This is a genomic window from Streptosporangium longisporum (assembly GCF_039534895.1).
GTDB classification, from domain to species: Bacteria; Actinomycetota; Actinomycetes; order Streptosporangiales; family Streptosporangiaceae; genus Streptosporangium; species Streptosporangium longisporum.
Genome location: NZ_BAAAWD010000010.1, coordinates 280742 through 338412, shown reverse-complemented (window position 1 = coordinate 338412; position 57671 = coordinate 280742). Strand labels below are relative to the sequence as shown.

Here is a 57671-nt window from a genome sequence, read left to right as displayed (position 1 = left end):
GCGGGGGCCTGCCCGCCGTCGGACGAGGCGCGGATCACCCGTCCCGTGCCGTGCAGCCGAATCCCGGCCACGCACTCGGCCAGGACCGCCGAGGCGCGGGCCAGCGCCGGCAGGTCCACCCGCCTGCGCATCAGGGTGTCGTAGAACATGATCACCCGGATCGCTCCCCCGGCCTGCGAGTCCAGGTGCGACAGCCGTACGGCCAGTGCCTCCATGCCAGGAGCATAGGACCGCGCGGGCCGCGGGGTGAGCGCCGATCGGTGCGTGAGCGGGGCGGGATGCCCGACGGATGGCGGATGCCCCGGGGGGTGGTGGCCGTGAGGATGGTCGGCATGGATCCCGAACTCGATGCCTTCGTCCCGCTGTTCCCGTCGACCGACCTGTCCGACCCGGTCTCCGCCCGCGCGAACTTCGCCGGGCTCGCCACCGCGATGCCCGTACCGGACACCTCGAACATGGAGATCGAGGACCGCACGGTACCCGCGGACCCGGACGTGGCCGTGCGGATCTACCGCCCGCACCCGGCGCAGGGGGCGATCGTCTGGATGCACGGCGGCGGGTTCGTCATGGGCGACCTGGACACCGAGCACCCGTGGGCCACGCGGCTGGCGGAGGCCTCCGGCGCGGTGGTGATCTCGGTGGACTACCGCCTGGCCCCCGAGAACCCGTTCCCTGCCGCCCTCGACGACGTCCACGCCGTGCTGACCTGGACGGCCCGGCACGCGGCCGGGCTCGGCGTCGACCCCGGGCGGATCGCGGTCGGGGGCCACAGCGCCGGCGCCGGGCTGGCGGCCGCGGTGGCGTTGCGGGCGCGGGACCTGCAGGGGCCGCCGATCTGTTTCCAGCTGCTCAACCAGCCCGGTCTCGACGACCGCCAGCAGACGTGGTCGGCGCGCAACTTCACCGACACGCCCTGGATGAACAGGGCCAAGACCACCCAGCTGTGGGGGCACTACCTGGGCTCCGCCCCCGCCTCGCCGTACGCCGCCCCGGCGCGGGCGACCGACCTGTCCGGCCTGCCGTCCGCCTACGTCGCCTCCGCGGAGTTCTGCCCGAACCGCGACGAGGACATCGACTACGCGCTGCGCATGCTGCAGGCGGGCGTGTCGGTCGAGCTGCACCAGTGGCCCGGCACCTTCCACGGGTCGCAGGCGATCCTGTCCGCCGAGGTGTCGCAGCGGCAGATCGCCGAGCTCGGTGCCGCCCTGCGCCGTGCCCTGGCCAGGTGATCCCGCCATGGCGAGGGAACAACGGTCCGCACCATCACCGGATGCCGGCCCCGCGGCGGGACGGGGTGCCGCGGGGTTGCTGCGTCCCCACCTGCGGGGTTTCGCCACCGTTGTGATCCTTCAGGTCGTCGGTGCCCTCGCGGGCCTGGCGCCGCTGCTGGCCGTCGTCGAGCTGGGCCGCGTCCTGCTGTCGCCCGGCCCCGTCGACCACGGTCATGTCCGGACGGTCGTCGTCGCGGGCGCGGCCGGCCTGTTCGTCCGGCTGCTGTTCACGGCCGCCTCGTCCGGGCTCGGGCACGTCCTCGACGCCCGGGTGCAGCTGGCGCTCCGGCGGCGGCTGGCGGCGCACCTGGGACGCGTGCCGATCGGCTGGTTCTCCCGGCGCCGGACCGGTGAGCTGGCCAAGGTGGTGGGCGAGGACGTCAGCGCCGTGCACCCGTTCATCGCGCACGCCCCCGGCGAGCTCGTCTCGGCGTTCGTGGTGCCGCTGGTGTCGCTGGTCTACCTGCTCACCATTGACTGGCGGCTGACGCTGATCACGCTGGTCCCGGTGGTGACGGCGGTGGCGCTGGTCCCCCCTGCTAATGCTCCCGGCCCGGCAGCGCGAGCAGGAGGAGTTCGACGCGGCCATGGGACGGATCGCGAGCTCCGTGGTCGAGTTCGTGCAGGGCATCGCGGTGGTCAAGGCGTTCGGCGGGTCCGAGCGCGCTCACCGCAGGTTCCTGGTGGCCGCCGACGACTTCGTGGCCGTCTTCTCCCGGTGGGTGCGCGGCATGTCCCTGGTCGCCGCCGGAATGCAACTGGCGCTGTCGCCGCCGTTCGTACTGCTGGTCGTGCTGACCGGCGGTGCGGTCCTGATCACCTCCGGCGGCCTGGCCCCGGCCGGCCTGCTGCCCTTCCTGCTGCTCGGGCCGGCCCTGACCGCTCCGGTGGCGGCCCTCGGCCACGGTTTCGACGACATGCAGGCCGCCCGGCGCGCGGTCGGGCGGATCAGGGAGGTGCTCGAGGTGGCGCCGCTTCCCGAACCCGGGCGTCCGGCCGTGCCACGGGGACACCGGGTGGAGCTGCGCGGCGTCCGGTTCGGTTACCAGGACGGCCACGAGGTGCTGCGCGGGGTCGACCTGGTGCTCGAACCGGGGACGGTCACCGCGATCGTGGGACCGTCAGGAGGCGGGAAGTCCACGCTGGTCCGGCTGCTGCCGCGCTTCTTCGACCCGACCGGCGGCTCGGTCGTCCTGGGCGGTGCCGACCTGCGCGACATCGACGAGCGGGAGCTGTACCGGACGGTCTCCTTCGTCTTCCAGGACGTCCGCCTGCTGCGCGCGTCGGTCGCGGACAACATCGCGCTGGCGGTGCCGCACGCCGGCCGCGAGGACGTGGTCCGCGCCGCCCGGCTGGCGAACGTCCACGACCGGATCCTGGAATTGCCGCGCGGGTACGAGACGGTGATCGGCGAGGAGGCCCGGCTGTCGGGCGGCGAGGCGCAGCGCGTCGCGCTGGCCCGCGCCCTGCTCGCCGACGCGCCCGTCCTGGTGCTCGACGAGGCGACCGCCTTCGCCGACCCGCGGACCGAGCAGGCGGTACGCCGGGCCCTGGCGACGCTGGGCGGCGACCGGACGGTCCTGGTCATCGCCCACCGCCTGGAGACGGTCGCGGGCGCCGATGTCGTGGCGGTGCTGGAGAACGGGACGATCACCGAGCGGGGCGGGCCCGCCGAACTGCTGGAACGGGACGGAAGGTTCGCCGCGTTCTGGCGGTCGCATCAGACTGCGGTCGGCGACGAGGCCGAGGCCCACGCCGGCGCACCGCGAGGAGGGGGGTCCCGATGATCCGGATGCTGCTGCGCGTGCTGGGGCGGGAGTACGCCCGCGCGATGCGCCGCACCGTCGTGCTGATGACGGTGACCGCGGTCGTCGAGGGCCTGTCGTACGCGCTGCTGGTCCCGGTGCTGCGGGCGCTGCTCGGGAACCGTCCCGGTGACGCCCGTCCGTGGCTGATCGCGTTCGGCGCGGCGGTCGCGCTTTATGCGGTGCTGCGCTACGTCAGCGACGTGTCCGGCATGCGGGTCGGGACCACGATGTTGCGCGGCATGTACCACCGGCTCGGCGAGCACCTGGCCCGGCTGCCCATCGGCTGGTACGGCGCCGACCGGGTCGGCGAGGTGTCCGTCATGGCCGGCCGCGGGCTCCTGCAGGCGATGGGCGTGGCGGCGCACCTGCTGGGACCGTTCGTCTCCGCCCTGGTGACCCCCCTGACGATCGTCGCGGTGATGCTCGCCTACGACCGGCGGCTGGGGCTGGCCGCGCTGGCCGCCGCCCCCGTCGTGGCGGCGATCCGGTACCGGACGGCGCGCTCGACGGCCGCCGCCGACGCCGAGCGCCACGAGCGCGACACGGAGGCCGGCGGGCGGGTCGTCGAGTTCCTCCAGGCCCAGCCGGTGCTGCGCGCCGGAGGCCGGACCGGTGAGCGCTTCGCGCTGCTCGACGACTCGCTGCGGGACGTCCGGCGCGCGTCGCGCCGGACCGTGCTGGCGGTGCTGCCCGGCGCGGTGGGCCTGACGCTCACGGTGCAGGCGGTCTTCACCGCGCTGCTGGCCCTGGGCGCCTACCTCGCGCTCGGCGGGAGCGTCGGCGCGGCCGAGCTCCTGACGATCCTGGTGCTCGCCGCCCGCTGCGCCGACCCGCTGCTGTCGCTGTCGGACATCGGCGGCAGGCTCCGCGCCGCGCGGTCGGAGCTGGACAGGCTGGACGCGGTGCTGCGCACCGAGCCGCTGCCGGAGGCGCCCGAGCCGATCCGGCCGGCACGCCACGACCTGGAGTTCGCGTCCGTCGTCTTCCGGCACGGCGACCGCACGGTGATCGACGACGTGTCGCTGTCCGTGCCCGAGGGGCGGCGGCTCGCGGTGGTCGGCCCTTCGGGGAGCGGCAAGACCACGTTGCTGCAGCTGATCGCGCGGTTCCACGACGTGGACGCGGGCGCGATGCGCATGGGGGGGCGTGGACGTACGCGAGATCGACCCGCGGGTGCTGATGGCGCGGATCGCCATCGTCTTCCAGGACGTCTACCTCTTCGACGGCACGATCGAGGAGAACGTGCGCCTGGGCCGTCCCGGCGCCGGTGATGCCGAGGTCCGGGCGGCGGCGACCGCGGCACGGCTGGACGAGGTGATCGAGCGGCTGCCCGGCGGATGGGCGGCGGACGTCGGCGAGGGCGGCGCGCTGCTGTCGGGCGGTGAGCGCCAGCGCGTCTCGATCGCGCGAGCGCTGCTGAAGGACGCGCCCGTCGTGCTGCTGGACGAGGTGACCTCGGCCCTGGACCCGGTGAACGAGGCGGCCGTCCACGCGGGGATCGAGCGCCTGATGGCGGGCCGGACGGTGGTGATGGTGGCGCACCGGATGCGGACCGTCCGGCGCGCCGACCGCGTCGTCTTCCTGGACGGCGGCCGGATCGTGGAGGAGGGCGGCCACGACGAGCTGCTGCGCCGCGGCGGCCGTTACGCCGACTTCTGGGACATCTCCATGACACCGGCGGGCGGATGAGCCGGCACGCCGCGGCCGGGGGCGCCGTCTGCGGCCCTCCCCCGCGGCCGTGGGGCCGCAGGTCGTGAGGGGCCCCGCGGGCGGGGCGTGCGCGTCCAAGCCCTGATCGACAGCCCTGATCAGCGTGCCCGGTCCGTCGTGGTCCCGCCCGGTTCCGCGACGAGGCCGGGCCTGCGGCCGTGAGGGTCGCCCGAGCGCCTGGTGTCCACGTTGGCGGTCATGGCCGTGAGGATGCCGGGCAGTTCCGCCACCGTCCCGGCGGGCAGGCCGGTCACGGTCTCCTCGGCCAGGACGCACCACATCCGCTTGACCTGCCCGGCCAGCTCCCTGCCGCTGTCGGTGAGCTCGACGATGCTGGCGCGCCTGTCGGAGGGGGCGGGCCTGCGGCGGATGTGGCCGGACGCCTCCAGCTTGCGGGTCATGAGCGTGACGCTGGGCGGCTCGCAGCCGAGCGCCTCGCTGAGCTGGGCCTGGATCATCGCGCCGTTGCGGTCGAGTTCGAGCAGGAGCGCCTCCTGGCCGGGGTGCAGGCCCAGCGGGGCCAGCATCGTCGCGGCCCTGGCCCGGTGGCGCAGGCTCAGCAGGCGGACGGCCTGGTTGATGGCGTCGGCGTGCTCGAAGTCCATGGGCTCTCCTTGACGAAATTAGTTACGCACATAATATTATGCGCGTAACTAATTCTACAGGACCCGTCAGGAGTCTGATATGACCAAGAAGAAGATGTCATGACCGGTACCGCGACCCGGCGGGCCGGAGCCCACGCGGGTCCCGCGTGGCTGGTCCTGTCGCTGGTGTGCGCCTGTCAGTTCATGGTGATCCTGGACGCGTCCATCGTGAACGTGGCCCTGCCCTCGGTCCGCCGGGATCTCGGCTTCACCTCCACCGGCCTGGCCTGGGTGGTGAACGGCTACCTGCTCACCTTCGCCGGCTTCATGCTGCTCGGTGGCCGCGCCGCCGACCTGTTCGGCCATCGCCGGATGCTGGTCGCCGGGCTGGCGGTGTTCTCCGCGGCGAGCCTGGCCGGTGGCCTGGCGACCACGCCGGAGGTCCTGGTGGCGGCCCGTCTCGTCCAGGGCGTGGGGGCCGCGATGCTGGCCCCGTCGACCCTGGCCGTGATCAACACCGGTTTCACCGGGGAGGGCGCGCGGGCCCGGGCGTTCGGCGCGTGGTCCGCCTCGGGCGGCGTGGGCGGGATGGCCGGCGCGATCGCGGGCGGCGCCATCACGACCGGCCTGTCGTGGCGGTGGGTCTTCCTGATCAACGTGCCGATCGGCGCGGTGCTGGTCGCGGTGGCCGTGGCGTCGCTGGCCGGTGCGCGGGCCGGCCGGCGCGAGCCGCTCGACCTCGCCGGCGCGGTCACCGGGACCGCCGGGCTGGCCGCGCTGATCTACGGGGTCATGCAGGGTGCCGACCACGGCTGGGCGTCCCCGCCGGTCGTCGTACCGGCCGGGGCGGGCCTGCTGCTGCTCGCCGTCTTCGTCGTGGTGGAGGCGCGGTTCGCCGCCCGGCCGATGATGCCCCCGCGGTTGTTCACGATCCGCCGGGTGGCCGTCGGCAACGGCATGCTGCTGCTGTTCGGGGGGATCGCCATGGCGATGTGGTACTTCACGTCGCTGTTCATGCAGAACGTCCTCGGCTACAGCGCGCTCCAGGCCGGGCTCGGCCAGACGCCCGCGGCGGTGGCGTTCGTGGTGATCGCGCGGTCGGCGTCCTCCCTGCTGCCGCGGACCGGCGCCCGTCTCCCGGTGGCGATCGGCTGCGCCTGCTTCGTGGCGGGTTTCGGCTGGCTCGCCCAGGCCCACGTCGGCACCGGCTACGTCGCGGGCGTGCTCGGGCCCACGCTGCTCGTCGCGGCCGGTATCGGGCTGACCTTCCCCACCCTCATGGCCGTGGCGACCTCCGGTGTTCCCGACGGCGACGCCGGGATCGTCGGCGGCCTGGCCAACACGTCCGTCCAGGTGGGCGGGGCGGTGGGCCTGGCGGTGCTCGCCACGGCCGCCGGTGCCAGGGCCGCGATGGAGGCCGACGGGAGTTCCCCGGCCGCCCTGGCCGCCGGTTACGACCTGGTCTTCCTCATGGCCGCCGGGTTGGGCCTGGCCGTCGCGCTGGCCGGCCTGCTGCTGCCCCGCGAACGCCGCCCCTGACCACGGTGACCTGCGGTGCGGCGTACGGGAGACTCACCGGGGTGCCGGGTGCGGGGTCACGGCACCGTCGTGAAGGTGATCTGGCCCGGCAGGGCGCTCAGGAGGATCAGGACCCCCGCTATCCCGACCATCCAGCGAATCGTCGAGCGCGACCCGGAGGAGAGCTTGTCCCGCCACCGTTCGAACCGTTCACGCATCCGTTCGCCCAGGACGGCCCACACGAGCAGGAGCAGGAGGCCCGGGAGCACCATGACGGTCACGTACGCGCCGAGGAGCGGTGACCACTGGGCGGCGGACAGGCCGGCCGAGGTCATGATGCCGATCGCGGCGAAGTACGGCACGGCGGTGGCGAACTCGAACAGCCAGGTCCCCAGCCCCAGCAGCAGCATCGCGCGCATGGTGAAGGACCGTTCCTGCCGGGCGGCCGCGCGTTCGGGGTCCTTGTCGGGGATGAAGTAGCTTCCCACGATGAGCGCCACACCGAGGACGCCCTGCACCCAGGCCCACACGGTGTCGTCGACGAGCGGCACGACGGCGCCCAGGCCGAGCATGAGCAGGACGCCCAGGACGAAGTACGCGATCGCCACCGACCCCAGGTACACGCCGAGCAGCGCGACCAGGCGGCGTGGCCTGGACAGCAGCAGGTAGAGCGTGACCCCGATCACGGTGGGGCTGAGCGTGTCGAGCACGGCGAGCCCGAGCACCGCCCCGATCGTCTCGATCGACAAACTCGTCTCCTTACGAGAGCCGGAAAGCCGTGACGACACGCCCGTGTCGACGAAGATCTTATACGCGCGCCGGGAACGTGGCGTCACGGCTCCGGTGATCCGGCGGGCTCCGCCGCCGGGACGTCGAGGAGGGACAGGAACGCCGCGGCCGCGGGAGAGGGGGGAAAAGCGGCTCCAGATGAGGTGCTCCATGCGGGCGGGGGCGTCGCGCACCCGCAGGACGGGCAGGTCGGGGAGCTCGGGGACGAAGGCGGCGGGCAGCATCCCGATGCCCAGTCCCTGACGGATCAGGCGGGCCATGAAGTCCATGTTCGTCACCTCGAAGGCGACCTCGCGCCGGACTCCGGCCGCCGTGAACGCCTCGTCCGTCTGGATCCGCGCGGCGGTGCCCGGGGGGAAGTCGACGAACGGCTCGTCCGACAGCTCGCGCAGGTCCACGCGTGCCCTGCCCGCCAGCGGGTGGCCGGGCGCCACGGCGGCGACGAGCTCGCCGCGCGCCAGCTCGTGGCCGCTGACTCCCCTGGGCCGTACGCCCACCGGCAGCCCCAGGAACGCGGCGTCCAGGGTGCCCTGCCGCACCCCCTCGATCAGCTCCTCGCTCGCCCCCGAACGGAGGCTGATCCGCACCTGCCGGTGCAGCAGGTGGAAGCGCTTCAGCGCGGTCGGGAGGTCGACCGCCGCGACGGTGGGGATGGCGCCGACGGCGAGCCGTCCCCGGATCTCCCCGGTGGCGGCCGCCACCTCGGCGCGGGCCCGGTCGGCGGCCTCCAGGGCCTGGCGGGCCGCGGGCAGGAACGCCGCGCCGGCGGGGGTCAGCCGGACGCGGCGGCTGGTGCGCTCGAACAGCTTGGCGCCCAGCTCGCGTTCCAGGCGGGCGATCTGGTGGCTCAGCGCGGACTGGACGACCAGGCACCGCTCGGCGGCGCGGGTGAAGTTGCTCGTCTCCGCGACGGCGACGACGTAGCGCATCTGCTGAAGCTCCATGGATCAATCGTGACGCGCGATCGGTCCGATGACAAACATGCGTTGGACTCATTGATCTTCTCTGGCCCAGGCTGGGGTCATGACGGTGACGACATCTCGTACCGGAAGCGGCCTGTCGCGCGGGCTGCTCCTGCTCATGTCGGTGGCGACCGGGTCGGCGGTCGCCGGGAACTACTTCGCGCAGCCGCTGCTCGACCTGATCGGCCGGGAGCTGGGGATCGGCCCCTCCCGGGCGGCGCTGGTGGTGACGGCCGCCCAGGGCGGGTACGCGCTGGGGCTGATCCTGCTCGTGCCGCTCGGCGACCTGATGGAGCGACGGCGGCTGGCGGTGTCGCTCTACGCGGCGACCGCGGTGTTCCTGCTGGTGTCGGCCACCGCCGCCGACGGCGCGGTGCTCCTGGCGGCCACCGCCCTGACCGCGCTGACCTCGGTGGGCGCGCAGGTGGTGGTGCCGTTCGCGGCGACGCTGGCCTCCCCGGCCGAGCGCGGCCGGGTGGTCGGCACGGTGATGACCGGGCTGATGCTCGGCCTGCTGCTGGCGCGTACCGCCTCCGGGGCGTTGTCGGAGCTGGGCGGGTGGCGGACGGTCTACTGGGTGCACGCGGCCCTGATGGCGCTGATGGCCGTGCTGCTGCGGGTCTTCCTGCCCCGGCTCGGCGGGGACGGCGGGCGCCTGTCCTACCCGGCGCTGCTGCGCTCGACGGTCGCGATGTTCCGGTACGAGCCGCTGCTGCGCTGGCGGGCGGGGATCGGCGCGCTGAGCCTTGCCTCGTTCAGCGTGCTGTGGACGGCGCTGACCTTCCTGCTGGCGGGCCCGCCCTACGGCTGGCCGGAGTCGGCCATCGGCCTGTTCGGGCTGGTCGGCGCCGTGGGCGCGCTGACCGCCACGGTGGCGGGACGGCTGGCCGACCGCGGGCACGTCCAGACCGTGACCGGCACAGGGACGGTCCTGCTGCTGGTGTCGTGGCCGGCGATCGCCGCGGGGGCGCACGGGCTGGTCTGGCTGCTCGCCGGCGTGCTCGTGCTGGACCTGGCGCACCAGGCGGTGCTCAACAGCAGCCAGAACGTCCTCTACGCGCTGCGGCCCGAGGCCCGCAACCGGATCAACTCGGCCTTCATGACCTGCCTGTTCCTCGGCGGCGCGGCGGGTTCCGCGCTGACGTCGCTGGCCTGGGTCGGCGGCGGCTGGACCGGCGTGTGCGTCCTGGGCGCCGTCCTGTCGGCCGGGACCGTCGTGCTCTGGGTCCTGGAGCGCGTCACCGGCCGCCGGCGCTCCTCCCGTTCCCCCCACTCCCCCGACTCCCCCGATTCCTGAAGGAGAACGAGCGTGTCACGTACCGTACTGATCACCGGGGCCACCGGGACCGTGTCCACCGCGCTGGCGAACGCACTGCGGGGGACCGGCGTGAAGCTCCGCGCCCTCGTTCGCGACCGGTCCGGGTCGGACGGCCCGGACGGGCAGGACCCCCGGCTCGCCGGGCTGGCCGAGGTCGCCGAGGTCGTCGCCGGTGACCTCGGCGACGCCCGGTCGCTGCCGCCCGCCTTCGAGGGCGTGCAGGACCTGTGGCTGCTCACCCCGAACGGCCCGCGCGCCCCGGAGAACAACATGAACGCCCTCTGGGCCGCACGCCAGGCCGGTGTGGAGCGCGTCGTGCGCCTGTCCGTCGTCGGCGCGGCGCACGACGCGCCCAACCGCAGCGGCAGGCTGCACGCGCTGTCGGACGGGGAGACCGAACGGTGCGGCATGCGCTGGACCGTCCTGCGCCCGCACTGGTTCATGCAGAACCTGCTGAACGAGGCGGGCGACATCTCCGCCACCGGCACGTTCTCGCTGAACATGTCCTCGGCGCGGATCGGCATGATCGACGTCCGCGACATCGCCGAGTGCGCCGCCCGCGTGCTGCTCGACGACCCCAGCCGCCACCACGGCCGGACCTACACCCTCACCGGCCCGCGCTCGCTGACCTTCGACGAGGTCGCCGGCCGGCTGGGGTCCGCCCTGGGCAGGCACGTCACGTACCGGCCGGTCGACGACGAGACCAGGCGCGGGACACTGCTGGGGTACGGGGTCCCGGTGTGGATCGTCGACATGCTGGAGGAGTACGCGCGGGCGTACGACTCCGGCTGGGGCGACCTGACCACCGGCACGGTCGCCGAGCTCCTCGGCCGCCCCCCGCGTGACGTCGCCGACTTCGCCCGCGACCACGCCGCGGCGTTCACCCCGGTCGGCGACCTCTGATCCCGCGTGCCGGGTCCCGGCCGGCCTGCCTGCCTGGACCCGGCCACCGGCCGCGGCCTTGCACCGGCCGAGGCGCGACACCGACCGGGCCGCGGGCATCGGCCGGGACGCGGGTGTCGACCGGGATGCGGGCATCGGCCGGGGTCAGACCGGTGAGGGGGCCTGGGCGGCGCGGCGGACGGGCATCCAGGTGGGCACGGGGGCACCGGTCAGGAAGTCACCGGCCAGCCGGGTGCACAGCTCGGGCTTCTCGTGCAGCAGGACGTGGGACGTCCCCGGGACGACGGCCAGCTGCGCGTCGGGCAGGCCCCGGTACAGCTCCAGGGTGTGCTCCAGCGTCACGATGTCGTCGTCGGCGGCCATGACCAGGGCCGGGCAGGTCACGGCACGAAGCTCGGCCGCCGCCAGGCCGGGTTCCTCGTTCACCGCCCGCACGACCTTGGCCACCACGACCGGGAGATGGCCGGCGCCGTCGGGCGACACCTCCGCGTAGGCCGCGACCACGGGCGGGGGCATCTCGCCCCCGGCGGAGGGCCGGACGAGCATCGCCTCCATGTCGAAGGCGCAGCTGATCAGGACGAGCCGGTCGACCAGGTCCGGGCGGCGCAGGGCCACCCACAGCGCCACGGTGGCACCGGCGCTGTAGCCGGCCAGCCGTACCGGCCCGCCGACGACCTCGTCCAGGAACGCGATCGTGTCCTGCGCCATCACCTCGACCGTGATCGGCCCCGGCACGTCGGCCGTGTGGCCGTGGCCGCGGCGCTCGGGCAGCAGCAGCCGGAACCGGTCCGCCAGCGCGCCGAGGTTGCCGTCGAAGTCCCTGCTGTCGGAGAAACCACCGTGCAGCAGCACCAGCGGCTCCCCTTCGCCGCGCTCGTCGTACCACATGCGCACACCGTTCACATCCGCGTAGTCCGCCATCGTGGCGCCGTCCCCTCGTTCCGCTCCCGGTGACCGTCACCGGGTACGCGGGTAGTACGAAGCGGGGCCCGCGAACTCATCGCCCGCGCGGGGAAATCTTCAGGACGTCCGCTCCGCCCCCGGTTCCAGGACGTCCGGCAGGCCGAACAGCGGGAACAGCCGCCCGGCGTCGAGGTAGGTCGTCACCTCGGCGACCAGCCCGTGCGAGAGCGTGAGGACCATCAGCGCGAACGGCTCCGGCCGGCCGCCCGGCCCGTCCGGCCGGTACTGGGCGAACGCGGGTGAGCCGTTGGCCGTGGTCGCCAGCAGGCGCGCACCCTCGCAGGGCCGCCCGGCCGCCAGCAGCACCTCGCGGATCGCGGCCCTGCCCCGCAGCCACCACGCGAACGGCGGCATGGACATCACGGCGTCCTCGTGCAGCAGCGCCACCATGGTCTCGACGTCGTACCGCTCGAAGGCGTCGCAGTACCGGGCCAGGAGCCGCCGCTGCGCGGTGTCCATGGGCCGGTACGGCTCGCCCGGATCGGCACGGACGGCCCTCAGCGTCGTCCGGGCGCGCTGCAGCGCGCTGGTGACGGACGCCACCGTGCACTCCAGCAGCCGGGCGACCTCGTCGGCCCTCCAGCACAGCACGTCGCGCAGGATCAGCACCGCCCGCTGACGGGGCGGCAGGTGCTGCAGCGCGGCGACGAACGCCAGGCGGACCGTGTCGCGCTGCGCGGCCAGCTCCGCCGGGTCACCTCCGGCGGGCAGCACGCGGCCGTCCGGGACCGGCTGGACGAAGGCGCTCTCCGGCAGCGGCGCGCCGAGACCGGGACCGGCCTGCGCCGACGGGCCGAGGTCGATCGCCGACGCCCGGCGCCGCGCGCCCCGCAGCATGTCGAGGCAGACGTTGGTGGCGATGGCGTGGAGCCACGACCGTAGCGGCGCGCGGCCCTCGTCGAACCGGTCGAGGCTCGACCAGGCGCGCACCAGGGTCTCCTGCACGGCGTCCTCCGCCTCGAACGGCGAGCCGAGCATCCGGTAGCAGTGACCGGTCAGGGCGATCCGGTGCGGCTCCAGCAGTTCCGCGCCACGCGGCGAGGACGGGCCCGTACCCTCCGGGGCGGCCCGGGGGCCCTCCGGGCGCGACGGCGCGCTCGTCCCGCCGTCGGCCCTCGCATGACCGGTCACGCACGCGAGGGTACCGTCCCCTCAGCCGGTGAGCCGCGCACTCCCCCGTGTCCCTGCCGGCAGCCGGTACGGCTCGCCGCAGAAGTAGTGGTTCAGCGCGTCGAGGACGGACAGCAGCATCGGCACGACCCCGGGGTCGTTGCGCTGCACGTTGACCGACACCGTCATCCGGCGAGTCCCGGTGGCGTCGGCGAAGCCGAAGGTCTGGTAGCCGGGGATCGAGCCGGTCGCCCCCCACATCGGGCCGCAGGTGAGCGCCACCGACTCCAGCCCGAGGCCGTACTCGGGGAAGATCGGCGCCTGCGGTGTGGTGACGCCGGTGCGCATCCGCGCCAGCAGCTCCGGCCCGACGAGCCGGCCGCCGAAGAGCGCCCGGTGGAAGCGGTTGACGTCGCGGGCGTCCGACACCACGCCGTAGGCCGCCCAGGCGAAGGAGGGGTTCAGCCGGGTGACGGGCCTGAGCGCGCCGGGCGCGGCGGGGTCGGCGCCCCGGGGCAGGTGGTAGCCGGTGGCGTGCGGGCCGCGGATGACGTCCGAGGTCACGGGCAGGTACGAGCGGGTCATCCCGGCCGGGCGGAAGATCCTCCGGTCGAGCTCCGCACTCAGGTCGCGGCCCGTCACCTTCTCCACCAGCAGCCCGAGCAGGATGTAGCCGGTGTTGGAGTAGGCGAAGCGGCCCCGCTCGGGGCGCGGCAGCCGCTCGGCCTCGGCGACGAGCCGCCCGGGGGTGTAGGTGCGCTCGCCGTACCGCTCGGGATCGGTGAACTCGGGGGCGGCGACGTAGTCGGCCAGGCCGCCCGTGTGGTTCAGCAGCTCCCGCACGGTGATCCGGTCGCCGTCGGCGACGTGGCCGGGCAGCCGCTCGCCGATCGGTTCCTCCAGCCTCACCCTCCCCTCCTGGACGAGCTGCAGGACGGCCGCCGACACCATGGTCTTGGTGAGGCTGGCGACGCGGAAGCGCGCCTGGCGCGGCACCGGTCCTCCCGTGCGCAGGTCGGCGGTCCCGGCGGTGCCGATCCAGGTGCCGCGGTCGTCGTCGATCCTGGCCAGCACGCCGGGCGCGCCGGCGGCCACGACGGCGTCCAGTGCCCGGCGTACCCCGGCGGGATTCTCGTGCCGGATGTGCACGACGGCGAGATTTTCGTGCCGGGTGTGCGCGACGGCCGGTGAGGCCTGCAGGAGTCCCGCGACGACGAGGGTCGCGGCCGCGATGCGACGGCCGTTCGCTGACGGCATGCGCGTCTTCCTTCCGATGGAGGGGTGGGTCGGTCTCCATCCTGGAAGCGCCGCCGGCCGCCCCCCTCCCCCATGGTGACGATCTTCGTCTGCGACGGCGGTCGCACCCGCGTACGACCGTGGGGGCGGGTGCGCGGGAGGCGGGCCGCGGGCCCGCGGGCGGCGAGGGGCGAAGGCTTCGAATCGTGTGCCGCCCATTGACGCGGGCCCGCCGCCGGGCTACTAATACGCCTACGCCCGCTTCACCACCCCCCTGTGATCGCCGTGAGATGTTAGCGTTAACAATCCGTGGAGGCCGTCGAATGCGTACCTGCCGAAGGGGCCTGGCCGCCCTGCTCGCCGCCTTCCTGGCCCTGGTCCTCACCCCGCCACCGGTCCACGCCTCCCTCACCGTGACCTCACCGCCGGCCTGACGAGACAAGGACGAATCGATGCCCCCCACCCCCGTGCGCCGCACGCTGGTGACCGCCCTGGTCACGCTGCTCGCCGTGATCGGCGGCCTGCTCCTGCCGGTGACGGCCCACGCCTCCCCGGCCGTCCAGTACACCAACCCGCTGGCCTCCCAGCGCGCCGACCCGCACATCTTCCGTCACACCGACGGCTACTACTACTTCACCGCCACCGTCCCCGAGTACGACCGCATCGTGCTGCGCCGCGCCACCACCGTCCAGGGCCTGTCCACCGCGCCGGAGACGGTCATCTGGCGCAGGCACACCAGCGGCGAGATGGGCGCCCACATCTGGGCCCCGGAGATCCACTTCATCAACGGCAAGTGGTACGTCTACTTCGCCGCCGGTCGCGCCGACGACATCTGGCGGATCCGGATGTACGTCCTGGAGAGCAGTGCCGCCAACCCGCTGACCGGCTCCTGGACCGAACGCGGCCGCATCACCACCCCGTGGGACACCTTCGCGCTGGACGCCTCGACGTTCGTCACGAACGGGGTCCGCTACCTCGTCTGGGCCCAGCAGGAGCCGGGCATCGCCACCAACTCCAACCTGTACATCGCCCGCATGGGCGCCAACCCCTGGACGATCACCGGCCCCACCACCCGGCTGACCGTGCCCACCCTGGCGTGGGAGACGCGTGGGTTCAAGGTGGCCGAGGGGCCCGCGGTGATCCAGCGCAACGGCCGGCTCTTCCTCACCTACTCGGCCAGCGCCACCGACGCCAACTACTGCCTGGGCATGCTGACCGCGTCGGCCTCGGCCGACCCGCTCAACGCCTCGTCCTGGACCAAGAGCGCGGGCCCCGTCTTCGCCAGCAACGCCTCCACCGGCCAGTACGGCCCCGGCCACAACTCCTTCACCGTCTCCGAGGACGGCCAGAGCGACATCCTCGTCTACCACGACCGCAACTACCGCGACATCACCGGTGACCCGCTCAACGACCCCAACCGCCGCACCCGCGTCCAGAAGGTTTACTGGAGGGCCGACGGCACCCCCGACTTCGGCATCCCCGTCCCCGACGGCGTGACCCCGGTGCGGCTGATGTCCCACGACACCCCCGGCTCCGCGGTACGCCACTGGGAGTACCGGGCCCGCCTGGAGGCGAACGTCTCGCCGCTGGCCGACTCCCAGTTCAAGCTCGTCACCGGCCTGTCCGGGTCGGGCACCGTGTCCCTGGAGTCCACCAACTTCCCCGGCTACTACCTGCGCCACCGCAACCACGAGGCCTGGGTGGAGCGCAGCGACGGCACCACCCTGTTCAGGGGCGACGCGAGCTTCACCCGCCGCGCCGGGCTCGCCGGTTCCGGCACGGTGTCGCTGGAGTCGGTCAACTTCCCCGGCTACTACCTGCGTCACCGCGCCGGTCAGGTGTGGGTGGAGCAGAACGACGGCACCGCCACCTTCCGGGGCAACGCGAGCTTCGTCCTGGAGTAGAACGCGCCCGGGGGCGTCCCCCGCGTCGGCCGGATCGGGACGCCCCGGCGCGTACCGGAACGCCGTCCGGTCTTCCCCGCATGGGAGCGCGGTCCGGTTCGCCGGCCGTGGGAAGGCCGGACGGCACCGCACCCTCCACGAGGACGTACCTCCTCGTGGAGGGTGCTCTTTGCTGCCGGGCACGACCCTGTCACGCTGATATCGCGGCTCTTGCTAGGAGATGCTCCATTGCTGGGCGTTGTTGCCGCTGCAGGTCCACTGCCGCACCTCCGAGCCGGCGGCCGTCCCCCAGTTGTAGTTGTCCAGGCACAGGCCGCTGTGCCGGTTGGTCAGGGTGGAGTAGCCGCCTGTCACCGAGGTGACGCGCCACTGCTGGACGGCCAGGCCGTTGCACGTCCACTGCTGGACCGGCGCCCCGGCCGCGGTGCCCCAATCCTTGTTGTCCAGGCACAGGCCGCTGTGCCGGTTGACGATCGTGGAGTATCCGTCGGCGGCCGGGATGATCTGCCAGTCCTGCAGCGCCAGGCCGTTGCAGGTCCACTGGCGTACCTCGGCGCCGGGGGTGGTCACCCCGTTGTAGTCGTCCAGGCACAGGGTGCTGTGGCGGTTGCGGATGCGCGCGTAGGCCGGGGCGACCTCACCGGACGGGCCCGCGATCACCGTGGAGGTCGAGACCGGCACCCCGAGGTCGGGGGTGCCGTCGGCGTTGAAGGAGATCTTCTGCACCCGGGTGGTGCGGGTGGTGCCGCAGCCCTGACCGGCCGAGGAGTTGGCGTGGTAGGCGATCCAGGTCTCGGTGCCGTCGGGTGAGGTGAAGAACGAGTGGTGGCCCGGGCCGTAGACGCCGGCCGCGTCGTTGCGCTGGAAGATCGGGGTGGGGAACTTGGTCCAGGAGCTGGCCGCCAGCGGGTCGCCGCCGCGATATTCGAGCATGCCGAGCTTGTAGTCGGGGCCGTTGCAGTGGCTGGCCGAGTAGGTCAGGAAGGTGCGGCCTCCGCGCTGCAGCGCGAAGGAGCCCTCGTTGACGGAGCCGCCCTGGCGCTCCCAGGCCAGGGTGGGGGCCGAGATCCGCCGCCCGTACGCGCTCGCGGTCCAGGGGTTCGACATCGGCGCGATGAACAGCGACTGCAGGTTGTCCTCGGGGGCGAACGCCGAGAAGGTCATGTAGAGATTGCCGTTGAGCTTGAGCAGGGCCGCGTCGATCGCCCACCCGTTGTTCGGCATCAGGTTGAGGATGCCGCGAACGGTGTAGGGGCCCATCGGGTCGGATCCGGCGCTCTCGGCGACGTGGGTGCGCCGGGGCAGGCCGCCTTGCTCCACCGAGTAGTACAGGTACCAGCGGGAGCCGACCATCTCCAGGTGCGGGGCCCACATCGTGGTGCCGCCGGTCCGCACGACGACCTGCTCCGGAGCGCCGCGCAGACCGGCGATCGTGGACGAGCGGCGCATCACGACGTCGGCCGACCAGGTGGTCGCGACGTAGTGGTAGAACCCGTTGTGGAAGACCAGCGTCGGATCGGCACTGTTCGGCACGCCGACGACGGGGTTGGTGAACGACGGCCCGGGTGCCGCCACGGCGCGAGCGGAGCCGGCGCCGGCCGCGGTGACGGTCGCAGTGTCGGTGCCGGTCGCGGTGCCGGTGCCGGTCGCGGTGCCGGTGCCGGTCGCGGTGCCGGTCGCGGCGGCGGCCGGGCCTGCGGCCACCGCCGACTGGCACAACGTGAGCAACACCACGACGGCCGCCGCGAACGCGGCACCGGCGTGACGGCGCACGGGCCGTGGGGAGGGACGTACGAACCTGGTCATGGGGGGCGCCTCTCGGGTGGACGAGCGGTCGGAGAGACGCGACGGATATTGTTAGCGCTAACACAACAATGCCGTACAGGGTGGGAGTGCATGCAGGTGATCGATGTGTTAGCGTTAACAAACAGTGGTCCGGAACGAGGACCGTTCGTCGCGTGTAACGCAGTCTTAACGCGGGCGGGCGGAAGGTGTCAACATCGTCCGGCCAGGATCCGTCCCGCCCGGACGGGCGTGCGGGCGCGACGGGGACCTCCGTCGCGCCGGTCTCGGGGCCCCTTCCCTGCGGGAACGGGGTCCACCGGAGCCGAGCGCGCCCGGCGGTCCTGTTAGCGTTGTCGCATGGGGAGTGAGCGTCTTTGAGGGCGAAGTCGAACGATGACCGGCCGTCCTCCAGACCTGCGGTGCTGGAGGACGTCGCCGCGCTCGCCGGAGTGTCGGCGATGACCGTGTCGAGAGCGCTGAACGCGCCCGAGCGGGTGCAGGTCGAGACCCGGGCGCGCGTGCTGGCCGCGGTGCGGGAGCTGGGCTACCGTCCCAACGCCGCCGCCCGCCAGCTCGTCACCGGCCGGTCCGGAGTGCTGGGGGTGGTCAGCATCGACACCCCCCTGTACGGTCCGGTCTCGACCCTCTACAGCATCGAACGCGCCGCCAGGCTCAACGACTACTCCGTGAGCATCGCCAGCCTGAGCACGCTCAACCGGCGCTCGATCGAGGAGAGCCTCCGCCAGCTGCAGTCCCAGCTGGTGGACGGCGTCATCATCGTCGCGCCGCACGAGTCGGCGGCCGACGGCCTGCGCCACCTGCGGTCGAAGATCCCCGTGGTCGCGGTCGACGCCGGTGCCGGTCTTCCCGTTCCCGTCGTCATGGTCGACCAGAGGGCGGGAGCCGCGCGGGCGACCAAGCACCTGCTCGACCTCGGCCACGGGACGGTGTGGCACCTGGCGGGCCCGGCCGACTGGATCGACGCCAACGGCCGGGTCGAGGGCTGGCGCGAGACGCTGGAGGCCGGGCGGCATCCGGTCCCCGAGGTGCTGCGCGGGGACTGGAGCTCGCGATCCGGCTACCAGCTCGGCCGTCACCTGGCACGGGACCCCGAGGTCACGGCCATCTTCGCGGGCAACGACCAGATGGCGCTGGGCGTGCTGCGGGCGCTGCGCGAGGCCGGGCGGCGCGTTCCCGAGGACGTCAGCGTGGTGGGCTTCGACGACATTCCGGAGTCCGCCTACTTCTGGCCCCCGCTCACGACGGTACGGCAGGATTTCGAGGAGGTCGGCAGGCACGCCTTCCACGTGCTGCTCGACCGGCTGGCGGGCAGGCCGAGCCAGATCCGCCGGCTGGTGGAGCCCGAGCTCATCGTCAGGGAGAGCACCGCGACCGCACCGCGCTGACGCCGGGCGGTCCGGGGCGGCCCGGCCGGTCACGTACGGCGCGGCGACGGCGGCCGTCACGGACGTGCGCCGACCGGCCGCTTCATCCCGGTCGTCCGGTATCGCCTATCATTTAGATACGTATCTAACCGTGGAGCCGCCGACATGAACGCCACCACCGCCTGCTGCGCGCCGATCGTCCGCGAGCCCATCTCCCCGGCCGACGCGGCCGAGCTCGCGGCGGCGCTCAAGGCGGTCGCCGACCCCGTCCGGCTGCGCCTGCTGTCGATGATCGGCTCCCACCCCGGTGGCGAGGCGTGCGTGTGCGACCTGACCGGCGCCTTCGACCTCAGCGCCCCCACCATCTCCCACCACCTCAAGACCCTGCGCGTGGCCGGACTGATCGACAGCGAGCGCCGCGGCACCTGGGTCTACTACCGCGTCGTCCCCTCGGCACTGGCCCGGCTGAACACCCTGTTCACCCCGCTGGCGGAGCCCGCGAACGTCTGATCCGGCACCCGGCCGCTCGGACACGCGGCCGGAGAAGGCGCGCGGCCGGTCCCGTGACGGCTCTGGTCGTTGCGGGTCCGGCCACGCCCGTACCGGTCGTACGGCGAGTGGTCATCGCACGGGCGGAGATCCCAGATCTTCCAGGTGTTGATCCTGGAGTCCCGGTGGTCGAGTAGCGCGACGCGGACGCGTCCGGAGAGGCGGCCCGGCAGGAGACGGAAGGCCCCCGCGATCGGTGATCGCGGGGGCCTTCGGCATGACCGGGCCGCCCAGGACTTCCATGAACCCCCAGGGGGTATGTTAAAGTCACACATCGAGATACCCCACGGGGGTACATGCGAGAGGAGATCCCATGTGCACGGCATGCGCGTGCGACACCGCGGGCACCGGCTCCGCGCGGGTGGAGACCGGCACCGGGAGCGTCTACCGGGTCAGCGGGATGACCTGCGGCCACTGCGTCTCGACGGTCTCCACCGAGATCGGCAAGGTCGGCGGCGTGACCGGCGTCCGGGTCGACCTGGCCACCGGAGCCGTCACCGTCGGCGGAAGCGGGTTCTCCGACGAGGAGATCCACGCGGCCGTGGACCGGGCGGGATACGCGCTCGCCGGGACCTTCCCGGTCGCCGCCCCCTAGAACGGCCCGCCCGGGCGGAGGAACGGCGGGCGCGCACCGGCCTGCGCGCCCGCCCGCGGAAGCCGCTCCCGGAACCCCGCGCCGGACCGCACCGATGACCTCGGCCTCCTCGGGAATACCATAGGGGGGTATCCTGTTGTGAGAGACGACGACGAAGGGCGGGGACATGCACGGCTACACCCACAACAAGCAGGACCACCTGCGGCGGCTGCGCCGCGTCGAGGGTCAGGTCCGCGGCCTGCAGCGGATGGTCGAGGAGGACACGTACTGCATCGACGTTCTCACCCAGGTCTCGGCGGCCAACCGGGCCCTGCAGTCCTTCGCGCTGTCCCTGCTGGAGGAGCACCTGGCGCACTGCGTGGCCGAGGCCACCGCCAAGGGCGGCGCCGAGGCCGAGGCGAAGGTCAAGGAGGCGTCCGACGCCATCGCCCGCCTCGTCCGCTCCTGATCGACGAGACCGACGAACAGAAGGAAGTGATCGTCATGACCACCACCACGTACACCGTCAAGGGTATGACCTGCGGCCACTGCGTCTCCTCCGTCAAGGAGGAGATCGGCGGGCTGCCCGGCGTCACCGGCGTCGACGTGGACCTGGCCGGCGGCCTGGTGACCGTACGCAGCGAGGACCCGATCGACGCGGCGCGCATCGCGGCCGCGGTCGAGGAGGCGGGATACGACGTGGTGACCTCATGAACACACCGGCCAGACTGGGCGTCTACGCCCTCGGACTCGCCGTGATCTTCGGCGGGGCCCTGGGGGCCGGCAACGCGGTGGGCTCGACCGGTCCCGCCCCCGTGGCGGACGCCCGCCCGGGCGCCTCCGCGAGCCCCGGGGACGGCCACGGAACCCACGCGGAACCGGCCCCCGGCACGACGGTGGCCGCGACGGCGGGCGGCGGACCCGTTCCCGGAGGCCTCCAGGTCTCCCAGGACGGTTACACCCTGCTCCCGGAGACCACCGTGGTCGAGCCGGGCGAGGCGACGGACTTCCGGTTCCGCGTGATCGGCCCCGACGGGAGGCCGGTCACCGGCTACCGTACGGAGCATGGCAAGAAGCTGCACTTCATCGTGGTCTCCCGCGACCTGGCCGACTTCCGGCACCTGCACCCCGAGCTGAGCGGTGACGGGGTGTGGTCGGTGAGGCTGGACCTGCCCGGGGCCGGCGCCTACCGGGCGTTCGCCGACTTCGTCCCCGAGGGGGGCGAGGCGATGACCCTGGGCACCGACCTGCAGGCCCCCGGCGATCACACCCCCGGGGCACCGCCCGCGGTGAGCCGTACGTCCACGGTCGACGGCTACACCGTCACCCTGGAAGGGGCCCTGACCCCCGGAGCCTCCAGCAGGCTCACCCTCACGGTCACCAAGGACGGCCGTCCCGTCACCGACCTGCAGCCCTACCTGGGCGCCTACGGGCACCTGGTCGCCCTGCGCGCCGGGGACCTGGCCTACCTGCACGTCCACCCCGACGGGGAACCGGGCGACGGCAGAACGGCCCCCGGCCCGGGGATCGTCTTCCACGCCGAGGTGCCCAGCCGCGGCGACTACCGCCTGTTCCTGGACTTCCAGCACGAGGGGACCGTGCGCACCGCCGACTTCACCCTCCGCGCCGGCGAACTCCCGGCACCGACGCCCACCTCGGGGCAGAAGCAGAAGCAGAAGCCGGAGCCGACGCCCTCCGCCTCGGGCTCGCACGACGACCACGACCACTGACCCTCGGCATGACGAGCGAAAGGAGCAGGTGATGTCCTCCCTCACCCACGACGGACCGCAGGGCACGGTCGAGCTCTCGATCGGCGGCATGACCTGCGCGTCCTGTGCCAACCGCATCGAGCGCAGGCTGAACAAGCTCGACGGTGTCACCGCGACCGTCAACTACGCCACCGAGAAGGCCAAGGTCACCTTCCCCGAGGACGTCGCCCCGACCGACCTCGTCGCCGAGGTGGAGAAGGCCGGTTACACCGCCGCGCTCCCCGCCGAGCCGAAGGACGACGCCGCGCGGGACGAGGCGGCGGGCGAGCCGGACGACGCCCTCGGGGCGCTGCGCCGGCGGCTGATCACCTCCGTGGTGCTCGCGGTGCCGGTGATCGCGATGGCGATGATCCCGGCGCTGCAGTTCACCAACTGGCAGTGGCTCTCGCTCACCCTGGCCGCACCCGTGGTGGTCTACGGGGGAGCGCCCTTCCACCGGGCCGCCTGGACGAACCTGCGTCACGGTGCCGCGACCATGGACACCCTGGTCTCGCTCGGCACGATCGCCGCGCTCGGCTGGTCGCTGTGGGCGCTGTTCCTCGGCACCGCGGGCACCCCCGGCATGATCCACCCGTTCGCGTTCACCATCGAGCGATCCGACGGTTCGGGCAACATCTACCTGGAGGCCGCCGCCGGGGTGACCGCGTTCATCCTGGCCGGACGCTACTTCGAGACCCGCTCCAAGCGCCGCGCGGGCGCCGCCCTGCGGGCGCTGATGGAGCTGGGGGCCAAGGACGTCGCCGTCCTGCGCGACGGCGCCGAGATCCGTGTCCCCTCCGGGGAGCTCACGATCGGCGACCGGTTCGTGGTCCGGCCCGGTGAGAAGATCGCCACCGACGGCGTGGTCGAGGAGGGCACCTCCGCCGTCGACGCCTCCATGCTCACCGGCGAGTCGGTCCCGGTGGAGGTGGGCGTCGGGGGACGCGGTGACCGGCGCGACCGTCAACGCCGGGGGCCGCCTGCTCGTCCGCGCCACCCGCGTCGGGTCCGACACCCGGCTCGCCCGGATGGCCAGGCTGGTCGAGGACGCCCAGAACGGCAAGGCTCGCATCCAGCGGCTCGCCGACCGCATCTCCGGTGTCTTCGTGCCGGTCGTGATCGCGCTGGCCGTCGGCACGCTCGGCTACTGGCTGGGCACCGGCGGCGGGGCCGGGGCGGCCTTCACCGCCGCGGTGGCCGTGCTGATCATCGCCTGCCCGTGCGCGCTGGGCCTGGCCACGCCGACCGCCCTGATGGTCGGCACCGGACGCGGCGCCCAGCTCGGCATCCTGATCAAGGGCCCGGAGGTGCTGGAGTCCACCCGCAGGGTCGACACCGTCGTGCTCGACAAGACCGGCACCGTCACCGAGGGCGCGATGACGCTGGTCGGCGTGCATCTGGCCGACGGCGAGGACGAGACCGAGGTGCTGCGCCTGGCCGGTGCCCTGGAGCACGCCTCGGAGCACCCCATCGCCCGGGCCGTCGCCCGGGGGGCGGCCGAGCGCGTGGGCGAGCTGCCCGCCGTCGAGGACTTCGCCGGCCTCGAAGGGCTCGGCGTGCAGGGTGTCGTCGACGGGCACGCCGTGCTGGTGGGCCGTCCCGCGCTGCTCGCCGAGTGGTCCCAGCACCTGCCCGCCGATCTGGAGGAGGCCCTCACCGCCGCACAGGCGGCCGGTCGTACGGCCGTCGCGGTCGGCTGGGACGGCCGGGCCCGCGCGGTCCTGACGGTGGCCGACACCGTCAAGCCCACCTCGGCCGAGGCGATCCGCAGGCTGCGCGCCCTGGGCCTGCGGCCGGTGCTGCTCACCGGCGACAACGAGAGCGTCGCGCGCTCGGTCGCGGCCGAGGTCGGCATCGACGAGGTCATCGCGGGCGTGCTGCCCGCCGACAAGGTCGACGTCGTCAAGCGCCTGCAGTCCGAGGGCAGGTCGGTGGCCATGGTCGGCGACGGCGTCAACGACGCCGCGGCCCTCGCTCAGGCCGATCTGGGGCTGGCCATGGGCACCGGCACCGACGCGGCCATCGAGGCCTCCGACCTCACCCTGGTCCGCGGGGACCTGCGGGTGGCCGCGGACGCCATCCGGTTGTCCCGTCGCACGCTGGCCACCATCAGGGGCAACCTGTTCTGGGCCTTCGCCTACAACGTGGCCGCCCTCCCGCTGGCCGCGCTCGGCCTGCTCAACCCGATGATCGCCGGGGCCGCCATGGCGTTCTCCTCGGTCTTCGTGGTCGGCAACAGCCTGCGCCTGCGCGGGTTCAGGTAGGAGACCGGGCACACCGCGAGGGCACCCGGCCTCGCGCGGGCACCGTGACGGCCTCCGGCACCACGCCGGAGGCCGTCGCTTTCCCCGCCTTTTCCCCGGGATCGCGCCACGAGAGCGAAAGGGCCACCGAAATAATTACGGAACCCTTTTACCGGCGAACCGGAAAAGCGTTCCCGTACGACGAAAACCCCACGTCCTGGCTCTATGTATTTTTACGCACAACGAAATCGGGGGGTGATGTTGAAAGAGCGGGTACGGCGGAACACACTCGGCGGTATCAGTCCCGTCCCGAGCCTTTGGAGCCGCAGTGGACCGAGCCGTGACCGGAATTCGCGGTCGTAGAGGAACGACGCTCCGGCGTCTCGTCGCCGTCGTCGTCGCGGCGCTCGCCGTGGCGTTCCTGGGCGCCCCGCCCGCCGGTGCCCTCGCGCCGCCGACCCCGAAGGACCTGACGGCCTTCCTCGACCTCGAATGCTTCAGGACCAGCCCGTACCAGCCGCCCGCCACCGCGCTCACGGTGCGGCACATCAACCCCGCGCTCGTCAACCTGCCGATCGAGACCGTCACCCTCGGCCCGCGTGAGCAGCTGTGCGTCCCGGTCGCCAAGAACAACCAGCTCCCGCCGTCGCCCGCGCTCGACGTCATCAGGTACATCGACCTGGCCTGCTACCGGATCTCCGGCACCACGGTGAACACGGGCCTGGTGCTCAGCCACCTGAACCCGCTGTTCCAGAACCTGCCGCGCACGCAGATCTCCATGAACACCCCGCAGCAGCTGTGCGTGCCGGTCATCAAGAACAACGTGGTCCCGCCCGCCGAGGTGCTGTCGATCGTCCGTCACATCGACCTCAAGTGCTACGCCATCACCCCCAACGCCCTGCTGAACCAGCAGGTGGGCCTGCGTCAGCTCAACCCCGTCCTGGTCGGGAAGATCCCCACGCACAGCGCTCAGGTCCGCCAGGCCCGCCAGCTGTGCGTCCCGGTGCAGAAGGCCGGTGACGCCATCCCGCCCGAGGTGTTCGCCCTCGTCCGGTGGATCGACCTGGAGAAGTTCGACATCGTCACCCCGACGGCGCTGCCCACGGTCACGCTGACCCTGCGGCACATCAACCCCGTCCTGGCCGGTCTCCCGGCCGAGCAGGCCGTCCTGTCCGGCGCGAGCCAGCTGGCGCTGCCGGTCGCCAAGAACGGCAACTTCCCGCCGGGCTGACCCCCGGCCCCGAGGCCCCCTTCCGGCCGTGCCGGGAGGGGGCTCCTGCGATCGGCCCTCCCCGAGAGGGGCTCCTCCGGTCGGGCCTCCCCGGGGCGGAGGACCGACTTTGGTCGGGCCCGGCCCCTACCGAAGCCCGATGGAAGCGGGACGGGCGAGTGGTTGGCTCTCGGTCATGACGGCACCCCTTCATCCGGGCCCGCGGGGCACCCGTGGCTGATCCGGCGACGGCGGACCCGTCCCGGCCGACGCCCCTGGCGGCGCGCGCCCCGGGACCCGACCTGGCGCGCGGTCTCATGCTGCTGTTCATCGCCCTGGCCAACACGCACTACTTCCTGCGGGGCCCGTCGGTGCTCGGCGGCTACCCGCGGGGCGGTTCGGGGGTCGACGCGGCCGTCGTCTGGTTCATCTCGACGTTCGTCGACGGACGGGCGTTCCCGATGTTCGGGGCCCTGTTCGGGTACGGCATCGCCCGGATCGCCGACCGGCAGCGGGAACGCGGCCCGCGGGCGGTGCGCCGGCTGCTGTGGCGGCGCGGCCTCGTGCTGGTGGCCGTGGGGTTCGCGCACGCGGTGCTGCTCTACGCCGGCGACATCCTGGCGGCGTACGGCGTGCTGCTGCTGGTGGGGGCGTGGGCGGTGCGCTGGAGGGACCGGTGGCTGCTCGCCGTGGCCCTGCTGTTCTTCGTGCTCACGGCGCTGCCGGGCGGGGCCTCGTCGACCGTGGGCACCGACCCGCCGGACGTCGCGATGCTCCCGCCGGACGTGCTCACGATGATCGCCGCCCGGGCCCGGACGTCCCTCTACGTCGCCCTCCTCGGCCCCCTCGGGTTCGTGTGCCCGTTCCTGATCGGGGTGTGGGCGGGACGCCGGCGCGTCCTGGAGCAGCCGGAGCTCCACCTGACGGCGCTGCGCGTCGCGGCGTCGGCCGGGATCGGCGCCGCGGTGCTCGGCGCCCAGCCGATCGCGCTGGTGCTCTCCGGCGTGGCGGCGGCCCCGGCCCGTCCGCTCCTGGAGTCGCTGGGCTCCCTGCACGACGCGACGGGGACCCTGGGCGGCCTCGGCTACGCCGCCGCGCTGGCGCTCGTCGCCGTCCGGCTCCGGGCCCGCACCCCCGGGCCGGTGCTCCTGGCGATCACCGCCGCCGGTCAGCGGTCGATGACCTGCTACCTGGCCCAGTCGGTCGTCTGGGCCCTCGTCTTCACCCCGTTCCTGCTCGATCTCTCCGGCACCCTGACGGTCGCCGCCACCGCGCTCCTGGCCGCCGGCACGTGGCTGATCACCGTGGTGCTCGCCGACCGGATGCGGCGGGCGGGGCACCGGGGGCCGTTCGAGGTGCTGGTACGGCGCGTCACCTACCGGTGACCGTCGCCGGTGAAGGCGGCGAGGGCGCCCGCGGCGGTAGTCTCGACACCGGATCCCCGGCGGGTCCGCGAACCGCTGCGCGACCGGGATCACCGCGGTCGCACATCGCGCCATGTCGACGGGCGCGTTTGTGCGATCCCGACATCTCCGGCCGCGAAACACGCTTCGTCCCCGCCATTCCGGTCCGCGGGGGACAACCGGGAGGATGTATCCCCGTCAGGGCGGGGACGACCGCCGTGTTCATCGCCTTCGAATGAAAGGCCGTTTCAGTTGTTCAGTCGTGTCGCCATCGTCAACCGCGGCGAAGCCGCCATGCGGCTCATCCACGCCGTTCGGGACCTAGCCGCAGAGACAGGGACACGGATCGAGACCGTCGCCCTCTACACGGACTCCGACCGGACGGCCACGTTCGTCCGCGAGGCCGACATCGCCTACGATCTGGGGCTCGCGGCCGACCGTCCCTACCTCGACCACGCGGTCCTGAGAAGGGCCCTGATCGAGACCGGCGCGGACGCCGCCTGGGTCGGCTGGGGCTTCGTGGCGGAGGATCCGGCGTTCGCCGAGCTGTGCGCCGAGATCGGCGTGACGTTCGTCGGCCCGGGCGCCGAGGCGATGCGCAGGCTGGGTGACAAGATCGGCTCGAAGCTGCTCGCCGAGGAGGTCGGCGTGCCCGTCGCGCCGTGGAGCCGCGGCCCGGTGGAGACGCTGGAGGAGGCGAAGGCGGCGGCCGAGCGGATCGGCTACCCGCTGATGCTGAAGGCGACCGCGGGCGGCGGTGGCCGCGGCATCCGGATGATCTCCGGCGCCGACGAGCTGACCCGGGCCTACGAGCTGACGCGCCAGGAGGCCGCGCGGGCGTTCGGCAGCGGCGTCGTGTTCCTGGAGCGCCTGGTGACCGGCGCCCGGCACGTCGAGGTGCAGGTCATCGCGGACGGGCAGGGCACCGCCTGGTCGCTGGGCGTGCGCGACTGCTCCGTGCAGCGGCGCAACCAGAAGATCATCGAGGAGTCCGCCTCCCCGGTCCTGGACGCCGCTCAGGTCGCCGAGCTGAAGGCGGCGGCCGAGCGGCTCGTGCTCGCCGTGGACTACCGGGGCGCGGGCACCGTCGAGTTCCTCTACCACCCCGGCGAGCGGCTGTTCGCGTTCCTGGAGGTCAACACGCGCCTGCAGGTCGAGCACCCGATCACCGAGATCACCACCGGTGTCGACCTGGTGAAGGCCCAGCTGCACGTCGCGGCGGGCGGCAGGCTCGAGGGGGACGTGCCCGCGGAGTGGGGTCACGCCGTCGAGGCCCGCCTCAACGCCGAGGACCCCGACCGCGACTTCGCCCCCTCCCCCGGCCGGATCGCGCGGCTGGCGCTGCCCAGCGGCCCGGGCGTCCGGGTGGACACCGGCTTCAGCGAGGGCGACACGATCCCCGCCGACTTCGACTCGATGATCGCGAAGATCATCGCGCACGGCCGGGACCGCGCCGAGGCGCTGGCCCGCCTGCGCCGCGCGATGACGCAGACGACCGTCATCATCGAGGGCGGCGTGACGAACAAGGGCTTCGTCCGCATGCTGCTCGACGAGCCCGCGGTGATCGACGGGTCCGCCGACACCGGCTGGATCGACCGCGTGCGCGCCCAGGGTGCCCTGGTGTCGCACCGGCACTCGGCGATCGCGCTGATCGTCGCCGCCATCGAGGCCTACGAGGACGAGGAGGCCGTGACGCGGCAGCGCTTCCTGTCCACCGCCCACGGCGGCCGCCCGCAGTCCCAGCACGAGAGCGGCCGCGCGCTGGAGCTCAAGCTCCGCGACGTCGGCTACCGCGTCCGCATCGCCCGCACCGGCGGCCACCGGTTCCGCATCGGCATCTCGGCGGGCGGGCCCGAGCACGCCGCCGACGTCGACATCGAGCGCTTCGACGAGCACAGCGGCCAGATCATCGTGAACGGCGTCCGCTTCAAGGTCGTCGCGAGCACCCACGGCCCGACCCACCTGGTCGAGGTCGACGGCGTCGCGCACCGGATCAGCCGCGACGAGGGCGGCATCGTGCGCTCCCCCGTGCCCGCGCTCGTGGTGGCCACGCCGCTGCAGCCGGGCGACGAGGTCGAGGCCGGTGCGCCGCTGCTCGTGGTCGAGAGCATGAAGATGGAGACCGTGCTGCGCGCGCCGTTCCGCGGTCGCGTACGGGAGCTCACGGTGTCGATCGGCAGCCAGGTGGAGGCGGGCGCGCGCCTGCTCAGCCTGGAGCCGCTGGGCGAGGGCGAGGAGACGGCCGCTCCCGCCGCCGCCACGGCGGACGTCGAGCTGGACCTGCCCTCCGAGCCGGTGGACGTGCCCGCCACCGAGCGGGCCGCGCGCGGCCTGCAGGACCTGCGCGGCCTGCTGCTGGGCTTCGACGTCGACTCGCGGGACGAGAAGCGCCTGCTGGCCGGCTACCTGGCCGCGCGCGCCGAACTCGTCGAGAGCGGCGAGCACGACCCGTCCGGCGAGATCGAGCTGCTGCGCCTGTTCGCCGACCTGAGCGAGCTGAGCCGCAACCGGCCCGTCGGCGAGGAGACCAAGTCCGCCTCGGCGGTGCACACCCCCCGCGAGTACTTCCACACCTACCTGCGCTACCTCGACCCGGACCGGGCCGGGCTGTCGGAGGGCTTCCGGCAGCGGCTCGCGCACGTGCTGTCCCGCTACGGCGTCGAGGGCCTGGACCGCACGCCCGGGCTGGAGGACGCGGTCTTCCGGATCTTCCTGGCCCAGCAGCGCGCGTCCACCGACGTCGCCGTGGTGACGACGCTGCTGCGCCTGTGGATGAAGGACGCCCCGCCCGCCCAGGCCGACCGCGTCACCGTCGGCCTGGCGCTGGAGCACCTGGTGGCCGCCACCCAGGTCCGGTTCCCGGCCGTCGCGGACCTGGCGCGCGGCGTCGTGTTCACCTGGTTCGCCCAGCCGCTGCTGCGCCGTACCCGCGCCAAGGTCTACACGGCCGTGCGCAGGCACCTGCGCCACCTCGACCAGCACCCGGACGCGCCCGACCGCGCCGAGCGGATCTCCTCGATGGTCGCCAGCGCCCAGCCGCTCGTCCGGCTGATCGGCCAGCGGATCGGCCGCGAGGGCGCCGACCCCGTACCGCTGCTGGAGGTGCTGAGCCGCCGCTACTACGGCAACCGCGCGCTCGGCGACATCCGGGTGAACACGGTGGCCGGCTGCACGTTCGTCGTCGCCGACCACCGCACCGCGAGCGGCGACGGCCGCGTCGTGACCACCGCGATCGACTTCCCCGCGCTGGCCCAGGCGGTCAAGGCGGTCGGCGAGTTCGTCGGCGACGGCGAGCTGGTGGCCGACGTCTACCTGACCTGGCGGGACGGTCCGGACGACCCCGACGAGATGGCCGCGCGGCTGCGCGAGGTCCTGGCCGCCCAGCAGCCGTCCAACCGGGTCGGCCGTATCACCACGACCGTCGCGGGCCACACCGGCGCCGCGATGCACCACCACTTCACCTTCCGGCCGTCCGCGGGCGGCTTCGTGGAGGAGCGGCTGCTGCGCGGCCTGCACCCGCGCATCGCCGAGCGCATGCAGCTGGAGCGGCTGCGCGACTTCGACCTCACCCGGCTGCCCTCGCCCGACGAGGAGGTCTACCTCTTCCGGGCCGTGGCACGGCAGAACCCGTCCGACGAGCGCCTGGTCGCCCTGGGCCAGGTCCGCGACCTGACCCCGCTGCGCGACGACGAGGGCAGGCTCGTGGCGCTGCCCGCGGCCGAGGACACGGTGGCCACCTGCCTGGACGCGATCCGCCGGGCCAAGAAGCCCGGCGCCAAGGCATCGGCCACCAACCGCATCGTCATCTACGTGTGGCCGCCCACCGACCTGTCGCCGACCGACCTGAACACCGTGGCCAAGCGCGTGCTGCCGACGACGGCGGGCGCGGGCCTGGAGGAGGTGCTGTTCCTCGGCAGGCGCCGCGACGGCGCCACCGGCGAGCTCGTCGACTTCGCCGTCCGGGTCGACTACGACGTGAACTCCGGCATGCGGGTGTCGGTGGTGCCGCCGCCGACCGAGCCCATCGAGCCGCTGGACGACTACCGCCAGGAGGTGCTGCGCGCGCACGGCCGCGGCACGCACCACCCGTACGAGCTGACCGGCATGCTCGCCGGCCCCCTCGGTTCGTTCACCGAGTACGACCTGGACGAGAACTCCACGCTGGTGCCGGTGAACCGGCCCAAGGGGCGCAACACCGCGGCGCTGGTGACGGGTGTCGTCAGCACGCCCACGCCGCGCCACCCGGAGGGCATGACCCGCGTCGTGCTGCTGGGCGACCCCACCAAGGCGCTCGGCGCGCTGTCCGAGCCCGAATGCGCGCGGGTGATCGCCGCGCTCGACCTGGCCGAGCGGATGCGGGTGCCGCTGGAGTGGTTCGCGCTGTCGGCCGGTGCCCGGATCTCGATGTCGTCCGGCACCGAGAACATGGACTGGGTGGCGGCGGCGCTGAAGCGGATCGTGACCTTCACCCAGGACGGCGGCGAGATCAACGTCGTGGTCGCGGGCATCAACGTCGGCGCCCAGCCGTACTGGAACGCCGAGGCCACGATGCTCATGCACACCAAGGGCATCCTGGTGATGACGCCGGACTCGGCGATGGTGCTGACGGGCAAGCAGTCGCTCGACTTCTCCGGTGGCGTGTCGGCCGAGGACAACCACGGCATCGGCGGGTACGACCGGATCATGGGGCCGAACGGCCAGGCGCAGTACTGGGCACCGGACATCCGCGCCGCGCGGGAGGTCCTGATGTCGCACTACGACCACAGCTACGTGGCCCCGGGAGAGAGCCGGCCGCGCAGGACGGTCACCGGCGACCCGGCCGACCGCGACGTGTCGACGTTCCCGCACACCGTGGCGGGCAGCGACTTCACGACGGTGGGCCAGATCTTCTCCGCCGAGTCCAACCCGGACCGCAAGAAGCCCTTCGACATCCGCACGGTCATGCGCGCGCTGTCCGACCAGGACCACCCGGTGCTGGAGCGGTGGGCGGGCATGGCCGACGCGGACACCGCCGTGGTCCAGGACGTGCACCTCGGTGGCCTGCCGGTGTGCCTGCTGGGCATCGAGTCGCGGTCCGTGCCGCGCCGCGGGTTCCCCCCCACCGACGGCCCCGACACCTACACCGCGGGCACCCTGTTCCCGCAGTCGTCCAAGAAGGCCGCCCGGGCCATCAACGCCGCGAGCGGGAACCGGCCGCTGGTCGTGCTGGCCAACCTGTCGGGCTTCGACGGCTCGCCCGAGTCGATGCGCAAGCTCCAGCTGGAGTACGGCGCGGAGATCGGCCGCGCGGTGGTGAACTTCCGGGGCCCCATCGTGTTCTGCGTGATCTCGCGGTACCACGGCGGCGCGTTCGTGGTGTTCTCCAAGGCGCTCAACCCGAACATGACCGTGCTGGCGGTCGAGGGCTCGTTCGCCTCGGTGCTCGGCGGTGCCCCGGCCGCCGCGGTGGTCTTCGCGCGCGACGTCGACAAGCGGACCGGCAACGACCCGCGCGTGCTCGCGCTCGCCGCCCGTGTCGCCGAGGCGCCCGCCGCCGCGCGCACCGCGCTGGCCGCCGAGCTGGCCGAGCTGCGCTCGTCGGTACGGGCCGAGAAGCTCACCGAGGTGGCCACGGAGTTCGACCGCGTGCACAGCATCCAGCGGGCGGTCGACGTCGGCTCGGTGGACGCGATCATCAGCTGCGCCGAGCTGCGGCCGCGGATCATCGAGGCGGTCGAGAAGGGCCTCGCCCGCCGGGACTGACCCGGACACGCGCCGACGCAGCGCGAGGCCGGGCCGGTCCGGGGACCGGCCCGGTTCGGGCGAGGTGGAGCGGGTCGGGGCGGGGCGGGCCACGGTGGGACGGAGCGCTCGGTTCGGGGCGAGGCGGAACAGGTCGGGGTAAAGCAGGGCGAGCCGGGCTGAGGTGTCCACTACCGGACACGCGGGGTTGCCGGGCGGTGACGCGGAAACACCGGTGGGCGTCCTTCGAACCATGACGGAACACCGGAACCGATGAGGAACACCATGGTCTCCCCCCGCACCGCCCTCGCCCGCGCCGCCGTCGTCCTCGGCGTCCTGGCCGCACCGCTCCTCGCCCCCGCCACGGCGCACGCGGACGCCTCGTACACCTGCACCGGCGGGTACGCGTTCCTGTCGCCCATCCCGGTGATCGGCCCCTACGAGGTCAGCGGCACCGGCTGCACCGGCTCGGGAGCGGGCGAGCCGGGGACCATCACCATCCCGTCGGGCACCTACGGCTGCGGCAGGGTGTGGGAGCTGCCCGGCGGGAACTTCCGGGGCATCCAGTGTGAGGGGTAGCGGGACACGGTGCGGGCCCCGCCCTTCGGGGCGGGGCCCGCACCGTGTCCCGCCGGGATGACGATCCACCCCGGTGGAGCCGGGAGCGGAGGTCAGCCGGGCATCAGCACGGTGTCGATGATGTAGACGGTGGCGTTGCGCGTGGGCACGTTGCCGCAGACGACCTTGGCGTCGCCCGCGGTGAGGGCCTCACCCGAGCCGCCGGTGGTGAGCGTGCCGCCCTGCAGCGTGGTCAGGGTGCCCTTCTCCAGGTCGGCGGGGGTCTTGCGGCCCGGTACCACGTGGTAGGTGAGGATGGAGGTCAGCATCTTCTTGTCGGCCAGGACCTTGTCCAGCGTCTTCTTGGGAAGTTTGGCGAAGGCGTCGTTGGTGGGCGCGAACACGGTGATGTCGTCGGTGGAGTTGAGCGTGTCGACCAGGTCGGCCTTCGTGACGGCGGCCACCAGGGTGGACAGCGCGGGGTTGTTGGAGGCGGCGGTGGCCACGGCGTCGTCGGCCATACCGGCGACGCTGCCCTCACCGGAGGTGGGCAGGGTCGCGCAGGCGGCGCCGAACGGCGCGGCGGCCATGGTGGGCTGAGCCGACTCCATCGGCGTTTCGGTGGCCGGGGCGGCGCCGGTCGCCGCCGCGGTGGGGTCACCGGCGGCTGCGGTGGTGTCGCCGCCGCCACAGGCGGCGCTCAGGGACAGGGCGACGGCGAGAACGGACGCTGCGGCGAATCGGGTCTTCATGGGGATTCCTTCGCGATGGTCGTGCGTCGGGTGAACGGAGGTATGGGTGGTGGTCACCCGGAGCGGCGTTCCGGTCCGGGTGGCACCGATGTCAGGTGCCCGGGCCCGGCGCGGCCGCTTCGGCCGGTGGGCCGCAAGGTGCCGCTGCGTCGTGACGAGGTCGCCCGGTGGTGATGCTCACACCGGGGCTTCGGAGCCGACGGCGGGGTGGATGGGTCGCGACGGAGAAAACTTCCCGGCCGGTCGCGGACGAGGACCGGCCCGGGGTCAGGCCAGGGTCAGACCGAGGCCGGAGCGGCATCAGGCCAGGGTCAGACCGAGGACATGCCGGGGGCAGGCCGGGACCCGACCGAGGGCAGGCCAGGGGCAGGCCGGGACCGAGGCCGGGTCGAGGTCAGGCCGGGTCGGGCCGGGGTCAGGCCGGGGGGAGGTTCAGCACGAGCAGCGGAGTGGAGGTGGGCTGGGCGGAGCCGCCCGCGGGCTCGATCGTGACGCCCACCTGAGCGGTCTGCGCGATGTCGTCGATGACCACCGCGGACGCGCCCTCGCCGGGACGCATGGTCCCGGCGGAGGTGGTCCTCGCGGACCCCATCCTCCACATCTGGTACGTCCTGTCCTCGGGCAGGCCGGCCAGTCCGGACGGGACGACCACCAGCCGGTCCTGTGACCGGGAGACGACCACCAGTGTGCCGGCGCCCTGCGGACCGCCGGAGACCCGGATCGAGCGGGCATCCGGCGCGGCCAGCACGGTGGCGATCTGCCGGTTGGCGGCCTCCTGCCGTTCCAGCAGGTCCCGGGTACGGACGTTCACGACGCCCAGGGCCACGGCGGCGACCAGGCACGCGGCCGCCAGCCCGGCGACCGCCCGTGGCCACCACGCCCCCGGACGTGTCCCCGGGCGCGTCCCCGGCGACCCTTCCGCGGCACGGCGGTGCCTCTCACCGGCCTTCCTGCCGGCGATGCCGCTGATGCCGGTGATGCCGGTGTCCCCGGGGACGAGCGGGGGCACCTGGCGGACCTGGCCGATCTCGGCCATCACCCGCGCGCGCAGCCCCTCGGGCGGCTCGGCCGCCAGCACCCGGCCCATCCGGGCCGCCGTCTCGGCCAGGCCGCGTACCTCCTCGGCGCATTCGGCGCATCGGCTCAGATGCTCCTCGAACCGCAGCCGATCACCCTCGTCGACGGCGTTCAGCGCGTACGCCCCGGCCAGGGTGTGCGGGTCGTGCTCGCCGGGTGCGTCGTTCATCGTTCCACCCCCAGGCAGTCGCGCATCCGGATCAGCCCGTCGCGCATGCGTGTCTTGACCGTCGCCAGCGGGACCTTCAGGAACTCGGCGACCTCACGATAGGAGTAACCGCCGTAATAGGCGAATGTCACCGATTCGCGTTGCAGCTCGGTCAGCCCGCCCAGGCACCGGCGCAGCCGTTCCTGCTCCAGGCTCCGCTCCACCGACTCGGCCACCTCGTCATAGGGCCGGTCCACCTGAAGGCGGGCCGCGCGTTCCTCGCGGTCGGTGCCGGCCTGGGCCGAGCGCACCCGGTCGATCGCGCGCCGATGGGCGATCGTCATCACCCAGGCCATCGCGGTCCCCCGGGCCGGGTCGAAGCGCGCAGCGCCGCGCCACACCTCCACCAGCACCTCCTGGGCGACCTCCTCGGCCTGGGCCCGGTCGCGCAGCACCCGCAGGATCAGCCCGTACACCGGGGCCGCCGCAAGATGGTAGACCCGCTCGAACGCCGCCTGGTCCCCACGCGCGACCCGTCCGAGCAGCTCCTTCAGCCCTCCATGATCCTCGTGATCACCACGATGGTCCCGGCCCGGCCCGGGCACGCGTTCAGATCCCATGGTCTCTTCCTGCTCGCCCTGGACACGCACACCCTGCTCTTCGCAGCGGAACGCCCGGCGGATGGGTCGTCGGCGGCGCTTTTCTCCCGATCGACGACCGATCGGCGATCGGCGGGCGTCCGGTGGGCGCCGGTAGGCGTTCGATCGGTGCCGGCGGGCGTCCGATCTGCGTCCGGTGGCCGTTCGATCGGTGGCCGGTGGCGCCGGGGCGGGCCGGGGAGCGGGCCGCTACCGCCGGTCTCCGGACCCGGTCCCCTCGAAGACCTTCGCCAGGGTGTCGAGGATCGTCTCGATCACCGCCTGACGGTGGTCGGCCACGAAGAAGTGGCCCCCGGAGAAGACACGGAGGTCGAAGTCGCCGGTGGTGACCTCGCTCCAGGCCCGCGCGTCGTCGACACTCGTCAGCGGGTCGGCGTCGCCGGTGAGCGCGACGATCGGGCAGCTCAGCGGTGTCAGATCCGCGGGCCGGTAGGTCTCGATGGCCCGGTAGTCGCTGCGGATCACCGGGAGCACCAGTTCCCGGATCTCCTCGTCCTCCAAGAAGGCCGCCTCCGCGCCGTTCACGTCCTGCAGGTGGGCGATCAGGCCGTTCTCGCCGAGCAGGTGCACGGTCTCCAGGCGATCCCTGGAAGGCGCGCGCCGCCCGGACGCGAACAGCAGCCCGGGCCCCCGGTCGCCGAGACGCCTGGCCACCTCGAAGGCGATGATGGCTCCCATGCTGTGCCCGAAGAAGGCGCGTGGCCGCTCCTCCTCCCGCAGCAGCACCTCGGCGATGCGGTCGGCGAGCGGGTGGATGCCGCGGAACAGCGGCTCGCCGCGCCGGTCCTGCCTGCCCGGGTACTGAACGGCGAGCACCTCGGCGGACGGGGCCAGGGTCGCCGAGAGCGGATGGTAGTAGCTGGCCGACCCTCCGGCGTGCGGGAAGCAGACCACCTGCACGGCACCGCGCGGTGAGGGGTGATAACGCCGGAGCCACAGGTCGGTCGCCGTCACGGATGTCTCTCCTTCGCCGGGGGTCACGCCTTCGCGGGGATCACGACGTCGCGGGCGTCACGACGCCGCAGGGGGTACGGCCTCGCCGAGGAATCATAACTTCGCGGGAAGTCGTGACGTTCCCGGGACCGCCTTCGGCCGGGGCCGGGACCGAGGTCGAGCCAGGGCCGAGGTTCGAGGCCAGGGCTGGGGTCGGGGTCAGAACCGAGGTCGGAGCCGGGGTCAGGATTCAAGGCCGAGGCCGGAGCCGGAGCCAGAGCCGAGGCCGGGGGCCGGGGGTCGGGGGTCGAGCCGGGGCCCGACGGTGCCGCGCCGCCCCCCGTACGGGCGGGGGCGGCGCGGCACCGCTCACTTGAGGATCACCGGAAGCTCGGCCAGGCCCCGTACCACCATGCCCTCGTTGCGGCGCGGGTCGTCGACGGCGAGTTCCATGTCGAGCCGGGAGAGCGCGCTCAGCGCGATCTGCGCGGTCATCCTGGCGAGCGGCGCGCCGATGCAGAAGTGGATGCCGTGGCCGAACCCGAGGTTGCGCACGCCGGGACGGCGGGACAGGTCCAGGACGTCGGGGTCGTCGTACACGCGCGGGTCGCGGGCCGCGGCTCCCAGGACGAGCAGGAGCGTCTCCCCCGCCGTGACGGGGGTGTCCCCGACCATGGTGTCCTCCAGCACCAGACGGGAGATCATCTGCGTCGGGCCGTCGAACCGCAGCAGTTCCTCGGTCGCGCCGGCGATCTGGTCGGGGTTGGCGCGCAGCCAGTCGAGCTGGTCCGGGTTGCGCAGCAGGGCGAGCATGCCGTTGCCGATCAGGTGGACGGTGAGCGCGTACCCGGCGCTGATCAGCAGGGTGCAGGTGATGATCAGCTCGCTCTCGGTGAGCCTGTCGCCCTCCTGCTCCGCGGCGACCAGGGCGCTGATCAGGTCGTCGGCGGGTTCGCGGCGCCGCTGGGCGGCCAGTTCGGTGAAGTACCGGTTGAACTGTTCCCTGCCGCCCTGGCGCTGGCCGACCTGGTCGCGGGTGAGCATGAAGTCCGGGTCGAGGCCGCGTCCGATGGCGGCGGACCAGGCACGGAAGCGGTCGAGGTTGTCCGCCGGGACGCCCATGAGCTCGGCGAGCAGGATGGTGGGCAGCGGGTGGGCGACCGCGTCCATGAGGTCGACCGGGCCTTCCGCGGCGGCCTCGCGGATGCCGGCGACCATGCCGGCGACGAGCTCCTCGGCCCTGGGACGCAGCCCCTCCACCACCCGGGCGGTGAACGCCTTGCTCACCAGTCCCCTCAGGCGGGTGTGGTCGGGCGGGTCCATGAAGGCGAACTGCCGCACGGGGTTGCCGTCGGCGTCCTTGGCGAAGTGGTCGGCGACGAGGTGGCCGTCGCCCCAGCCGTTGCGCGGGTCGGCGAGCGCCTCGGTGACCTCGCGGTGACCGGTCACCACGACGGTGCCCGCCGGGGTGCGGACGGCCGGGCCGCCCTCGGCGATCGCGCGGTAGACGGTGTAGGGGTCGTCGCGGAACACCGGGTCGAACGGGTTGAACGGCAGCATCTGCGAGATGATGTACTGCCCGGGCTGCTGCGGCAGGGTGGAGGCGGGCAGGTCCCGCGGGTCGGGGGCGGGGACGTCGGTGACGCCGTCGTAGGCCACCGGCATCCGCAGGATCACGGTGTGCTTGTTGTCCTTGGCCCACTCGACGGGGCCGGTGAGCCTGATCCGCTCGACCCGGTCGAGCAGCGCCTCAAGGACGAGCCGCACGTCCAGGCGTCCCATCCGCTCGCCCAGGCAGCTGTGGCTGCCGAACCCGAAGGCCAGGTGCGGGTTGTGCGCGCGGCGGATGTCGAAGGTGAACGGGTCGTCGAACACGCTCTCGTCGCGGTTGGCCGACGCCCACCAGAACGTCACCTTGTCCCCGGCCTTGATCTTCGCGCCGCGGAACTCGATGTCCCTGGTCGCGGTCCGCCGGTTGTACGGGGTGGGCGACGCCCAGCGCAGGATCTCCTCGATGGCGCCGGGCAGCAGCGAGCGGTCCCGGCGCAGCGCCTCCCACTGGTCGGGGTTCTCGGCGAGGGCGAGCAGGCCCAGCGCGATCGCGTTGCGGGGCGGCTCGGTGCCCGCGCCGAGCGTCAGGTTGAAGAACACCTCCCGCTCGTATTTGCCGAGCGGTGGCTGGCCGGAATCGGCGGGGATCTCCGCCCGGCCCACGGCCGACATGAGGTCCTCGGCCGGTGTCTCCTGCTTGCCCTTGAGCAGGCTCGTGCCGTACTGGTACAGCGCCAGCCGGGCCATCTGCGAGCGTTCGTTGTCCTCGCCGGCCTCGCGGTCGTCGAACCCGGTGCTGACGTCGACCCAGCCCAGCAGGGCGTCCCAGTCGTGGCGCGGCACGCCGAGCAGCCGCAGCGCGGCCTTGATCGCGAACTGTCCGGCGACGTCGCGGATGAGGTCGCCCTTTCCCTTGGCCACCGCGTCGGCCACGACGGAGTCCGCCAGCTCGCGCAGGTCGGGTTCCAGCGCCGCGAGCGTGCCGCCCTCCACGCCGGGCGCGACCTGCTCCTTGATCAGCTGGTGGCGGGGGTCGTCCATCATGTTCAGCAGCGTCCCGGCGTGCACCCCGGGGGCCAGGTCGTCGATGTGGGTGCCGCCTCCGGCGCGGCCACCGCCGCCCTGGGAGGAGAACACCGGGTCGCTCGCGGCGGCCACCATGTCGTCGTAGCGGCTCAGCACCCAGAATCCCTCGCCGTCGGCGGTCCTGCCCGGCGGGTGGAAGAGGATCTCCTCCTGCCGGCGCAGGCGCGTGAAGACGTCGTGCGGGAAACCTTCGGCGTACCTGCTCCGATCCGACAGGTCGAAGCCGCCGAGGATCGGGGGGAACTCATCAGATGACATGTGACTACCGCTCCGGGTTCGAGGGGACGAGGATCTGCTTCAGTGCGCGGGTGAGCCGTGGGAGGTCGGTCTCCGGCCCGGTGGCGGCGATGTGCCCGTCGGGCCGCACCAGGACGAACCCGCTGCCGCGGGTGACGCGGTGGCGGTGGGTGACGAGGGCGGGAAGGTCGGCGACGAGCTCCCGGGCGTTCCGGTCCGCCGGTCCGCCCTGGGGGCCCAGGCTGATCAGGTGGAACCGCCCGGCCGGGCCGGTGCCCGGTTCGAGCGTCCATCCCGGGTGGCGGGTGCCCGCCTGCGGCAGGCCCCTGGGCGGGCGGACCGCGGCCAGGCCGAGCGTGTCGGGGTAGCGGGTCCGCCATCCGGCCAGCAGGGGCGGCAACTGCGCGGCGAGCACCCCGGCGCGGTGGGCCAGGCCCATGAGCGCGTTGCGCACGCGGTTGGCCGCCGGGCTGAGCACCGCCCCGCGGGTCATCTTGCCGGTGGCCCGTACGATCTGCTCGGCCGCGGCCCGCCGTTCGGCGTCGTAGGTGTCGAGGATCGCCGGGGCGAGGCGGCCCTCGATGACGCCTGCGAGTTTCCAGGCCAGGTTGCGGGCGTCGGCGAAGCCGAGGTTCAGGCCCTGGCCGCCGACCGGTGAGTGCACGTGCGCGGCGTCGCCCACGAGGAAGCAGCGGCCGGCCCGGAACGTGGTGGCGATGCGCTCGTGGCTGCTGTAGGAGGTGGCCAGGGTGACGTCGGTGAGCCGCAGGTCACCGGGGCCGCGTTCGTCGAGCATGCGCTGCGCGGTCCCGGCCGTCACCGGGGAGCCCGCGGGCAGGGAGCCCTCGGCCATGGCGCCGGCGATCCGCACCCTGCCGCCGGGCAGGGGGGCGATCAGCGCGACACCGGTGCGGCCCAGGTAGTAGTTGACCGCGTCGGCGTCGTACTCGCCCCGCAGGGTGCCCTCGGCGAGCAGGAACGTCACCGGAAGCCGGGTGCCGGAGAAGTCGATGCCGAGCCTTTCGCGGACCGTGCTGCGGTGGCCGTCGGCGCCGATGAGCCATTCGGTCTCCCAGCGGGTCTCGGTGCCGTCCCTGCCGCGCGCGATCACCGTGACCGCGTCGTCCCGCGCGTCCAGGCCGGTCACGCGCAGCCCGCGCTCCACCTTCCCGCCGAGCCTGCGCAGTTCCTCCTCCAGCAGGTCGACGGTGTCCTGCTGCGGCAGGACCAGGGGTGCGTGCAGCCGGTCCAGCGGCAGCCGCAGCACGGTGCCCGGCGCGGTGTGGTAGCTCAGCGCCTTGATCGGCACGGCGCGCTCGTCGGCCTCGGCGCGCAGGCCGAGGTCGTCGAGGAGTTCGAGGGAGGGCGGCCACAGCAGGATGGCGCGCGATCCCCTGCCGGCCTCCTCCTCGGCGTCCAGCAGCGTCACCGGGATCTCGCGGCGGGCCAGCTCGACCGCCGTCATCAGGCCGCAGGGGCCGGCTCCCACGATCAACACCTTGCTCTTGTTCAATTCTCTGCCGCCTCTGGCACCGTCGGGAGGCTCGCCAGCAGGTGCCCTGCGAGCCGTCTGGGGGTCGGATGGTCGAACACGAGGGCGGCCCGCAGCGGCAACCCGGTGGCCCGGCTCAGTCTGTTCCTGAGCTCCACCGCCGTCAGCGAGTCGAACCCGAAGGTGGGAAGTGCGTGGTCGGCGCCGACCAGGCCGGGGTCGTCGAGCCGGAGCACGGCGGCGGCGTGGCCGCGTACCAGGTCGAGCAGCAGGTCCTCCGCGCCGGCCCGGTCGAGGCCGGCGAGCCGTTCCGCAAGCGAGGCGGCCTCGGTCGGGTCCGGGCCGTCCTCGGTCCCGGGTCCGGCTCCGTTCCCGGGTTCGGCTCCGTTCCCGGGTTCGGTTCCGGTGGGGTGGGGGACGTGGCCGTTGGAGAGCCAGTAGCGCCGCGGCTCGAACGGGTAGGTCGGCAGGTCCACCGTGCGGGCCGGGGGCAGCGCCGCGGACCAGTCCACCGGCGCGCCGTGCAGGTACGCCTGCGCGACCGCGCCGAGCAGGTCGGCCGGGCCTCCGCGGTCGCGGCGCAGGGTGGGCACCACCGCCGCGGGAGCGCCCGCCGCCTCGACGCTCTCCTGCAGGCCGACCGACAGCACGGGGTGGGGGCTGGTCTCCACGAACAGCGTGTGACCGTCGTCCAGCAGCGCCCGGGTGGCGTCGGCGAAGCGGACGGGCTCGCGCAGGTTGCGGTACCAGTAGGCGGCGTCCAGCGTCGAGGTGTCGGCGGGACGCCCGGTCACGGTCGAGTAGAACGGCACCTCGGCGGGCCTGGGCACGATCGGCGCCAGCTCGGTCAGCAGCCGGGAGCGGACGGCCTCGACCTGCGGCGAGTGCGAGGCGTACGCCACTCGCACCATCCTGGCGCGCACCCCGTCGGCCTCGTACTCGGCCAGCAGCTCCGACAGCGCGGCCGACTCCCCCGCGACGACCACGGAGGCCGGGCCGTTCACGGCCGCGATCGACAGGCGGCCGTCGTGGCGTGCCAGCCGTTCCGACACCCGGTCGGCACCGAGCGCGACGGACATCATGCCGTGACGGCCGGTCAGCGTGGTCAGCGTGGTCAGGGCCCTGCTGCGCAGCGCGACGACCCGCGCCGCGTCGTCGAGCGACAGGGCGCCCGCGACGGTCGCGGCGGCGATCTCGCCCTGCGAGTGGCCGACGACGGCCGCCGGGTGGACGCCCAGGGACCTCCACACCCGGGCCAGCGAGACCATCACGGCCCACAGCGCGGGCTGGACGACGTCGTCCCTGTCCATGCTCGGCGCCCCGGCGTCGCCGCGGAGCACGTCGAGCAGGGACCAGTCCACGTGGGGGGCCAGCGCGTCGGCGCAGCGAGCCGCCTCCCGGGCGAACGCCGGCACCGACCCGAGCAGTTCGGCGCCCATGCCGGGCCACTGCGCACCCTGGCCGGAGAACACGAAGGCCACCCTGGCCCCGGCCGGGGGCGCCACGCCCTCGACGAGGTCGGCGGAGGGGCGCCTCCCGGCCAGCGCGTCCAGGGCCCGGTCCAGCTCCTCCGCGCGGGAGCCGATCAGGACCGCCCGGTGCTCGAAGGTGGCGCGGGTGGTGGCCAGCGACCGGCCCACGTCGGCCACGGTCGCCTCCGGCCGTCGCGCCAGGTGCGCGCGCAGCCGTACGGCCTGGGCCCGCAGCGCGCTCCCGGTACGCGCCGAGAGCACCCAGGGCACGGGGCCGCCGAAGGGGTTGTTCCCGGCGCCTTCCCCGGAGGGGGCTTCCCGGGCGTGGTCCTGCCCGCCGCGGTCTTCCCCGTCATGCGCCTTGTCACCACGGGCCTCGTCGTCACGGGCCTTCCCGTCACGGCCTTCCCCGCCGGGGCCGGTGAGCGGGGCGGGATCGAGGGCCGGGGCCTCTTCCAGGATGGCGTGGGCGTTGGTGCCGCTGACGCCGAAGGAGGAGATCCCCGCGCGCCGGGGCCGCTCACCCGCGGGCCAGGGCCTCGGCGCGGTCAGCAGGGACACCCCTCCGGAGGACCAGTCCACCCGGGGGGTGGGCTCGTCGACGTGGAGGGTGGCGGGCAGCGTGGCATGCCGCATCGCCATGATCATCTTGATCACGCCGGCGACCCCGGCGGCGCCCGCGGTGTGCCCGATGTTGGACTTGATCGACCCGAGCCACAGGGGCCGGTCCTGCGGGCGGTTCTCGCCGTAGGTGGCCAGCAGCGCCTGCGCCTCGATCGGGTCGCCCAGCGGCGTGCCGGTCCCGTGCGCCTCCACGACGTCCACCTGACCGGCCGACAGGCCCGCACCGGCCAGGGCCGTACGGATCACCCGTTCCTGGGAGGGGCCGTTCGGCGCGGTGAGGCCGTTGGACGTGCCGTCCTGGTTGACGGCGCTGCCGCGGATCACGGCCAGGACCGGGTGGCCGTTGCGCCGGGCGTCCGACAGCCGTTCCAGCAGCAGGACGCCCACGCCCTCGCTCCACCCCGTGCCGTCCGCGGCCGCCGCGAACGACTTGCACCGCCCGTCGGGCGCGAGCCCCCGCTGCCTGCTGAACTCCACGAACCCCGCCGGGATGGACATCACCGCGACGCCTCCGGTGACGGCGAGCGGGCACTCGCCGAGCCGCAGCGACTGGCAGGCCAGGTGCAGCGCCACCAGGGACGCCGAGCAGGCCGTGTCGACCGTGACCGCGGGCCCCTCCCAGCCGAAGCTGTAGGACAGCCGCCCGGACAGCACGCTGGCCGCCACCCCGGTCATCCGGTAGCCCACCACGTCCTCCGGCGTGGACTGCAGCAGCGCGCCGTAGTCCTGCCCGCTGGAGCCGACGAACACCCCGGTGTGGCTCCCGCGCAGCGTGTCCGGGTCGATGCCGGCGCGTTCGAGCAACTCCCACGACGTCTCCAGGAGCAGCCGCTGCTGCGGGTCCATCGCCAGCGCCTCACGCGGAGAGATCCCGAAGAACGCGGCGTCGAAGTGTCCCGCCGTGCTCAGGAACCCGCCCTCCCGCACGTACGACGTGCCCGGATGGTCGGGGTCGGGGTGGTAGAGCGTGTCGAGGTCCCAGCCCCGGTCGTCCGGGAAGGGCCCGACCGCGTCGACGCCGGACGCGACCAGCTCCCACAGGTCCTCCGGGGACCGCACGCCCCCCGGGTAACGGCAGCTCGCCGCGACGATCGCGATGGGCTCGTTGCGCTGCTCCTGCAGTTCCCGCAGCCGACGGCGGGTCTCGTGGAGCTCCACCGTGGCCCGCTTGAGGTAGTCGCGTAGCTTGTCCTCGTTCACAACCCCGGTCCTTCGTCTCCGAGTTCCGCGTCGAGCAGTCCGAAGAGCTCGTCGTCCGTCGCCGTCTCGACCCGTTCCGCGATGTTCTCCGGCGCGGCGTCCGCCGGACCGGACGCCAGCTCCGTCACCAGCGCCTGCAACCGTGCCGTGAGGCGCCGTCGCTCCGGGTCCCCGGCGTCCAGCCCGCCCAGCCTGGCGGCCACCGCGTCGAGTTCGGCGTCGATGGAGAGGCCGGGCGCGGAGTCCAGCCGCGTGTCCAGGAACGCGGCGAGCGCCTCGGGGCTGGGATGGTCGAAGACCGCGGTGGCGGGCAGCCTCACCCCGGTCGCGGCCACCAGCCGGTTGCGGAGGCTGACCGCAGCGAGCGAGTCGAAGCCGAGGTCGAGGAAGGGGCGTGCCGGGGGGATCGCGTCCGCGGAGTCGTGCCCGAGGGCCACCGCGGCCTCCTCCCGTACGACGCGCAGGAGCCGCGCGCGCCGTTCGGCCTCGGGCAGGTCGGCAAGCCGCCGCACCAGCTCCGGTACCTGCCCGTCACCGGCCTCGGGCGGGAGCGGCCGCGCCTCCGGCAGGTCACCGATCAGCGGGCGTGCCCGCAACGCCGTGAACACCGGTACGAAACGGTCCCAGTCCATGTCGGCGATCGTGATGGTGGCCCGGTCCTCCTCGACGGCCTGCCACAGCGCGGCCAGGGCGGGCTCGGTGGCCATGGCCGTCACCCCGCGCCGGTGAAGCTGGTCGCGCCGTTCGGCCTCCCGCGGGTCGTCCGCGGACGCGGCCTCGTCCCACAGCCCCCAGGCGACGGAGGTGGCGGTCAAGCCGTGAGCCCTGCGGTGCGCGGCCAGCGCGTCGAGGTAGGCGTTCGCCGCGGCGTAGGCTCCCTGCCCGCCGCTCCCCCACACGCCGGCGATCGACGAGAACAGTACGAACGCGTCGAGATCGCGGTCCCCGAGCAGCTCGTGCAGGTTCGCGGCGCCGGTCGCCTTCTCGGCGAGAGCCGAGGCCAGGCCGGGCAGGTCCAGGTCGGCCAGCGCCGTCACCTCCGGAATTCCGGCCGTGTGGAAGACGGCGGTGAGATCCGGCACCGCGTCCAGCATGCCCGCGACGCGGTCGCGGTCGGCGAGGTCGCAGGCGACGACGGTGACCCGTCCCGCGCCGAGCGCGCACAGCTCGGCCACCTGCTCGTTCCCGTCGTTCCCGTCGTTCCCGTCGTTCCTGTCGTTCCTGTCGTTCCTGTCGTCCCGTCCGTCCCCGGCGTCGCCGATGTGGCCGGCCGGAGCGTCCGCGGGGCAGGTCAGCAGCAGGTGCTCGGCGCCTTCCGCGGCCAGGCGGCGGGCCACGATCGCGCCCAGGCCGGTGGTGCCCGCGGTGACGAGCGTGGTGCCCCGGGACCGGAACTCCCGCCGCCGTACCGGTTCACCGGCGCGGACGAGGCGGCGGGCCAGGACACCGGACGGGCGTACCGCGACCTGGTCCTCCTCGGCCATGCCCGCCAGCACCCGCGCCAGGTGGCCGGACTCCCGCGTCCCAAGAGACGCCGGAAGGTCGACCAGCCCGCCCCACAGCCGGGGATGTTCCAGCGCGATCGCGAGACCCAGCCCCCACGCCTGGGCCTGGACCGGAGCGCTCGGCTCGTCCGGCCCGCCGACCGTGACCGCGCCACGCGTGGCCAGCCACAGCGGAGCCGTCACCCCCGCGGAGGCCAGGGCCCTGACCAGCTCCAGCGTGTCCGCCAATCCTCGGGAGGCGGCAGGATGCGACGGATGCGGCTCGTCGTCGAGGGCGAGCAGGGAGAGGACCCCGCTGATGGCCGCCGGGTCCTCCGGCAGGTTCCATGCCCCTGCCGCCCCTGCCGCTCCTGCCGCTCCTGCCGTGAGCCGGACGACCTCGGCTCCGTGCTCCCGTACGGCCGCCGCGCAGGCGTCGGCCAGGGCGTCGATCGCGGAGGCTTTCCCGGGGGTGTTCTCGGGGAGGTTCCCGCGGGTGTTCGCGGAGGCGCTTCCGGGAGTGTTCCCGAGGGGGTTCTCGGGGGTGTTCTCGGGGGTGACGAGCAGCCAGGTGCCGTTCAGGGTGGGTGTGCCCACCTCGCTCACCGGTTTCCAGTCGACCCGGTAGCGCCACGAGCGGGACCGTTCGGTGGGCGGGGCAGGGGGTGGCTCCACCCAGTAGCGCCTGCGCTGCAAGGCGTACGTGGGCAGCTCCACGCGTTCCCCGCGACCGCCGAGCACGGCCGTCCAGTCCGGACGCGCTCCCCAGACGTGCGCCTGGGCCACGGCGGTGAGCAGGGTTTCGGGTTCGGATCTGGTGTCGCGGAGGGTGGGGAGGAAGGAGGCGTCGGTCAGGGTGTCCTGACCCATCGCCGACAGCACCCCGTCGGGGCCCAGCTCGATGAACCTGCTGATCCCTTGGGAGGCCGCATGCGTCAGGGCGTCGGCGAAGCGGACCGGCCGGCGTATCTGGTCGGCCCAGTAGTCGGCTGAGAACTCTGTGATCGGCTCGCCGGTGAGATTGGAGATGACCGGGATGGAGGGGGTCCGGTAGGTCAGATCCTCGGCGATGCGGTGGAAGTCTCGCAGCATCGGCTCCATGCGGGCCGAGTGGAAGGCGTGGCTGACGCGCAGACGGCGGCTCTTGCGTCCTCGGGAGGTGAGGGTGTGTGCCAGGGCGGTGACGGGTTCCTCGTCGCCGGAGATGACCACGGCTTGGGGGCCGTTGATGGCGGCGATCGAGACGCCGTCGACAAGGAGGTCGGTGACTTCCTGTTCGGTGGCCTGAACCGCGATCATTGCCCCACCGGTGGGGAGTTCCTGCATCAGTCGGCCGCGTGCGGCCACCAGCGCGCACGCGTCCTGCAGCGACATCACCCCGGCCACATGGGCTGCCGCCAGCTCGCCTACGGAGTGCCCCACCAGGACGTCGGGCCGTAGACCCCATGACTCCAGCAGCCGGAACAGGGCCACCTCAAGCGCGAACAACCCGGCCTGGGCGAACACCGTCCGATCAAGGACCCCGTCCTCGGAGGCGAAGATCACCTCCCGTACCGAAGGGGCCCCAAGGTGGGCATCCAGCAGGGACGTGATCTCGTCGAAGGCGCGGGCGAAGACGGGGAAGGTCTCGTACAGCTCCCGTCCCATCCCCACCCGCTGCGAGCCCTGGCCGGTGAACAGGAAACCCACCCTGCCCGGCTCGGCCGTCCCGGTCACCACCCCGGTCACCGCACGCCCCGAGGCCAGCGCCTCCAGCCGTTCCAGCAGCTGACGGCGATCGGCTCCGACCACCACGGCGCGGTGCTCCAGCACCGCACGACCCCTGACCAGGGAATGGGCCACGTCCACCGCACGCAGGTCCGCATGCCGACCCAGGTGATCGTGAAGACGTACGGCCTGAGCACGCAACGCGGTCTCACTGCCGGCCGACAGCGTCCACGCCAGCGGTCCCGGCTCCTCGTCACCGGCGGGTGTCCGGGCATCCTCGGCCGGGGACGCCTCCAGGATGACGTGGGCGTTGGTGCCGCTGATCCCGAACGACGACACCGCGGCCCGACGCGGCCCGGTCCCCTCCGGCCATTCGCGCGCCTTGGTCAGCAGTTCCACCGCACCGGCCGACCACTCCACATGCGGCGACGGCTCATCCACGTGCAGGGTCTGCGGCAAGATCCCGTGCCGCATCGCCATCACCGACTTGATCACACCGGCGACGCCGGACGCCGCCTGGGTGTGGCCGATGTTCGACTTGACCGACCCCAGCCACAGCGGCCGGTCCCTTTCCTGGCCGTAGGTCGCCAGCAACGCCTGCGCCTCGATCGGGTCGCCCAGCGGGGTACCGGTGCCGTGTGCCTCCACCGCGTCGATGTCGCCCGGTCCCAGACCCGCGTCGGCCAGCGCGCGGCGGATCACCCGCTGCTGGGACGGGCCGTTGGGAGCGGTGAGGCCGTTGGACGCGCCGTCCTGGTTGACGGCGCTGCCGCGTACCACGGCGAGGACCTGGTGCCCGTTGCGCCGCGCGTCCGACAGCCGTTCCAGCAGCAGGACGCCCACGCCCTCGCTCCACCCCGTACCGTCGGCCGTGGCGGAGAAGGACTTGCACCGGCCGTCGGGGGCGAGACCTCGCTGGCGGCTGAACTCCACGAACGTGCCGGGAGTGGCCAGCACGGTCACGCCCCCCGCCAGCGCGAAGGAGCACTCGCCGCGCCGCAGCGCCTGGACGGCCAGGTGCAGCGCCACCAGCGACGACGAGCACGCCGTGTCGACGGTGACCGCCGGTCCTTCGAGACCGAACGTGTAGGCCAGGCGCCCGGAGGCGACGCTGCCCGCCGTACCGGTCCCGATGTAGCCTTCGAGCTCCGCGGGGACCGACTTCAGCAGTGCCCCGTAGTCGTGGTACATCACCCCCGCGAAGACACCGGTGTCGCTGCCCCGCATGGACAGCGGGTCGATGCCCGCCCGCTCGAAGAGCTCCCACGTGGTCTCCAGCAGCAACCGCTGCTGCGGATCCATGGCCAGCGCCTCACGGGGGCCGATCCCGAACAGGTCCGCGTCGAAGCGGTCGGCGTCGTAGAGGAAGCCGCCCTCACGCGTGTAACTGGTACCGGGCTTGTCGGGGTCAGGGTCGTACAGCGCGTCGAGGTCCCAGCCCCGGTCGGACGGGAACACCGAGACGGCGTCCCCCGCGGAGGCCACCAGCTCCCACAGGTCCTCCGGCGAGCGCACCCCTCCTGGGTAGCGGCAGCTCATGGCCACGATCGCGATCGGCTCGTCACCGGTACGCACGGCCGCGACGGGTACCGCCACCGCCGTGGACGAGCCCAGGATCTCCGCGGCCACGAAGGTGGCGAGCGCGACGGGGGTGGGATGGTCGAAGACCAGGGTGGCGGGCAGCCGCAGGCCGGTGACGGTCCCCAGCCGGTTGCGCAGTTCCACGGCGGTGAGCGAGTCGAGTCCGAGTTCGGAGAACCTGCTCTCCGGCGTCACGGCGTCCGACGAGGTGTGGCCGAGCACGGCCGCGACCTCCGCGCGGACGGCGTCCAGCGCGACGCGTTCCCGTTCTCCCTCGTCCGCCGTGGCCAGCCGTCCGGCCAGGGAGGTCGCGTCGCCCGTCGTACGCCGGGGGCGGGCGCGGACCAGGCCTCTCAGCAGGGCGGGGGCCTCGGTGTCACGGAACGCGGCGGTGTCCAGCCGGGCCGGTACCACGATCGCCTCGTCCGCCGTCGTCGCGGCGTCGAACAGGGCGAGTCCTTCCTCGGCCGTCAGTGCCTTCCTGCCCGCGGTGCCGAGCCCGCCGCCCATGCCGTGTTCCCACAGTCCCCAGGCCAGGGAGGTCGCGGGCAGGCCCTGGGCCTTGCGGTGGACGGCCAGCGCGTCGAGGAAGGCGTTGGCCGCCGCGTAGTTGCCCTGTCCCGGGCTGCCGAACGTCGAGGCCGCGGAGGAGAACAGCACGAACGCCCGGAGCGGCCGGTCCCGGGTCAGCTCGTGCAGATGCCAGGCCGCGTCCGCCTTGGGCCGCAGCACCCGGTCGATCCGTTCCGGGGTGAGCGACGCGAGAACGCCGTCGTCGAGAACTCCGGCCGCGTGTACGACCCCCGTCAGCAGGCGGTCCGCGGGAATCCCGGCGAGCAGGCGGGCGACGGCGTCACGGTCGGCCACGTCACAGGCGGCGACGGTGACGCGCGCGCCGAGCCCTTCCAGCTCGTGTCGCAGCTCGATGGCCCCCGCTGTCTCGTCTCCGCCCCTGCTGACGAGCAGCAGATCGCGTACGGCATGCGCGGTGACGAGATGGCGCGCCAGCAGGGCTCCGAGGGCTCCGGTGCCTCCCGTGATCAGTACGGTTCCGCCCGCGTCCCAGGGAGGTCCCGCGTCCGAGGCCGGTTCGGCGTCGGAGACCGCTTCGGTGTTGAAGGCCGGATCCAGGGAGGCCGCATCCGCGGGGGCAGGTTTCGTGAGGGCCGGTTCCGCGGAGGCCGGTTCCGTGATCGGCGGGGAGAGCCGGGCCATGCGGGGGGCGTGGAGGGTGCCCGCCCTCGACGCCAGCTGAGGTTCACCGGAGGGCAGCCGGGCGGGGGGTTCCGTACCCTCTTCGAGGTCCAGCAGGGTGAACAGTCCGGGGTGTTCCGACTGGGCCGAACGCACCAGCCCCCACACCGCCGCAGCCACCGGATCGGCGTCCTCGCCGTCACCGGTCGACACCGCGCCGCTGGTCACCACCGTCAACCGCGACGACGCCGAGCGTTCGTCGGCCAGCCACTCCTGGACCGCCTCCAGCGCCTCCCGGGTCGCCTCCCGTACCGCGGAGGGCACGTCACCGCTCCGTCGCGCGATCCGCTTCACCGCGGTGACGATCTCTCCCTCCCCGGTCACCGGCGTCCACTCCAGCCGGAACAGGGAGTCGGAGAGGTTCCGTGGCCGCTCGGGAGCCGTCATGGGACGGAGGACGAGCCGGTCGATCGTGGCCACGGGCTCGCCGTGGCCGTCGGCCAGGACGAGGGACAGCGCATCCGCGCCGACGGGCGTCATCCGTACGCGCAGCGACGTCGCTCCGGTCCGGAACATCCGTACCCGGCTGAGGACGAAGGGCAGCCGTCCCTGTCCGGCTTCGGGGAGGACACCGAGACCCGCCGCGTGCAGGGCGGCGTCCAGGAGCGCCGGGTGGATGCCGTACCCCTCGGCGTCCAGCTCCGAGGGCAGGACGGCCTCGGCGTAGAGCAGGTCGTCACTCCGCCAGGCGGCCCGAAGCCCCTGGAAGGCGGGACCGTAGTCGAGCCCGGCCACCGCCATGTCGTCGTAGAGCCCCGCCACGTCGACCTGAACGGCCCCCGGAGGGGGCCACGCGACCAGGTCGAACGCCTCCTCGTCCGACGCGCCGACCGACAGGACCCCACTCACGTGACGCGTCCACGGCGTCTCCTCCGATACGTGCTCCTCTCGCGAGAACACGCCCAGGACGCGCCTGCCCGACTCGTCCGACGCGCCGACCGACACCTGCACCTGTCTCGCCCGGGACTCCGGCAGCAGCAGCGGCACCTCGATGGTCAGCTCGTCGATCACGTCGCAACCGACCCGTTCACCGGCGTGCGCGGCGAGCTCCAGCAGCGCGGTCGCCGGAACCACGGTGAGACCGGCGACGGTGTGGTCGGTGAGCCAGGGCTGCGCCCGGGTCGACAGCCGCCCGGTCAGCAGCAGGCCGTCGCCCTCGGCCGGCGACACCGCCGCACCCAGCAGCGGGTGCCCCGCCGACGACAACCCCGCACCCGACAGATCGGTCTGCCCAGCCTGCTCCAGCCAGTACCGCTGCCGGTCGAAGGCGTACGTGGGCACGTCCACCAGTCGGCCCTGATCAACGTAGGCCGTCCAGTCGACCGTGGTGCCGGTCACGAAGGCTCCGGCGACGGCGGTGAGCAGGGTCTCGGGTTCGGCTCTGGCGTCACGGAGGGTGGGCAGGAAGGAGGCGTCGGTCAGAGTGTCCTGTCCCATGGCCGACAACACCCCGTCGGGGCCCAGCTCGATGAACCTGCCGATGCCTTGGGAGGCGGCGTGGGTCAGGGCGTCGGCGAAGCGGACCGGCCGGCGTATCTGGTCGGCCCAGTAGTCGGCCGAGAACTCTGTGATCGGCTCGCCGGTCAGGTTGGAGACGACCGGGATCGAAGGGGCCCCGTAGGACAACCCTTCGGCGATGCGGTGGAACTCTCGCAGCATCGGCTCCATGCGGGCCGAGTGGAAGGCGTGGCTGACGCGCAGACGGCGGCTCTTGCGTCCCCGGGAGGTGAGTTCGTTGGCCAGGGCGGTGACGGGTTCCTCGTCACCGGAGACCACCACCGCTTGAGGGCCGTTGACCGCGGCGATCGAGACGCCGTCGACAAGGAGGTCGGTGACTTCCTGTTCGGTGGCCTGCAGGGCGATCATCGCTCCACCGGTGGGGAGTTCCTGCATCAACCGGCCGCGTGCGGCCACCAGCGCGCAGGCGTCCTGCAGCGACATCACCCCCGCCACATGGGCTGCCGCCAGCTCGCCTACGGAGTGACCCACCAGGACGTCGGGTCGCAGACCCCATGACTCCAGCAGCCGGAACAGGGCCACTTCAAGGGCGAACAACCCGGCCTGGGCGAACACCGTCCGATCAAGGACCCCGTCCTCGGAGGCGAAGATCACCTCCCGCACCGAAGGAACGTGCAAGTGCCCATCCAGCAGGGACGTGATCTCGTCGAAAGCACGGGCGAACACCGGGAAGGACTCGTACAGCTCCCGGCCCATCCCCACCCGCTGCGAGCCCTGGCCGGTGAACAGGAAACCCACCCTGCCCGGCTCGGCCGTCCCGGTCACCACCCCGGTCACCGCACGCCCCGAGGCCAGCGCCTCCAGCCGTTCCAGCAGCTGACGGCGATCTGCTCCGACCACCACGGCGCGGTGCTCCAGCGCCGCACGGCCCCTGGCCAGCGAGTAAGCCACGTCCACCGCACGCAGGTCCGCATGCCGATCCAGATGATCGCGAAGACGTCCGGCCTGGGCACGCAACGCGGTCTCGTTCCTGGCCGACATCACCACCGGTATCACCGGTGCGCCCGTGTCTTCGGCCGGTGTCTCGGTCGTCGGTTCGTGTTCCAGGATGACGTGGGCGTTGGTGCCGCTGATCCCGAACGACGACACCGCAGCCCGGCGCGGCCGACCCTCATCCGGCCAGTCGCGGGCCTGGGTCAGCAACTCCACCGCACCGGATGACCAGTCCACATGCGGTGACGGCTCGTCCACATGAAGGGTCTGCGGCAACACCCCGTGCCGCATCGCCATCACCATCTTGATCACACCCGCCACACCCGCAGCCGCCTGAGTGTGGCCGATGTTCGACTTCACCGACCCCAGCCACAACGGCCGATCCCTTTCCTGGCCGTAGGTCGCCAAAAGCGCCTGCGCCTCGATCGGGTCGCCGAGAGTGGTTCCCGTGCCGTGCGCCTCCACCACATCCACATCACCCGGTACCAGACCCGCATCCGCCAACGCCCGAGCGATCACCCGCTGCTGCGACGGACCGTTCGGAGCCGTCAGGCCGTTCGACGCACCGTCCTGGTTGACCGCACTGCCCCGCACCACCGCCAGCACCCGATGACCGTTACGACGCGCATCCGACAGCCGCTCCACCAGCACCACCCCGACACCCTCACCCCACCCCGTACCGTCCGCCGACGCCGAAAACGACTTGCACCGGCCATCCATGGCCAGCCCCCGCTGCCGACTGAACTCCACGAACATGCCGGGAGAGGCCATCACCGTGACCCCGCCGACCAGGGCGAGAGAGCACTCTCCCTGGCGCAGCGCCCGCATCGCCCAGTGCAGCGCCACCAGCGACGACGAACACGCCGTGTCCACCGTCACCGCCGGCCCCTCCAGACCGAAGGTGTAGGCCAGACGTCCCGACATCACGCTGGTCGCGCCCCCGGTCAGCAGGTAGCCGTCGGAGCCCTTCACGGTCTGGTCGAAGCGGGGACCGTACTCCTGGTACATGCCTCCGACGAAGACTCCGGTGTCGCTGCCGCGCAGCGTGGTCGGGTCGATGCCCGCGTGCTCGATCGCCTCCCAGGAGGTCTCCAGCAGCAATCGCTGCTGCGGGTCCATCGCCAGCGCCTCACGCGGCGAGATCCCGAAGAAGGCGGGATCGAATTCACCGGCGTCGTAAAGGAACGCCCCGGACCGGGTGTACGACGTTCCCTGCCGATCGGGATCGTCGTCGAACAGTCCCTCCAGGTTCCAGCCCCGGTCGGCGGGGAAGCCCGACACCGCGTCCCGGCCCGAGGCCACCAGGTCCCACAGGTCCTCCGGGGAGGACACCCCGCCCGGGAAGCGGCAGGCCATGCCCACGATCACGATCGGGTCGCCGTCGGTGGCCGCGACCGGCGCGGAGGGGAGGGCCACCCCGGTGGAGGCGCCGAACAGCTCACCGTTGAGGAACTCGGCCAGGCCGGTCGGGGTGGGGTGGTCGAAGACCAGTGTCGCGGGCAGCCTGTGATCGATCGCCGCACCGAGCCGGTTGCGGAACTCCACCGCGGTGAGGGAGTCGAAACCGAGCGCCTTGAACTCCCGGTCGACGTCGATCGCCTCGGGTGAGGCGTGCCCGAGCACCGTTGCGGTGTGCAGGCGTACCACGTCGAGAAGTGCCCGTTTCCGCTCGGGTTCGGGCAGGGCGGCCAGCGTCCGGGTGTACGTGTTCTCGACGCCGGACCGTTTGGCGGTTCGGCGGGCGGGAGCCTTCACCAACCCCCGCAACAACGCCGGAACCTCCCCCTCCCCCGCAGACCCCAACACCCCCACATCCAACCGAACCGGCACCACCACCCCCTCCCCCACACCCAACGCCACATCCAACAACCCCAACGCCACCCCCGAAGGCAACGCACCAAACCCCAACCGACCCAACCGCGCCACACCCCCCACCCCCAACCCCGCAGAAATCCCACTCCGCTCCTCCCACAACCCCCACGCCAACGACACCCCCACCAACCCCAACCCCCGACGCACCCCCACCACCGCATCCACAAACGCATTCGCCGCCGCATACCCCCCCTGACCCGCACTCCCCAACGTCCCCGACGCCGACGAAAACACCACAAAAAAATCCAAATCCAACCCCGCCGTCACCTCATGCAAAAACCACACCCCATCCGCCTTCGCCCGCAACACCCCCTCACACCCCCCCACCGACAACCCCCCCACCACACCGTCCTCCACCACACCCGCCGCATGCACCACCCCCACCAAACCCTCAACCCCACCCACCACCCCCGCCAACGCCTCCCGATCCCCCACATCACACGCCACCACCTCCACCACCGCACCCAACCCCTCCAACTCCCCCACCAAACCCCCCACCCCAGCAGCACCCCACCCCCCACGACTCACCAACACCACCCGACCAACCCCCCACACCCCCACCACATGACGCGCCACCAAACCCCCCAACACCCCCGTACCACCAGTAATCAACACCGCACCAGACGGATCGATCGGCCGAGGCAGGGTCAGCACGACCTTGCCGACGTGCCGTGCCTGGCTGAGGAAGCGGAACGCCTCCGGTGCCTGCCGTACGTCCCAGGTACTGATCGGCGGGAGTCGTAGCGCCCCGGCCTCGAAGAGGGCGAGCACGGAGGCGAGCATCCGCCCGACCAGTTCCGGTTCGGCGCGCATCAGGTCGAACGGCCGGTAACCGGCCGCGACGCCGTCGGGGTCACGCAGGTCGGTCTTGCCCATCTCCATGAAACGACCGCCGGGTGAGAGCAGCCGCAGGGAGGCGTCCACGAACTCCCCGGCGAGGGAGTTCAGCACGACGTCGACGCCCCTGCCGCCCGTGGACGGCAGGAACCGCTGCTCGAAGTCCAGCGTGCGCGACGAGGCGATGTGCGCGTCGTCCAGTCCCAGCTCGCGCAGGGTGGCCTGCTTGGCGGGGCTCGCGGTCGCGAAGACCTCCGCACCCAGATGCCGGGCGAGCTGCACGGCGGCGGTACCCACCCCACCGGTGGCGGCGTGCACGAGGACGGTCTCGTCCCGCCGGAGACCAGCGAGCTCCACCAAGCCGTAGTAGGCGGTCAGGTAGGCGATCGGGACCGACGCCGCCTGCTCGAACGACCAGCCCTCCGGGATCAGGGCCACCACCCGGTGGTCGGCGACCGCGCTCGGGCCGAAGGCTCCGCCGAACAGACCGAAGACCCGGTCCCCCGGTGCCAGCCCGGTCACACCGGGGCCGACCTCGGTGACGACCCCGGCGCCTTCACCGCCCAGCGGCACGTCGTCCGGGTACATCCCCAGCGCGAGCAGCACGTCGCGGAAGTTGAGCCCGGCGGCGCGTACCCGGATGCGGACCTGTCCCTCCGCGAGCGCCTCCTCCTCGTACGCGGTGAGCGTCAGGTCGTCGATGGTGCCTCGGGGAGAGACGCTCAGCCGCCAGGTCTCCTCACCGGCCGGGGGAAGAAGTCCCGGGTTCTGGGCCACGACGGCGAGGCGGGGCACGTAGATCTCGCCCGCGCGGACGGCGAGTTGCGGCTCACCGGTCGCCACGGCCCGTGCCAGCGCCGCGCGGCCGTCGGCGTCGATGTCGACGTCGGTGTCGACCAGTACGATCCGGTCCGGATGCTCCGCCTGGGCGCTGCGGATCAGTCCCCACACGGCGGCGGCAGCGGGATCGGCGGCCGTGACGGCGTCACCGGCAGTGACGGCTCGCCTCGTGACGATGACGAGCCGATCGGAGCCGCCGTCCTCCAGCCATTCCTTGACGGCGTCGAGGGCCTGCCCGAGCAGGACGCGGGTCGCCGCGAGGGGGTCGTCACCGGGCTCGGTCCCGATCACGACCGGCTCCCCGTCCCAGGTGGCGTCGTCGCCCGCGGGGATCCGCCGCCATTCGAGCCGGTAGAGGGAGTCGTGCCCGGCCGGGACGGGTCCGGACGCCGAGAACGCGGCGGTGTCGACGGGACGCATGACCAGCGCGTCCACCGAGGCGACCGGGGCTCCCGTCCCGTCGGCCACGTCGAGCGACACCGTGTTCTCGCCCGCGGGCGTCAGGCGTACGCGCAGCGCGGAGGCCCCGGAGGCGTACAGACGCACCCCCTCCCAGGAGAACGGCAGGGCCACCCGGGTGTCGGTACCGTCGTGCGCCGCCGCGAGGGCGTGCAGGGCGGCGTCGAGGAGCGCGGGATGCAGCCCGTAGCGACCGGCCTCGATCTCGACGCCCTCCGCCAGGGCCACCTCGGCGTAGACGTCGTCCCCGTCCCGCCAGGCCGCCCGCAGCCCCCGGAAGGCCGGACCGTAGCCGAGCCCCTTCTCGGCCAGGGCTTCGTAGCAGCCCGTCAGGTCCACCGGCCGCGCACCGTGCGGCGGCCACACGACGAGATCGTTCCCCGGTACGGCGGGCCCGGCCGTCGCGAGCATCCCGCCGGCGTGGCGCGTCCAGTCGTCCTCTCCGGTGGGAGAGCTGTGCACGCTCACCGGACGGCGTCCCTCCTCGTCCGAGGCGCCGACGAGGATCTGCACCTGCACCCCCGTGGAGGGGGTGAGCGCGAGCGGTGCGTGCAGGGTGAGTTCCTCGATGCGATCACAACCGACGTGGTCACCGGCGCGTACGGCGAGCTCGACGAAGGCGGTACCGGGGAGCAGTGTCGTACCGGCGACGGTGTGGTCGGTGAGCCAGGGCTGGGTCCGGGCCGACAGGCGACCGGTGAGC

Annotated in this window: 33 protein-coding genes and 2 pseudogenes (2 of these 35 running past the window's edge); 20 read left to right on the top strand and 15 right to left on the bottom strand. The window is 73.1% G+C overall.

All coding sequences use genetic code 11. From position 1 onward, the window contains the following. On the bottom strand, nt 1-215 hold the beginning of the coding sequence (locus tag ABD832_RS20215; protein WP_344897596.1) for a PucR family transcriptional regulator. It extends 820 nt beyond the left edge of the window; 215 of the gene's 1035 nt are visible here — the first part of the coding sequence; its start codon is at nt 213-215; its stop codon lies beyond the left edge, outside the window. Nucleotides 216-332: 117 nt separating this feature from the next. Between ABD832_RS20215 and ABD832_RS20210 the strand changes: the two genes are divergently transcribed. The 5 genes and pseudogenes from ABD832_RS20210 (at nt 333) to ABD832_RS20190 (ending at nt 4768) form a co-directional block, all read left to right on the top strand. Further along, on the top strand, nt 333-1229 hold the full coding sequence (locus ABD832_RS20210; protein ID WP_344897592.1) for an alpha/beta hydrolase: 897 nt from the start codon (nt 333-335) through the stop codon (nt 1227-1229). Nucleotides 1230-1236: 7 nt separating this feature from the next. Continuing rightward, nucleotides 1237-1716 (top strand): annotated as a pseudogene (locus ABD832_RS20205) (ABC transporter transmembrane domain-containing protein); the annotation flags it as partial. Nucleotides 1717-1813: 97 nt separating this feature from the next. Next, complete coding sequence (locus ABD832_RS20200) at nt 1814-3058, top strand: ABC transporter ATP-binding protein (protein ID WP_344897589.1); 1245 nt, start codon at nt 1814-1816, stop codon at nt 3056-3058. Beyond that, nucleotides 3055-4350 (top strand): ABC transporter transmembrane domain-containing protein, encoded by a 1296-nt coding sequence (locus ABD832_RS20195; RefSeq protein WP_344897817.1) that lies wholly within the window; start codon nt 3055-3057, stop codon nt 4348-4350. The genes ABD832_RS20200 and ABD832_RS20195 overlap by 4 nt, the downstream gene beginning before the upstream one ends. Continuing rightward, complete coding sequence (locus tag ABD832_RS20190) at nt 4259-4768, top strand: ATP-binding cassette domain-containing protein (RefSeq protein ID WP_344897815.1); 510 nt, start codon at nt 4259-4261, stop codon at nt 4766-4768. Before ABD832_RS20195 ends, ABD832_RS20190 begins: the two co-directional genes overlap by 92 nt. A gap of 119 nt (nt 4769-4887) precedes the next feature. Here the strand turns inward: ABD832_RS20190 and ABD832_RS20185 are convergent, their stop codons facing one another. Further along, nucleotides 4888-5394, bottom strand: coding sequence for a MarR family winged helix-turn-helix transcriptional regulator (locus tag ABD832_RS20185; protein WP_344897586.1), 507 nt, complete (start codon nt 5392-5394; stop codon nt 4888-4890). Between the two features lie 99 nt (nt 5395-5493). On the opposite strand from ABD832_RS20185, the gene ABD832_RS20180 reads away from it, so the two are divergent. Then, entirely contained in the window at nt 5494-6912 is a 1419-nt protein-coding gene (locus ABD832_RS20180; protein WP_344897583.1) for an MFS transporter, read from the top strand. 56 nt (nt 6913-6968) lie between these two features. Here the strand turns inward: ABD832_RS20180 and ABD832_RS20175 are convergent, their stop codons facing one another. Continuing rightward, the gene (locus ABD832_RS20175) at nt 6969-8624 is read right to left on the bottom strand and encodes a GAP family protein (protein WP_344897580.1); all 1656 of its coding nucleotides are present in this window, start codon (nt 8622-8624) and stop codon (nt 6969-6971) included. A gap of 79 nt (nt 8625-8703) precedes the next feature. On the opposite strand from ABD832_RS20175, the gene ABD832_RS20170 reads away from it, so the two are divergent. Both ABD832_RS20170 and ABD832_RS20165 read left to right on the top strand, forming a co-directional pair. After that, complete coding sequence (locus ABD832_RS20170; RefSeq protein WP_344897577.1) at nt 8704-9939, top strand: MFS transporter; 1236 nt, start codon at nt 8704-8706, stop codon at nt 9937-9939. 12 nt (nt 9940-9951) lie between these two features. Beyond that, entirely contained in the window at nt 9952-10863 is a 912-nt protein-coding gene (locus ABD832_RS20165; RefSeq protein WP_344897573.1) for an NmrA family NAD(P)-binding protein, read from the top strand. A gap of 144 nt (nt 10864-11007) precedes the next feature. On the opposite strand, the gene ABD832_RS20160 is transcribed toward ABD832_RS20165, so the two are convergent. The 3 genes from ABD832_RS20160 to ABD832_RS20150 all read right to left on the bottom strand — a co-directional run bounded on the left by ABD832_RS20160 (nt 11008) and on the right by ABD832_RS20150 (nt 14193). After that, the gene (locus ABD832_RS20160; protein WP_344897569.1) at nt 11008-11784 is read right to left on the bottom strand and encodes an alpha/beta fold hydrolase; all 777 of its coding nucleotides are present in this window, start codon (nt 11782-11784) and stop codon (nt 11008-11010) included. Nucleotides 11785-11883: 99 nt separating this feature from the next. Continuing rightward, entirely contained in the window at nt 11884-12957 is a 1074-nt protein-coding gene (locus ABD832_RS20155) for a sigma-70 family RNA polymerase sigma factor (RefSeq protein WP_344897567.1), read from the bottom strand. Between the two features lie 21 nt (nt 12958-12978). Next, complete coding sequence (locus tag ABD832_RS20150; protein WP_344897564.1) at nt 12979-14193, bottom strand: serine hydrolase domain-containing protein; 1215 nt, start codon at nt 14191-14193, stop codon at nt 12979-12981. 431 nt (nt 14194-14624) lie between these two features. Between ABD832_RS20150 and ABD832_RS20145 the strand changes: the two genes are divergently transcribed. Next, entirely contained in the window at nt 14625-16076 is a 1452-nt protein-coding gene (locus ABD832_RS20145) for a family 43 glycosylhydrolase (RefSeq protein ID WP_344897561.1), read from the top strand. A gap of 213 nt (nt 16077-16289) precedes the next feature. Here the strand turns inward: ABD832_RS20145 and ABD832_RS20140 are convergent, their stop codons facing one another. Beyond that, nucleotides 16290-17882 (bottom strand): family 43 glycosylhydrolase, encoded by a 1593-nt coding sequence (locus ABD832_RS20140; protein WP_344897558.1) that lies wholly within the window; start codon nt 17880-17882, stop codon nt 16290-16292. A 398-nt stretch (nt 17883-18280) separates the two neighbouring features. On the opposite strand from ABD832_RS20140, the gene ABD832_RS20135 reads away from it, so the two are divergent. The 11 genes and pseudogenes from ABD832_RS20135 to ABD832_RS20085 all read left to right on the top strand — a co-directional run bounded on the left by ABD832_RS20135 (nt 18281) and on the right by ABD832_RS20085 (nt 33273). After that, nucleotides 18281-19267: a LacI family DNA-binding transcriptional regulator gene (locus ABD832_RS20135; protein WP_344897555.1), complete on the top strand. Its 987-nt coding sequence runs from the start codon at nt 18281-18283 to the stop codon at nt 19265-19267. Between the two features lie 144 nt (nt 19268-19411). Next, on the top strand, nt 19412-19756 hold the full coding sequence (locus tag ABD832_RS20130) for an ArsR/SmtB family transcription factor (RefSeq protein ID WP_344897552.1): 345 nt from the start codon (nt 19412-19414) through the stop codon (nt 19754-19756). A gap of 352 nt (nt 19757-20108) precedes the next feature. Further along, nucleotides 20109-20390, top strand: a complete 282-nt coding sequence (locus tag ABD832_RS20125) for a heavy-metal-associated domain-containing protein (protein WP_344897549.1) — start codon at nt 20109-20111, stop codon at nt 20388-20390. 166 nt (nt 20391-20556) lie between these two features. Next, nucleotides 20557-20838: a metal-sensitive transcriptional regulator gene (locus ABD832_RS20120; protein WP_344897546.1), complete on the top strand. Its 282-nt coding sequence runs from the start codon at nt 20557-20559 to the stop codon at nt 20836-20838. 35 nt (nt 20839-20873) lie between these two features. Next, on the top strand, nt 20874-21083 hold the full coding sequence (locus ABD832_RS20115; RefSeq protein ID WP_344897543.1) for a heavy-metal-associated domain-containing protein: 210 nt from the start codon (nt 20874-20876) through the stop codon (nt 21081-21083). Beyond that, entirely contained in the window at nt 21080-22099 is a 1020-nt protein-coding gene (locus ABD832_RS20110; RefSeq protein ID WP_344897540.1) for a hypothetical protein, read from the top strand. Before ABD832_RS20115 ends, ABD832_RS20110 begins: the two co-directional genes overlap by 4 nt. A 31-nt stretch (nt 22100-22130) precedes the next feature. Next, nucleotides 22131-24381, top strand: a pseudogene (locus ABD832_RS20105) (heavy metal translocating P-type ATPase). Between the two features lie 319 nt (nt 24382-24700). Next, nucleotides 24701-25591, top strand: coding sequence for a hypothetical protein (locus ABD832_RS20100; RefSeq protein ID WP_344897537.1), 891 nt, complete (start codon nt 24701-24703; stop codon nt 25589-25591). A gap of 212 nt (nt 25592-25803) precedes the next feature. Further along, nucleotides 25804-26955: a DUF418 domain-containing protein gene (locus tag ABD832_RS20095; RefSeq protein WP_344897534.1), complete on the top strand. Its 1152-nt coding sequence runs from the start codon at nt 25804-25806 to the stop codon at nt 26953-26955. Nucleotides 26956-27225: 270 nt separating this feature from the next. After that, entirely contained in the window at nt 27226-32715 is a 5490-nt protein-coding gene (locus tag ABD832_RS20090; protein ID WP_344897531.1) for an ATP-binding protein, read from the top strand. Between the two features lie 252 nt (nt 32716-32967). After that, entirely contained in the window at nt 32968-33273 is a 306-nt protein-coding gene (locus ABD832_RS20085; protein ID WP_344897528.1) for a hypothetical protein, read from the top strand. 92 nt (nt 33274-33365) lie between these two features. On the opposite strand, the gene ABD832_RS20080 is transcribed toward ABD832_RS20085, so the two are convergent. From ABD832_RS20080 to ABD832_RS20045, 8 genes are all read right to left on the bottom strand, one after another. After that, on the bottom strand, nt 33366-34004 hold the full coding sequence (locus ABD832_RS20080; protein ID WP_344897525.1) for a fasciclin domain-containing protein: 639 nt from the start codon (nt 34002-34004) through the stop codon (nt 33366-33368). A 415-nt stretch (nt 34005-34419) separates the two neighbouring features. Further along, entirely contained in the window at nt 34420-35250 is an 831-nt protein-coding gene (locus ABD832_RS20075; protein ID WP_344897522.1) for an anti-sigma factor, read from the bottom strand. Further along, nucleotides 35247-35849: an ECF RNA polymerase sigma factor SigK gene (gene sigK / locus ABD832_RS20070; RefSeq protein WP_344897519.1), complete on the bottom strand. Its 603-nt coding sequence runs from the start codon at nt 35847-35849 to the stop codon at nt 35247-35249. The genes ABD832_RS20075 and sigK overlap by 4 nt, the downstream gene beginning before the upstream one ends. A 228-nt stretch (nt 35850-36077) precedes the next feature. After that, nucleotides 36078-36842 carry a thioesterase II family protein gene (locus ABD832_RS20065; protein WP_344897516.1) on the bottom strand — a complete coding sequence of 255 codons (765 nt, stop codon included), beginning with the start codon at nt 36840-36842 and terminating at the stop codon, nt 36078-36080. 348 nt (nt 36843-37190) lie between these two features. Beyond that, on the bottom strand, nt 37191-39716 hold the full coding sequence (locus ABD832_RS20060) for a cytochrome P450 (protein ID WP_344897513.1): 2526 nt from the start codon (nt 39714-39716) through the stop codon (nt 37191-37193). A 4-nt stretch (nt 39717-39720) separates the two neighbouring features. Then, nucleotides 39721-41193, bottom strand: a complete 1473-nt coding sequence (locus ABD832_RS20055; protein ID WP_344897812.1) for an FAD-dependent monooxygenase — start codon at nt 41191-41193, stop codon at nt 39721-39723. An 11-nt stretch (nt 41194-41204) separates the two neighbouring features. Beyond that, on the bottom strand, nt 41205-44483 hold the full coding sequence (locus ABD832_RS20050) for a type I polyketide synthase (protein WP_344897510.1): 3279 nt from the start codon (nt 44481-44483) through the stop codon (nt 41205-41207). After that, nucleotides 44480-57671: the 3' portion of an SDR family NAD(P)-dependent oxidoreductase gene (locus ABD832_RS20045; RefSeq protein WP_344897507.1), read on the bottom strand. The gene runs 2732 nt beyond the window's last position; only the last 13192 of its 15924 coding nucleotides appear in the window; its start codon lies off the right edge, out of view; it ends in the stop codon at nt 44480-44482. The genes ABD832_RS20050 and ABD832_RS20045 overlap by 4 nt, the downstream gene beginning before the upstream one ends.

Coding starts and splice junctions, on each gene's coding strand:
- ABD832_RS20210 (WP_344897592.1), top strand. CDS start 333: ATGGATCCCGAACTCGATGCCTTCGTCCCGCTGTTCCCGTCGACCGAC.
- ABD832_RS20200 (WP_344897589.1), top strand. CDS start 1,814: ATGCTCCCGGCCCGGCAGCGCGAGCAGGAGGAGTTCGACGCGGCCATG.
- ABD832_RS20195 (WP_344897817.1), top strand. CDS start 3,055: ATGATCCGGATGCTGCTGCGCGTGCTGGGGCGGGAGTACGCCCGCGCG.
- ABD832_RS20190 (WP_344897815.1), top strand. CDS start 4,259: ATGGCGCGGATCGCCATCGTCTTCCAGGACGTCTACCTCTTCGACGGC.
- ABD832_RS20185 (WP_344897586.1), bottom strand. CDS start 5,394: ATGGACTTCGAGCACGCCGACGCCATCAACCAGGCCGTCCGCCTGCTG.
- ABD832_RS20180 (WP_344897583.1), top strand. CDS start 5,494: ATGACCGGTACCGCGACCCGGCGGGCCGGAGCCCACGCGGGTCCCGCG.
- ABD832_RS20175 (WP_344897580.1), bottom strand. CDS start 8,624: ATGGAGCTTCAGCAGATGCGCTACGTCGTCGCCGTCGCGGAGACGAGC.
- ABD832_RS20170 (WP_344897577.1), top strand. CDS start 8,704: ATGACGGTGACGACATCTCGTACCGGAAGCGGCCTGTCGCGCGGGCTG.
- ABD832_RS20160 (WP_344897569.1), bottom strand. CDS start 11,784: ATGGCGGACTACGCGGATGTGAACGGTGTGCGCATGTGGTACGACGAG.
- ABD832_RS20150 (WP_344897564.1), bottom strand. CDS start 14,193: ATGCCGTCAGCGAACGGCCGTCGCATCGCGGCCGCGACCCTCGTCGTC.
- ABD832_RS20145 (WP_344897561.1), top strand. CDS start 14,625: ATGCCCCCCACCCCCGTGCGCCGCACGCTGGTGACCGCCCTGGTCACG.
- ABD832_RS20140 (WP_344897558.1), bottom strand. CDS start 17,882: ATGACCAGGTTCGTACGTCCCTCCCCACGGCCCGTGCGCCGTCACGCC.
- ABD832_RS20130 (WP_344897552.1), top strand. CDS start 19,412: ATGAACGCCACCACCGCCTGCTGCGCGCCGATCGTCCGCGAGCCCATC.
- ABD832_RS20125 (WP_344897549.1), top strand. CDS start 20,109: ATGTGCACGGCATGCGCGTGCGACACCGCGGGCACCGGCTCCGCGCGG.
- ABD832_RS20120 (WP_344897546.1), top strand. CDS start 20,557: ATGCACGGCTACACCCACAACAAGCAGGACCACCTGCGGCGGCTGCGC.
- ABD832_RS20115 (WP_344897543.1), top strand. CDS start 20,874: ATGACCACCACCACGTACACCGTCAAGGGTATGACCTGCGGCCACTGC.
- ABD832_RS20110 (WP_344897540.1), top strand. CDS start 21,080: ATGAACACACCGGCCAGACTGGGCGTCTACGCCCTCGGACTCGCCGTG.
- ABD832_RS20085 (WP_344897528.1), top strand. CDS start 32,968: ATGAGGAACACCATGGTCTCCCCCCGCACCGCCCTCGCCCGCGCCGCC.
- ABD832_RS20080 (WP_344897525.1), bottom strand. CDS start 34,004: ATGAAGACCCGATTCGCCGCAGCGTCCGTTCTCGCCGTCGCCCTGTCC.
- ABD832_RS20075 (WP_344897522.1), bottom strand. CDS start 35,250: ATGAACGACGCACCCGGCGAGCACGACCCGCACACCCTGGCCGGGGCG.
- sigK (WP_344897519.1), bottom strand. CDS start 35,849: ATGGGATCTGAACGCGTGCCCGGGCCGGGCCGGGACCATCGTGGTGAT.
- ABD832_RS20060 (WP_344897513.1), bottom strand. CDS start 39,716: ATGTCATCTGATGAGTTCCCCCCGATCCTCGGCGGCTTCGACCTGTCG.